65 protein-coding genes, 1 tRNA gene and 1 pseudogene (1 of these 67 only partly in view) are annotated in these 55,947 nt (G+C 48.1%); 19 read left to right on the top strand and 48 right to left on the bottom strand.

What is annotated here, in order from left to right; translation table 11 throughout:
- On the bottom strand, positions 1-492 hold the 5' portion of the coding sequence (locus O3660_RS07900) for a malate:quinone oxidoreductase (protein WP_049352657.1). 981 nt of this gene lie to the left of the window's left edge; the window shows 492 of its 1,473 coding nt (coding positions 1-492); the start codon lies at positions 490-492; the stop codon falls past the left edge of the window.
- 431 nt (positions 493-923) lie between these two features.
- Between O3660_RS07900 and O3660_RS07895 the strand changes: the two genes are divergently transcribed.
- The 3 genes from O3660_RS07895 to O3660_RS07885 all read left to right on the top strand — a co-directional run bounded on the left by O3660_RS07895 (position 924) and on the right by O3660_RS07885 (position 2,968).
- Entirely contained in the window at positions 924-1,418 is a 495-nt protein-coding gene (locus O3660_RS07895; RefSeq protein ID WP_049352655.1) for a hypothetical protein, read from the top strand.
- Between the two features lie 82 nt (positions 1,419-1,500).
- Entirely contained in the window at positions 1,501-2,130 is a 630-nt protein-coding gene (gene rsmG, locus O3660_RS07890; RefSeq protein WP_036493627.1) for a 16S rRNA (guanine(527)-N(7))-methyltransferase RsmG, read from the top strand.
- Between the two features lie 67 nt (positions 2,131-2,197).
- A complete protein-coding gene (locus O3660_RS07885; protein WP_049336841.1) occupies positions 2,198-2,968 on the top strand; it encodes a ParA family protein in 771 nt (256 codons plus the stop codon).
- A gap of 248 nt (positions 2,969-3,216) precedes the next feature.
- Here O3660_RS07885 and O3660_RS07880 read toward each other — a convergent pair whose 3' ends face one another.
- The 9 genes from O3660_RS07880 to O3660_RS07840 form a co-directional block, all read right to left on the bottom strand.
- Positions 3,217-4,722, bottom strand: coding sequence for a hypothetical protein (locus O3660_RS07880; RefSeq protein ID WP_080974684.1), 1,506 nt, complete (start codon positions 4,720-4,722; stop codon positions 3,217-3,219).
- 252 nt (positions 4,723-4,974) lie between these two features.
- Positions 4,975-5,604 carry a HEPN domain-containing protein gene (locus O3660_RS07875; protein WP_371464802.1) on the bottom strand — a complete coding sequence of 210 codons (630 nt, stop codon included), beginning with the start codon at positions 5,602-5,604 and terminating at the stop codon, positions 4,975-4,977.
- Between the two features lie 6 nt (positions 5,605-5,610).
- The gene (locus O3660_RS07870; RefSeq protein WP_049352648.1) at positions 5,611-6,807 is read right to left on the bottom strand and encodes a DUF262 domain-containing protein; all 1,197 of its coding nucleotides are present in this window, start codon (positions 6,805-6,807) and stop codon (positions 5,611-5,613) included.
- 80 nt (positions 6,808-6,887) lie between these two features.
- Complete coding sequence (locus tag O3660_RS07865; protein WP_049352647.1) at positions 6,888-9,890, bottom strand: DUF3418 domain-containing protein; 3,003 nt, start codon at positions 9,888-9,890, stop codon at positions 6,888-6,890.
- A 116-nt stretch (positions 9,891-10,006) separates the two neighbouring features.
- Positions 10,007-10,876: a hypothetical protein gene (locus O3660_RS07860; RefSeq protein WP_080974683.1), complete on the bottom strand. Its 870-nt coding sequence runs from the start codon at positions 10,874-10,876 to the stop codon at positions 10,007-10,009.
- A gap of 101 nt (positions 10,877-10,977) precedes the next feature.
- Positions 10,978-12,384 (bottom strand): ATP-dependent RNA helicase HrpA, encoded by a 1,407-nt coding sequence (gene hrpA, locus O3660_RS07855; RefSeq protein ID WP_080974682.1) that lies wholly within the window; start codon positions 12,382-12,384, stop codon positions 10,978-10,980.
- 108 nt (positions 12,385-12,492) lie between these two features.
- Entirely contained in the window at positions 12,493-12,879 is a 387-nt protein-coding gene (gene rsfS, locus O3660_RS07850) for a ribosome silencing factor (protein WP_002246503.1), read from the bottom strand.
- A gap of 58 nt (positions 12,880-12,937) precedes the next feature.
- Positions 12,938-13,543, bottom strand: a complete 606-nt coding sequence (gene nadD / locus O3660_RS07845) for a nicotinate-nucleotide adenylyltransferase (protein WP_049352645.1) — start codon at positions 13,541-13,543, stop codon at positions 12,938-12,940.
- Between the two features lie 18 nt (positions 13,544-13,561).
- Entirely contained in the window at positions 13,562-14,146 is a 585-nt protein-coding gene (locus O3660_RS07840) for a carbonic anhydrase (RefSeq protein WP_049352643.1), read from the bottom strand.
- A 123-nt stretch (positions 14,147-14,269) separates the two neighbouring features.
- Between O3660_RS07840 and O3660_RS07835 the strand changes: the two genes are divergently transcribed.
- Together O3660_RS07835 and O3660_RS07830 are read left to right on the top strand one after the other, a co-directional pair.
- Positions 14,270-15,160, top strand: a complete 891-nt coding sequence (locus tag O3660_RS07835; protein ID WP_049352641.1) for an NUDIX domain-containing protein — start codon at positions 14,270-14,272, stop codon at positions 15,158-15,160.
- 15 nt (positions 15,161-15,175) lie between these two features.
- Positions 15,176-16,117 carry an ABC transporter ATP-binding protein gene (locus O3660_RS07830; RefSeq protein WP_049352638.1) on the top strand — a complete coding sequence of 314 codons (942 nt, stop codon included), beginning with the start codon at positions 15,176-15,178 and terminating at the stop codon, positions 16,115-16,117.
- 107 nt (positions 16,118-16,224) lie between these two features.
- Here the strand turns inward: O3660_RS07830 and O3660_RS07825 are convergent, their stop codons facing one another.
- The 7 genes from O3660_RS07825 to O3660_RS07795 all read right to left on the bottom strand — a co-directional run bounded on the left by O3660_RS07825 (position 16,225) and on the right by O3660_RS07795 (position 24,951).
- The gene (locus O3660_RS07825) at positions 16,225-16,689 is read right to left on the bottom strand and encodes a hypothetical protein (protein WP_049352636.1); all 465 of its coding nucleotides are present in this window, start codon (positions 16,687-16,689) and stop codon (positions 16,225-16,227) included.
- 98 nt (positions 16,690-16,787) lie between these two features.
- Positions 16,788-17,015 (bottom strand): hypothetical protein, encoded by a 228-nt coding sequence (locus O3660_RS07820; protein WP_049352634.1) that lies wholly within the window; start codon positions 17,013-17,015, stop codon positions 16,788-16,790.
- 75 nt (positions 17,016-17,090) lie between these two features.
- Complete coding sequence (locus tag O3660_RS07815; RefSeq protein WP_049352633.1) at positions 17,091-19,922, bottom strand: valine--tRNA ligase; 2,832 nt, start codon at positions 19,920-19,922, stop codon at positions 17,091-17,093.
- 96 nt (positions 19,923-20,018) lie between these two features.
- On the bottom strand, positions 20,019-20,828 hold the full coding sequence (zupT, locus tag O3660_RS07810; RefSeq protein WP_049352631.1) for a zinc transporter ZupT: 810 nt from the start codon (positions 20,826-20,828) through the stop codon (positions 20,019-20,021).
- 163 nt (positions 20,829-20,991) lie between these two features.
- Positions 20,992-22,248: a D-amino acid dehydrogenase gene (locus O3660_RS07805; RefSeq protein ID WP_049352629.1), complete on the bottom strand. Its 1,257-nt coding sequence runs from the start codon at positions 22,246-22,248 to the stop codon at positions 20,992-20,994.
- Positions 22,249-22,331: 83 nt separating this feature from the next.
- A complete protein-coding gene (locus O3660_RS07800; protein WP_049352627.1) occupies positions 22,332-23,723 on the bottom strand; it encodes a sodium:alanine symporter family protein in 1,392 nt (463 codons plus the stop codon).
- Positions 23,724-24,093: 370 nt separating this feature from the next.
- Positions 24,094-24,951, bottom strand: coding sequence for a glutathione synthetase (locus O3660_RS07795; protein ID WP_049352625.1), 858 nt, complete (start codon positions 24,949-24,951; stop codon positions 24,094-24,096).
- 125 nt (positions 24,952-25,076) lie between these two features.
- Between O3660_RS07795 and O3660_RS07790 the strand changes: the two genes are divergently transcribed.
- From O3660_RS07790 to O3660_RS07770, 5 genes are all read left to right on the top strand, one after another.
- A complete protein-coding gene (locus O3660_RS07790; RefSeq protein WP_371464800.1) occupies positions 25,077-26,312 on the top strand; it encodes an FAD-binding domain-containing protein in 1,236 nt (411 codons plus the stop codon).
- A 147-nt stretch (positions 26,313-26,459) separates the two neighbouring features.
- Positions 26,460-27,179, top strand: coding sequence for a septum site-determining protein MinC (gene minC / locus O3660_RS07785; RefSeq protein ID WP_003684756.1), 720 nt, complete (start codon positions 26,460-26,462; stop codon positions 27,177-27,179).
- 26 nt (positions 27,180-27,205) lie between these two features.
- Positions 27,206-28,021 carry a septum site-determining protein MinD gene (minD, locus tag O3660_RS07780; protein ID WP_003684743.1) on the top strand — a complete coding sequence of 272 codons (816 nt, stop codon included), beginning with the start codon at positions 27,206-27,208 and terminating at the stop codon, positions 28,019-28,021.
- Positions 28,022-28,024: 3 nt separating this feature from the next.
- Complete coding sequence (gene minE / locus O3660_RS07775) at positions 28,025-28,294, top strand: cell division topological specificity factor MinE (RefSeq protein WP_254323415.1); 270 nt, start codon at positions 28,025-28,027, stop codon at positions 28,292-28,294.
- A complete protein-coding gene (locus O3660_RS07770) occupies positions 28,291-29,211 on the top strand; it encodes a hydrogen peroxide-inducible genes activator (protein ID WP_004520212.1) in 921 nt (306 codons plus the stop codon). Before minE ends, O3660_RS07770 begins: the two co-directional genes overlap by 4 nt.
- Positions 29,212-29,274: 63 nt before the next feature.
- On the opposite strand, the gene O3660_RS07765 is transcribed toward O3660_RS07770, so the two are convergent.
- Entirely contained in the window at positions 29,275-29,487 is a 213-nt protein-coding gene (locus O3660_RS07765) for a glycine zipper 2TM domain-containing protein (protein ID WP_080974685.1), read from the bottom strand.
- Positions 29,488-29,741: 254 nt separating this feature from the next.
- Here O3660_RS07765 and O3660_RS07760 point away from each other — a divergent pair, with 254 nt between their 5' ends.
- Together O3660_RS07760 and O3660_RS07755 are read left to right on the top strand one after the other, a co-directional pair.
- Positions 29,742-30,191 (top strand): CopD family copper resistance protein, encoded by a 450-nt coding sequence (locus tag O3660_RS07760; protein WP_049352619.1) that lies wholly within the window; start codon positions 29,742-29,744, stop codon positions 30,189-30,191.
- A 33-nt stretch (positions 30,192-30,224) separates the two neighbouring features.
- Positions 30,225-31,199, top strand: a complete 975-nt coding sequence (locus tag O3660_RS07755) for a TerC family protein (RefSeq protein WP_049352617.1) — start codon at positions 30,225-30,227, stop codon at positions 31,197-31,199.
- Between the two features lie 63 nt (positions 31,200-31,262).
- On the opposite strand, the gene O3660_RS07750 is transcribed toward O3660_RS07755, so the two are convergent.
- Positions 31,263-31,661 carry a hypothetical protein gene (locus tag O3660_RS07750; protein ID WP_003684724.1) on the bottom strand — a complete coding sequence of 133 codons (399 nt, stop codon included), beginning with the start codon at positions 31,659-31,661 and terminating at the stop codon, positions 31,263-31,265.
- 182 nt (positions 31,662-31,843) lie between these two features.
- Between O3660_RS07750 and O3660_RS07745 the strand changes: the two genes are divergently transcribed.
- From O3660_RS07745 to cas2, 7 genes and pseudogenes are all read left to right on the top strand, one after another.
- A tRNA-Lys gene (locus tag O3660_RS07745) sits at positions 31,844-31,919 on the top strand.
- Between the two features lie 140 nt (positions 31,920-32,059).
- Positions 32,060-33,502: an aldehyde dehydrogenase gene (gene aldA, locus O3660_RS07740; protein WP_049351004.1), complete on the top strand. Its 1,443-nt coding sequence runs from the start codon at positions 32,060-32,062 to the stop codon at positions 33,500-33,502.
- A gap of 179 nt (positions 33,503-33,681) precedes the next feature.
- The gene (gene lysS / locus O3660_RS07735; RefSeq protein ID WP_049351003.1) at positions 33,682-35,193 is read left to right on the top strand and encodes a lysine--tRNA ligase; all 1,512 of its coding nucleotides are present in this window, start codon (positions 33,682-33,684) and stop codon (positions 35,191-35,193) included.
- 262 nt (positions 35,194-35,455) lie between these two features.
- Positions 35,456-36,880, top strand: a complete 1,425-nt coding sequence (locus tag O3660_RS07730; protein WP_049351002.1) for a sodium:alanine symporter family protein — start codon at positions 35,456-35,458, stop codon at positions 36,878-36,880.
- 269 nt (positions 36,881-37,149) lie between these two features.
- A pseudogene (cas9, locus tag O3660_RS07725) lies at positions 37,150-40,427 on the top strand (type II CRISPR RNA-guided endonuclease Cas9).
- A 126-nt stretch (positions 40,428-40,553) separates the two neighbouring features.
- Complete coding sequence (cas1, locus tag O3660_RS07720) at positions 40,554-41,408, top strand: type II CRISPR-associated endonuclease Cas1 (RefSeq protein WP_318250583.1); 855 nt, start codon at positions 40,554-40,556, stop codon at positions 41,406-41,408.
- Positions 41,401-41,727, top strand: coding sequence for a CRISPR-associated endonuclease Cas2 (cas2, locus tag O3660_RS07715; RefSeq protein ID WP_049351001.1), 327 nt, complete (start codon positions 41,401-41,403; stop codon positions 41,725-41,727). The genes cas1 and cas2 overlap by 8 nt, the downstream gene beginning before the upstream one ends.
- A 211-nt stretch (positions 41,728-41,938) precedes the next feature.
- Here the strand turns inward: cas2 and rplQ are convergent, their stop codons facing one another.
- The 29 genes from rplQ to rpsJ all read right to left on the bottom strand — a co-directional run bounded on the left by rplQ (position 41,939) and on the right by rpsJ (position 55,931).
- Positions 41,939-42,313, bottom strand: a complete 375-nt coding sequence (rplQ, locus tag O3660_RS07710; protein ID WP_003684792.1) for a 50S ribosomal protein L17 — start codon at positions 42,311-42,313, stop codon at positions 41,939-41,941.
- Positions 42,314-42,337: 24 nt separating this feature from the next.
- Entirely contained in the window at positions 42,338-43,324 is a 987-nt protein-coding gene (gene rpoA, locus O3660_RS07705) for a DNA-directed RNA polymerase subunit alpha (RefSeq protein WP_049351000.1), read from the bottom strand.
- A gap of 25 nt (positions 43,325-43,349) precedes the next feature.
- On the bottom strand, positions 43,350-43,970 hold the full coding sequence (gene rpsD, locus O3660_RS07700) for a 30S ribosomal protein S4 (protein ID WP_039863983.1): 621 nt from the start codon (positions 43,968-43,970) through the stop codon (positions 43,350-43,352).
- Between the two features lie 19 nt (positions 43,971-43,989).
- Positions 43,990-44,385 carry a 30S ribosomal protein S11 gene (gene rpsK / locus O3660_RS07695; protein WP_002216249.1) on the bottom strand — a complete coding sequence of 132 codons (396 nt, stop codon included), beginning with the start codon at positions 44,383-44,385 and terminating at the stop codon, positions 43,990-43,992.
- Positions 44,386-44,404: 19 nt separating this feature from the next.
- Complete coding sequence (gene rpsM / locus O3660_RS07690) at positions 44,405-44,767, bottom strand: 30S ribosomal protein S13 (RefSeq protein ID WP_003749295.1); 363 nt, start codon at positions 44,765-44,767, stop codon at positions 44,405-44,407.
- Between the two features lie 67 nt (positions 44,768-44,834).
- The gene (gene rpmJ, locus O3660_RS07685; protein WP_003697674.1) at positions 44,835-44,948 is read right to left on the bottom strand and encodes a 50S ribosomal protein L36; all 114 of its coding nucleotides are present in this window, start codon (positions 44,946-44,948) and stop codon (positions 44,835-44,837) included.
- A gap of 18 nt (positions 44,949-44,966) precedes the next feature.
- The gene (gene infA / locus O3660_RS07680) at positions 44,967-45,185 is read right to left on the bottom strand and encodes a translation initiation factor IF-1 (protein WP_003684714.1); all 219 of its coding nucleotides are present in this window, start codon (positions 45,183-45,185) and stop codon (positions 44,967-44,969) included.
- Between the two features lie 4 nt (positions 45,186-45,189).
- The gene (gene secY / locus O3660_RS07675; RefSeq protein WP_049329188.1) at positions 45,190-46,503 is read right to left on the bottom strand and encodes a preprotein translocase subunit SecY; all 1,314 of its coding nucleotides are present in this window, start codon (positions 46,501-46,503) and stop codon (positions 45,190-45,192) included.
- A gap of 13 nt (positions 46,504-46,516) precedes the next feature.
- The gene (gene rplO, locus O3660_RS07670; protein ID WP_049329187.1) at positions 46,517-46,951 is read right to left on the bottom strand and encodes a 50S ribosomal protein L15; all 435 of its coding nucleotides are present in this window, start codon (positions 46,949-46,951) and stop codon (positions 46,517-46,519) included.
- 1 nt (position 46,952) lies between these two features.
- On the bottom strand, positions 46,953-47,138 hold the full coding sequence (gene rpmD, locus O3660_RS07665; RefSeq protein ID WP_003684808.1) for a 50S ribosomal protein L30: 186 nt from the start codon (positions 47,136-47,138) through the stop codon (positions 46,953-46,955).
- Positions 47,131-47,649 carry a 30S ribosomal protein S5 gene (gene rpsE, locus O3660_RS07660; RefSeq protein ID WP_003684704.1) on the bottom strand — a complete coding sequence of 173 codons (519 nt, stop codon included), beginning with the start codon at positions 47,647-47,649 and terminating at the stop codon, positions 47,131-47,133. Before rpsE ends, rpmD begins: the two co-directional genes overlap by 8 nt.
- Positions 47,650-47,666: 17 nt before the next feature.
- Entirely contained in the window at positions 47,667-48,020 is a 354-nt protein-coding gene (gene rplR / locus O3660_RS07655; RefSeq protein ID WP_003749287.1) for a 50S ribosomal protein L18, read from the bottom strand.
- 13 nt (positions 48,021-48,033) lie between these two features.
- On the bottom strand, positions 48,034-48,567 hold the full coding sequence (gene rplF / locus O3660_RS07650; protein ID WP_004464590.1) for a 50S ribosomal protein L6: 534 nt from the start codon (positions 48,565-48,567) through the stop codon (positions 48,034-48,036).
- 13 nt (positions 48,568-48,580) lie between these two features.
- Positions 48,581-48,973, bottom strand: coding sequence for a 30S ribosomal protein S8 (rpsH, locus tag O3660_RS07645; RefSeq protein WP_003684738.1), 393 nt, complete (start codon positions 48,971-48,973; stop codon positions 48,581-48,583).
- A 14-nt stretch (positions 48,974-48,987) separates the two neighbouring features.
- Complete coding sequence (gene rpsN / locus O3660_RS07640; protein WP_003684736.1) at positions 48,988-49,293, bottom strand: 30S ribosomal protein S14; 306 nt, start codon at positions 49,291-49,293, stop codon at positions 48,988-48,990.
- A 2-nt stretch (positions 49,294-49,295) separates the two neighbouring features.
- Complete coding sequence (gene rplE, locus O3660_RS07635; RefSeq protein ID WP_003684750.1) at positions 49,296-49,835, bottom strand: 50S ribosomal protein L5; 540 nt, start codon at positions 49,833-49,835, stop codon at positions 49,296-49,298.
- A gap of 9 nt (positions 49,836-49,844) precedes the next feature.
- On the bottom strand, positions 49,845-50,168 hold the full coding sequence (rplX, locus tag O3660_RS07630; protein WP_003684754.1) for a 50S ribosomal protein L24: 324 nt from the start codon (positions 50,166-50,168) through the stop codon (positions 49,845-49,847).
- 11 nt (positions 50,169-50,179) lie between these two features.
- Complete coding sequence (gene rplN, locus O3660_RS07625) at positions 50,180-50,548, bottom strand: 50S ribosomal protein L14 (protein ID WP_002215434.1); 369 nt, start codon at positions 50,546-50,548, stop codon at positions 50,180-50,182.
- A gap of 227 nt (positions 50,549-50,775) precedes the next feature.
- Positions 50,776-51,039, bottom strand: coding sequence for a 30S ribosomal protein S17 (gene rpsQ, locus O3660_RS07620; protein ID WP_003684766.1), 264 nt, complete (start codon positions 51,037-51,039; stop codon positions 50,776-50,778).
- Positions 51,039-51,230, bottom strand: a complete 192-nt coding sequence (gene rpmC / locus O3660_RS07615; protein ID WP_003684705.1) for a 50S ribosomal protein L29 — start codon at positions 51,228-51,230, stop codon at positions 51,039-51,041. The genes rpsQ and rpmC overlap by 1 nt, the downstream gene beginning before the upstream one ends.
- Entirely contained in the window at positions 51,230-51,646 is a 417-nt protein-coding gene (gene rplP, locus O3660_RS07610; RefSeq protein WP_003684741.1) for a 50S ribosomal protein L16, read from the bottom strand. Before rplP ends, rpmC begins: the two co-directional genes overlap by 1 nt.
- Positions 51,630-52,322, bottom strand: coding sequence for a 30S ribosomal protein S3 (gene rpsC / locus O3660_RS07605; protein WP_003684753.1), 693 nt, complete (start codon positions 52,320-52,322; stop codon positions 51,630-51,632). The genes rplP and rpsC overlap by 17 nt, the downstream gene beginning before the upstream one ends.
- 9 nt (positions 52,323-52,331) lie before the next feature.
- A complete protein-coding gene (rplV, locus tag O3660_RS07600) occupies positions 52,332-52,661 on the bottom strand; it encodes a 50S ribosomal protein L22 (RefSeq protein WP_003749277.1) in 330 nt (109 codons plus the stop codon).
- Between the two features lie 8 nt (positions 52,662-52,669).
- Positions 52,670-52,948: a 30S ribosomal protein S19 gene (gene rpsS / locus O3660_RS07595; RefSeq protein WP_002215422.1), complete on the bottom strand. Its 279-nt coding sequence runs from the start codon at positions 52,946-52,948 to the stop codon at positions 52,670-52,672.
- A gap of 5 nt (positions 52,949-52,953) precedes the next feature.
- Positions 52,954-53,787 carry a 50S ribosomal protein L2 gene (gene rplB, locus O3660_RS07590; RefSeq protein WP_049350999.1) on the bottom strand — a complete coding sequence of 278 codons (834 nt, stop codon included), beginning with the start codon at positions 53,785-53,787 and terminating at the stop codon, positions 52,954-52,956.
- Positions 53,788-53,792: 5 nt separating this feature from the next.
- Positions 53,793-54,107 (bottom strand): 50S ribosomal protein L23, encoded by a 315-nt coding sequence (gene rplW, locus O3660_RS07585; protein WP_002243944.1) that lies wholly within the window; start codon positions 54,105-54,107, stop codon positions 53,793-53,795.
- Positions 54,104-54,724, bottom strand: coding sequence for a 50S ribosomal protein L4 (rplD, locus tag O3660_RS07580; protein WP_003684798.1), 621 nt, complete (start codon positions 54,722-54,724; stop codon positions 54,104-54,106). The genes rplW and rplD overlap by 4 nt, the downstream gene beginning before the upstream one ends.
- Complete coding sequence (gene rplC, locus O3660_RS07575; protein ID WP_049350998.1) at positions 54,724-55,368, bottom strand: 50S ribosomal protein L3; 645 nt, start codon at positions 55,366-55,368, stop codon at positions 54,724-54,726. The genes rplD and rplC overlap by 1 nt, the downstream gene beginning before the upstream one ends.
- 251 nt (positions 55,369-55,619) lie before the next feature.
- Positions 55,620-55,931, bottom strand: a complete 312-nt coding sequence (gene rpsJ, locus O3660_RS07570; protein WP_002642322.1) for a 30S ribosomal protein S10 — start codon at positions 55,929-55,931, stop codon at positions 55,620-55,622.
- Positions 55,932-55,947: the final 16 nt, after the last annotated feature.

Raw genomic sequence — 55,947 nt, 5'->3', positions numbered from 1 at the left:
GCTTTCATCACGACCGTTGACAACCAGTGGCGCCCATTCGGCGATTTTAGCGCGGTCAGTAGAAAACTCCATTTTTTCAAAGAGTTTTTGGTTTTTGAATACGTCGAAACGTTTTTGCAGATAACTGCAATGGTCGGCGTTCATCACAAGCGACATATGGGGGACGGAATTGATGAAAGTGCGGTCGGTCAGTTTGCCTTCTTCGACCAAAGTCGCCCAAAATTGGCGGCTGATATGGAATTGTTCGGCAATATTGAGGGCGCGGGTCGGATCGATCGTGCCGTCGGCAGTCAGAGGCGCATAGTTCAATTCGCACAGCGCAGAGTGTCCCGTACCGGCATTGTTCCATGCATTTGATGATTCCAACGCTACATCTTCCAAGCGTTCGATCAGGGTGATTTCCCAAGATGGTTCGAGTTCTTTGAGCAATACGCCCAAAGTGGCGCTCATAATGCCGCCGCCTACTAATACGACATCGGTTGCTTCAGCCATGGTTTTACTCCTACTAAAGTCAGGCATGGTTTGCCTTGTGGTTATCTATCATTATAAACAACTGATTTCAGAGGAATTATTTTTTGGTTTTGTTGTGTGTGAAACTTTTTGCCTGCTGAGTTTCCGAGCGTAAATGGCGGAAGGCAGTTTCGGTTTGGGTTCCAGATTTCAGGTCTTTATAATATGTTATTAAGAATTTAGTAGATTTTACGGAGAAATGCAAAGATTTTCTGTTCGGTTCATATAAAAATAATAGATTAGGCCGTCTGAAAACGTTTTCTCACCCTTTATCTACCAATATTTGCCAAGAAAAAATAATTTTTCATTTCTTTTTTAATTGACTGTTTTTGTCAGCAATTTCGGCGTCAGACTAACGTGAATCAACCGCCGATCTGCTATCATTTCAACTTATTTCCCCAAGGCAAGCCGCCATGTACCTGACTCAAGAAAAGCCCTACCGCCCCCTATTGGTCGCACTGATGTTCCTCACCCTGCCGCTGGCGATGATATTGCACAATATCGTGCAAATCGCCTTTTCAGACGGCCAAGGGCTGCTGATAACGGTCAAAGATGGCGCGTGGGCATGGCAAAGCGGTTGGCAGGATTCCGTCGCATGGTTTGTCTGCGGCATGTTTGCCTTCCTCAACCTGCCGATTGCCGGCGGACTGACCAAGCTGGCGTATAAAAAAATGATGCGCCGGCATTCGCGTTACGCCATCTTCCTTGCCGGTGTCGCAGCGTGTGCCTCGGCGGCGGCAGGTTTGATTTTTGAAGCCATCTTAGGCAATGTCGCATTGGCCGGTATGCGCGGGCAAGGCGTGTTCTATTACACCCTCTCGGTATGGATCATCGCCATGCTGACCCTGCCCAAACAGCTCACGCGCGCGCCGGAGCAGCCCATCGTCTTTCACAAGATGAAACGTTGATTCAACAGGCACAAACATTTTCAGACGGCATGCTTTCCGTTACCATTACATCCAACGCGTTTTAACCAATAAGGAATAACAAATGAATCAGGCGCAACAGCTCCGCGACGGCATACAGGCACTGGGTTTGGACATCGACGAAGCCAAACAGGCCAAACTGCTAGACTATGCCGCCCTGCTGCAAAAGTGGAACAAAACCTACAACCTGACCGCCCTGCGCGATCCCGCCCAAACCGTCAGCCATCATCTGCTCGACAGCCTGACCCTCCTGCCCTATATCGAACACGCGCAAACCATGCTCGACGTCGGCTCCGGCGGCGGACAGCCCGGCATACCCACCGCCATCTGCCGTCCCGACCTCGACATCACCCTCCTCGATGCCAACACCAAAAAAACCGCCTTTCTGCAACAAGCCGTCATCGAACTCGGCCTTAAAAACGTCCGCGTTATCAGCGGCCGCGTAGAAGCTGCCGCCGACTGCCGCGCCGACGTCATCACCAGCCGCGCCTTTGCCGAACTCGCCGACTTCGTCAACTGGACCGAGCACCTCCTCAAAGACGGCGGCTACTGGGCAGCCATGAAAGGCGTATACCCACAAGAAGAAATCGACAAACTGCCCGAAAGCGTCGCCGTCGAAAAAGTCGAAGCATTGCACGTCCCCCAACTCAATGCCGAACGCCATATCGTCATCATCCGCAAAAAGGCCGTCTGAAAACAACCCAAGCATACCGAATAACGGTACAATCCAGCCATCCACACTTAACACGACAGCAAAACACATGAGCGCACAAATCCTCGCCGTCGCCAACCAAAAAGGCGGAGTCGGCAAAACCACCACCACCGTCAACCTCGCCGCCTCCCTGGCCTCCAAAGGCCGCCGCGTCCTCGTCGTCGACCTCGACCCCCAAGGCAACGCCACCACAGGCAGCGGCATCAACAAAGCCACCATCGAAAACGGCGTTTACCAAGTTGTCCTCGGCGAAACCGACATCCCCAACGCCGTCGTCCGCAGCAAAGAAGGCGGCTACGACGTATTGGGCGCCAACCGCACACTGGCCGGCGCAGAAGTCGAACTCGTCCAAGAAATCGCACGCGAAATCCGCCTCAAAAACGCCCTGCAGCTCGTTGCCGACGACTACGACTACGTCCTCATCGACTGTCCCCCGTCCCTGACCCTGCTCACCCTCAACGGCTTAGTCGCCGCCAACGGCGTCATCGTCCCCATGCTTTGCGAATACTACGCCCTCGAAGGCATTTCCGACTTAGTGGCTACCGTCCGCAAAATCCGCCAAGCCATCAACCCCGACCTCGACGTAACCGGCATCGTTCGCACCATGTATGACAGCCGCAGCCGCCTCGTCGTCGAAGTCAGCGAACAGCTCAAACAACACTTCGGCAACCTGCTCTTCGATACCGTCATCCCCCGCAACATCCGCCTCGCCGAAGCCCCCAGCCACGGCCTCCCTGCCCTCGCCTACGACGCCCACGCCAAAGGCACCCAAGCTTATCTGGACTTAGCTGATGAACTGATTGCACGGTTGGAAAAATAAACAGAAATATGAATATAAAAAGGCCGTCTGAAAGTGGAGAAATACTTTCAGACGGCCTTTAGTTTGGTTGGAAAGAACATTTTTAAAAGACCGCGTGCGTGCGTACCGCACACACCCTACGCATAAATTTCAAATTCTTTGTGATTCATAGGTAGGGTGTGCGCCCGAAGGCACGCACGCGGTTTGATGTAGGCTACAGCTTGCTATTTAGAAAGATCTATTACAAGGTATAGATGAACAGCTTTTTTCTAAAACCCCACCCGATCCAATTCTTCCAGCAACGCAGGCCGGCGCGGTTTTTCGCTATATCGCTCCCTGATTTCGTCGGCAAAGTCTTCCATCGCCTGCCGTTGTGCGGAATATTGGCGGCGAAGGATCTTTAATTGGTTCAAGAGCTGGCGGTATTGTTTACGGTTGCTTGCCTTATGGATTTCAGCCGCAAAGATTTTCAGGTAGCAAGCCACGATTTGGTCGTGATACAGCTCTGGGAAAGACGGGGCAAAACGTTCCATCATGTACAACGAAAGATGTTGCTGCAATAGGGCGAGCAGCCGGTCGAATTCCTGTTCATGCTCGAATATTTCAGCTTGCAGCGAATATTGACCCGACAAGCGCGCAAGCAGGCGGTTGAATTCATGCGGCCATTCGTCGGCGGAAAACGTGGCTTTCCACGCTTCATAATGCGGCAATGAAAGGCTGGTGGAAAACGCCAAATCCGCTGCGATTTCGCGTACATTTTTGCCGGTTTCCTTCAATACATCGAAAAGTTGCAGTTTCCAGTTGTGCAGTGTGCCGAGTGTTCCTTCATCTTCGGCAATGCTGATGCCTTCACGCAAGAGGCGTTCCGCTTCTGCCCAGTCTTGTTGACCGACAGCTTGTTCTACCGCGATTTGTCTGAATTGCGGCAGGTGCAGATGTCGTCTGAAATAATCCTGCGCGGCAGCAGTATCGCCTTTCGCCTGCAAAACCTGCCAACCCTCAAATGCCCAAAATTCATGTTCCCAACCCGACTTGGTAACAGCCAAACGTTTAGCCACATAATCTTGCCACGCCTGCCATTCACCGCGTAGCCGCCAGATTCGGGCGCGGATTTGGTAGATTTTATTGCCTGCCTCCGAGAAATCAAAATAGCGGCTGTCGTCCAAGCATTTGTCCAAAAAATTAATCAAACGCTTCGGGACATTTTCCATGACCGCCTCTTCCAACAGGTCGAGTGCCATATACATAGCATCGCCCAACATACCGTCCGAATCGTCCGCCTTTTCAAAAGCATCCTGCAAACGCGGTATCAACAGAGGCAAAGCCTGTTGCAATGCCGCCGTTCCCTCCTGCGCCACATCTTCCAACCAGTTTTGCAGCCTGAAGCCCAAATCAGCAGCTTCGTAGTAATCATAATATCGGGTTCGGGAAAAGATTTGCGAGAGCTGCTGCCGATACGGATTGCCGCCCTGTTTAGGCTGCTGCGCGTCAGATTCTGCCGAATGGTTATCCTGAGTTTGAGCGCGCACCGCGTACCACAACGCCGCCATATGCTTACACGCCCCGCCATAAGGACAATCGCAGCCCCCGTCCTTAATGTACAAATCACTATCCAGCTTCAGCCATACCGAATAGTTTTCCGAACCGCACACCTCCGCCCGATAACGCCCTGAGGAAGTTTTTTGGACATCGCGAACCTTGCCCTGCTGAAAATACAGCAGTCCGCGTTCGGCGATGTGGGGTGGGAACAGGTGGAGCGGATGGATACGGGGCATGGTTGGTTTCCAAGAAGTTGTTGAAACATGGAGAGTTTACTGGTTCGGGCGATGTTTGGGGAGAGGGTTGCGGGAAGATTTGTTTAGCAATGTGGCAAAAGGTCGTCTGAAAATGGGTTTCAGACGACCTTTTGGTTTGGGTGGGGCAGGAAGTAGTTTAGAAAGACCACGTGCGTGCCTGAACGTATGCACGTGGTTAGATGCGGGCTACAACTTACTTGAATTGGTTTTTTGATATGTATGACCAGAGACTTAAGAATTTAAATATAATTTAATGATTTCTTGGTCAAATTTCTTTATTCCTTCAAGAAGGGAATTTGACTTATTTAGAGAGTCTTGTGGACTAACACTAGAATTTATTCTACTTTTATGTGAAGTATGCGCGATTTTCCCCCTATCACTACCAAATGCATCCATATTATTTATCCAAGAATCATCTAGATTATCATAATCAACCCCTGTCGGAATAATTATCTTTTTTAAATCATTACGTTTTATTCCATGATTTGATTTAATGATATGGGAATATTGTGACGTAGCCAACTGAATTGCTTCCTTAATATCTTTTGCTTTCTTCGGCTCTCCTTTTTGTTCAACCCAGCTATGGTGGTATGAAGCTAATAAGCAAAAAAGAGTCGGAGAAGTTTTAGATTCATCAGTCCATTGTTTAGCAACATGTTTAATCAAATCGTGACAAACGGTTTCAATATAGGATTCTATTTCTGCATGTACTAGTAATATATAAGCCTCTGTTAATAAGATAGTTTGATCATCATAGTTACCCAATGCATCAAATTTCTTAGGTAACATACTATTTCGCAGATAAGATAATCTTTTTTGTAGATCATTTAGTAGTTTTGTTCTTATATTTTTAGGGTTCATAATTTATTAATCCGACACTAGAGTATATTTGGGTAAATTAGTCCCAATAGTTTCGTTTAAAAATAATGACCAGGTATTTATTCTACATTGAGTGGATGAAAGGCTCTTAGTAGTAGTTTCAAGTGATTTTAGAAAATCTTCCTTGTTAGAACATAAATCTTTAAAGCCTTTTTCAATTGTATTATGAAGTTTATTATCTTCAGTTTTTTTTAAAACCTCTTGATCAGAGAAAGTCAAAATCATAATATCGTATATTGCTCTATTAAATCGAGATTCATAAGACACTTTATTCCATTTTCTATAAGCATTTTCACCAAAAATCTCTACTATACGAGAATGAGCCTTACTGAATAAATTGAATTGATTTTCTAATTCTTCTTTTTTCCCCAAATTTTCAAGCCATGCCTTATTTAACAAATAACATGTGGAATCTAAAAAGCTCTTCAAGTTTCCTGTGTATGCATCTATGAAATTTTTAAAAGCAAAATATCTTAATAATAATTCTGTATCCCTCATCCTGAAATCAACAGTATCATCTTTTAAACCAAGAATATTCTTTAATTCTTGACTTTTCATCGACTTTTCATTTAAAAATTTAACGAATTCCCCAGGATGAAGAGCTTGCCTCAGCTCTTGAGTTGATAGCGGCACACTTCCTGTATTTAATCTTAAGAATACTAGATATAAAAAATCTTCACTCATCCAGTTTTTTATTACTACTGTTCTAATAGGTTGATTTTCAAAGCTTGAAAAATCATCTGATAATTCAATATCTTGTGATAAGTCTTCATAGCTTTTTTTATTAAGTTTTTTTCGAATATCCAATCCTTGTAGATTAAATTTTTTATAATCCAAGCTGCTTTTGGGTATTGTAAATTGACGTAAGCTAAGTAAACGTTGCTTTCCATCTAATACAATATATTTACCTTTTTGATCTTTAGATTCTGCTAACACTATTTGAGGAATTGGTAAACCTAAAATCAAAGATTCTATAAATTGGCTTTTCTTTTTCTTATTCCAAGCATCTCTCCTTTGGAAATCAGGATTTAAAATGATATTTCCTTTTTCTATTTGTCTTATGATAGTTTCAGTAGTCCAATCATTGCTACTAACAACTACATTAGGAATAGATTTAGAGTCAAAGTCTAAATCCTCAGTTACATCTTGATCATCTTCAATATCAAATAAGTCATTAATTTTCATAAATAATATACCTATTAATCAAATTATTAATAATATATGTTAGTAAATATTACACTAATCTTGCAAGATTATACATTGATTTAGTAAGTAAGTTTTATATTATCCCACTCCTTCAACAACCTCTTCACCGACACCGGATACGGTGTCTTCAATTCCTGCGCAAACAGCGATACCCTCAATTCTTCAATCATCCATTTAAACGCGGCGAGGTCGTCTGAAACGGGCAATCCTTGTTTCACCAAGCTATCGGTTTTTTCCTGCCACATTTGTTCCAGCTCTTGAATATCGGCTTCACGGGCTGCGTCGCGGGCGGGGTTGCTGCTGTATTTTTCGAGGCGCAGGGTCATGGCTTTGAGGTAGATGGGGAGGCGCGGCCATTGTGCCCACGGGGTGCGGGTGGCGAAGCCGGCGGCGAGCAGGGTTTGCAGGCGTTGGCGCAGGAGCTGGGTAAGCGGGTGTTTGCCGAGTTTGCTGTTAAGTTCGGCGTAGGCGGCGGCGGTTTCCTGCAAGTAGCGGCTGAGGGCTTCTTTGACGGCGGGCAGGCGGCTGCGGGCGCGTTTGATTTGTTCTTTGAAGGCTTTTTCGTTGCGTGGCAGCTCGTCTTCGCCGATAAAGGCGCGGTCGCAGACGGCTTGGGTGAGGTCGTCGCGCAGGGTGTCGGCGTTGATGTGTTTGAGCAGCATGGCGGCTTGGGTGAAGCCTTGGATGCCTTTGTTCAGGTCTTTAACTTGTTCTTTTAGTTGTAGTTTCATGAGTTCGATCACGCCTAATCTGTGGGCTTGTTCGGCGGCGGCAGACGTGTCGAACAGGCGCAGGGCGATGCGGCCGTCTTTTTCTTTTTGCAGGCCGAGATAGCCGGTGAGCTGTTGTTTGCCGCGTGCGAATTTGATGGATTCGGGCAGGGTGCCGATGTCCCATGCGGTAACGTTGTCGCGCTCGAATTCTTGGGTGTTGTCGCGGAAGGTGGTGGCGGCGGCTTTGCCAAGTTGTTGTTGGATTTGGATTAAATCGCGCCCCATGGCTAATTCTTGCCCGCCGTCGTCGATGATGCGGAGGTTGAAATAGCAGTGTTCGGGCAGCTTGAACGCGGCCCATTCGTCTTGGTTGATTTGCTCGAGTATGCGGATGTCGCCTGCGGTTTTGGCGATGGCTTGGGCGAGCTGGGGCAGGATGGGGGCGTTGCGGTCGGGGTTTTGGCTTAAAAATTGGGTGATGAATTCGGGCACGGGCACGCAGATGCGGCGGATTTGTTTGGGCAGTGCTTTGATTTGCAACTGGATTTTTTCGCGTATCATGCCGGGCACGAGCCATTCTAGGGCGGCGGGGCTGATGCGGTTGAGCACGGTGAGCGGCAGGGTGAGGGTGACGCCGTCGAGCGGGTGGTGCGGATCGAAGCGGTAGCTGAGTTTGAATTTGCCGTCTGCGGTTTGCCAGTGTTTGGGGAATTGTTCTTCGGTGATGTGCGCGGCGGCGTGCTGCATGAGGTCGTCGCGGCTGAGGAACAGCAGGCGCGGGTTGTCGCGCTCGGCGGTTTTGAGCCAGGCTTGGAAGGTGCGGATGTCGGCGAGGGGGAGGGGTTTCAGACGGCCTTTTGGGGGTGCAGGCTGCTTTTTGGGTTTGGGGTCGTCTGAAACATTTTGTAGGGTGTATGAACTCGGTTCACGCACGCGGTTGTCCGTAGCTTTAGAATCCGCGTGCGTGGCTTGCGCTACATAACCTACGTTGTGCAGGCTGCCTGCAACCGTTGAGGCTGCGGTACTCTGTTCCCTCTCCTGTGGGAGAGGGTTAGGGAGAGGGTTTGCTGCGGTTGTGGAAAAGTTGGTTTGTGCGGCAACTGTTTTGCCCTCTCCCCAGCCCTCCCCCACGGGGGAGGGAGCGGTTTGCTGGGGATTTGCAGGATACAGGCCGTCTGAAACCGCATCCGCCGTATAAAAATCGGGCAGGCGTTCGTTATAAAACGCAAACAGGGCTTCATCGTCGACCAATACGTCTTGCTTGCGCGATTTGTGTTCGAGTTCGGTAATTTCTTTAATCAGCTTTTTATTGTGGGCAAAAAAGGCCGTCTGAAGATTGCTTTCCTGCGCCACCAATGCGCCGCGGATAAAGATTTCGCGCGCTTCTTCGGGCGCAACTTTACCGTAAGACACGGGGCGGCGCGGCAATACGGTCAGGCCGTAAAGCGTTACGCGTTCGCTGGCGACGACTTCGCCGCGTTTTTGCTCCCAGTGTGGCTCGAAATAATGATAGCGGACGAGGTGCGGCGCTTCCTGCTCTATCCATTCGGGCTGGATAACGGCGACGTCGCGCGCGTAAAGGCGCGTGGTTTCAACGAGTTCTGCCGCCATCACCCATTTGGGCTTGGCTTTGAACAGGGCGGAGGCGGGGAAAAGGTGGAAGCGGCTGCCGCGCGCGCCGGTGTAGTCGTTGCCGTCGGGCGATTTCATGCCGACGTTGGCGATAAGGCCGGTCAGCAGGGCACGGTGGATTTGTTCGTAGCCCGCTTCTTTGTCGGCACGGATTTGGGCGCGGTGTTGTTTCTTATCCAGTTGTTTTTGTTTGAGTTTTGCCGCCAAATCTTGATCGCCTTGGCTTTCAGCCGGCCTTAATTGTTCTTGGGAAGGAGGTTGTCTAAACGCGGCTTCTTTGGTGGTTAAACCCATTTCAATCGCGGTTTGGGCAAGCTGGTGGTGCAGCTCGCGCCATTCGCGCATCCGCAGGTGCGACAGGAAATATTGACGACACCACTGCACCAGCTGCTTGTTGGACAAACCTTTGTCGCGCTCGCGCTGGAAGCTGTCCCAAATATTCAGGTAGGCAAGGAAGTCAGATTGCTTGTCGGTAAAACGCTCGTGCGCCTTGGCCGCGGCATCGCGTGCTTCCAGCGGCCGCTCGCGCGGGTCTTGAATCGACAGTGCGGACGCGATCACCAATATTTCCGCCATGCAGTCGTGTTTCTTCGCCGCCAGCAAAATGCGCGCGATTTTCGGGTCAATGGGCAGGCGCACCATTTGTTCGCCGAGTTTGGTCAGGCGGTAGCGGTTTGGTTTTTCAGACGGCGTGTTGGGGGTTTTGATGTTTTGCATGGTGGGATTGGTTCGGTTAAAGGGTTTTCAGGCTGCCTGAACGTTTTCAGTGCATAGGATGCACCTACTATTTTTAGATAACATCAATACTACTCTAATAGTAAGATTAAATAGAATTATTTGGGTATCAAGATTTTCTTATTACCATCATTATTAGCTAACTCTAAGCCTTTCAATATATCAACATATCCTTCATATTTAGACATATCAATTAAATACTGAAGATTTTTTTCACCTGTGAAAATCGGAATTAATAACTTAAAGTACCCAAGTAAAAATTGTTTAATTTCATTGGTTATATCATCATGAGGAATAAGTCTAGATAAATAATCAGACTTATCCAATGAATGATACAATTGATACCAATCATTAGACAAATCAAAGTAAAGTATTGGGTAATGATATTTTTCAATAGAACTTAACACATATTGATAATTATGGCTTGTTTTAACTTGAATGCCAGCAGGCTTACCATGGGATGTTGTTGCTCCCACACATAGTAATTGATGTTCTGTGCTTTCCTTATGAACCCAAATAATATCTCTTTGTGTATCATTTGGATTATAATATGTTGGATAATAATATCTTGTTTGCTGAGAACCAGTAGCAACAGCAACATAATTATCTATACTATTTGATAATTTTTCCGCGCATCTTCCATACATACCTAATCTTCTATTTACTTCTTGATACTCTTTGCAAAACTTCGTTACCAATATTTCAGCAATACTACCAATTAGCCTTGTTACATCACTATGCGGATTTGATGTAATAACCTTACTTAATACAAGTTGATTACTTTCAAAATTTAATTTTATTTCAGATTCAGATAATAAAATATCTATTAGACTATGTCCATATAGCAAACTTTCGCTTTCATAATTATTTTCATAATTAAAAAACTTGGTTTCATAATCATTATGAGTAACCACTACTTTTGTATCTGGGGGATATAAAAATCTCCCATAATTCTGTAAACGCAACATATTTTTAGCCTTTTCCTTTGATATTCTTAAATAAGCAGCTTAGATCTTAAATCAACAAATTCAATGCTATTTAAAATTTCTGGTTACTCACTTGAAATCCCCTATTTTATATTTCCCATTTCTTCCACCGCCCCCAATTCCAACAACACCTGAAACCCGTCGTTGATATACCGCTGGTCGGGAGCTTCAAGAAACGGAAACGCTGCCACATCGCCCAGGTTCAGCGATGCCATGCGCAGGATGACGGCGGCGAGGTTGCTGCGGACGATTTCGGGGTCAGTAAATTCGGGGCGACTGTTGAAATCTTCTTCTGAAAACAGTCGGATACATACGCCTGCAGAGACGCGGCCACAGCGGCCGGAGCGTTGGCGGGCGGCGGCTTGGGAGATTTTTTCGACATGAAGCTGCTCCACTTTCGCTCGTGCTGAATAGCGTTTGACGCGCGCGAGGCCGGTGTCGATAACGTATTTGATGCCCGGCACGGTGAGCGAGGTTTCGGCGACGTTGGTTGCTAACACGATGCGGCGTTTCGCGCCTGAGGGGTGGAAGATTTTGTGCTGTTCGGCGTGCGACAGGCGTGCGAACAGGGGCAGGATTTCGTCGTTGCGGCGCAGCGTGGATTTGCGCAGGGCTTCGGCGGCTTCGCGGATTTCGCGTTCGCCTGGCAGGAACACCAAAATATCGCCTTCGCCGTGCCGCGCCAATTCGTCCGCCGCATCGACAATCGCGTCGGTCAGCTCCACTTCTGCGTCGTCTTCGTCTTTGCTGGTCAGAGGGCGGTAGAGGATTTCGACGGGATAGGTGCGCCCGCTTACTTCCAGCACGGGCGCGTCGTTGAAGTGTTGGGAGAAGCGTTCCGCGTCTATGGTTGCCGAGGTGATGATGACTTTTAAATCGGGGCGGCGCGGCAGAAGCTGTTTCAGGTAGCCCAGCAGGAAGTCGATGTTTAGGCTGCGTTCGTGCGCTTCATCGATGATAATCGTGTCGTAGGCGGCGAGATAACGATCGGTCTGGGTTTCCGCCAGCAGGATGCCGTCGGTCATCAGCTTGATGCAGGCATCGCGCGAGGTGTGGTCGGTAAAGCGCACTTTATAGCCGACCGTGCTGCCGATTTCCGATTTCAATTCTTCGGCAATCCGCTCCGCCACTGAGCGCGCAGCCAAACGGCGCGGCTGGGTATGCCCGATCAAACCCGCCGCCCCGCGCCCGAGTTCCAAGCAAATCTTGGGCAGCTGCGTGGTTTTGCCCGAACCGGTTTCGCCGCAAATAATCGTTACCTGATTTTCGGCAATGGCTTTTTTGATTTCGTCGAGCTTTTCGTGAACGGGCAGGGTGTTGTCGAATTCGGGCTTGGGCAGCTTGGACAGGCGTTGCAAATAAAGGTCGTGCGATTTTCGGTATTTTTCTTCGACTTTGGGCAAGCCGCCGTATTTGTTAGGATTTTTGAAGGCGGAACGCAGAAAGTGGCGGTCTTTGGAGAGGGTTTGGGAGAAATCGGGTTGCGGCATGATGGTGCAATAAATTGAATATTGTGAAAAGAATGGAATTATAGCAAAAGGCCGTCTGAAACTTGCTTGCTTTCAAGTTTCAGACGGCCTTTGTATGGATAAACCGTTTTAGTCGGCGGCGTGCCAAGGTTTTTGCATACCGGCGTGGAAACTTGGTTTTTCTCCGCCCCACAAGGTGTCGATGTCGTAGAAGTCACGCACGGCAGGGAGCATGACGTGGACAACGAGGTCGCCTGCGTCGACGAGCGTCCATTCGCCGCTGTCGCCTTCGGTGCTGAGGATTTCAAAACCGGCTTCTTTCAAATCGACGGCAACGTTGTTCGCCAGTGCTTTGACTTGGCGTGTGCTGTCGCCGCTGGCAATAATCATGCGGGCGAACAGGGAGGTTTTGTCTTGGGTTTCCAAAACAGAGATGTCTTTGGCTTTGATGTCTTCGAGGGCGTTTACGGCCACTTCGACCATTTTTTGCAGGTCTTGCAATTCTTGTTCGTTCATTATTTTCCTAGTTGAAATGTTTTCAGACGGCATTATAGCTTATCTGCCTGAATAAACGCTATTTTTCATAGAGTTTGTGTTGGCGGATGTATTGGGCGACAGGTTGCGGCAGGCCGTCTGAATGGTGGGTTTTAGCGAGATCGGCACGGATTTGGGTGGAGCTGGTGTTGTGCAGCGGCGCGTCGAGGATGCGGACGCTGCCGTTTTGCAGGGCTTCGCCGAGCCATGCGTGCAATTCGCGCGGGGTTTTGTTGAGGTTGTCGCCTTGGCGCATAGCAATGGCGATATGGGTCTGGCGCACGAGGGTTTGCCATTTTTTCCATGTGTGCAGCTGCATCAGGCTGTCGCTGCCCATCAGCCACCACAGTTGCGCGCCGGGAAACTGCTGGCGGAAGATTTGGACGGTGTCAAACGTATAGGTCGCACCATCGCGGACGATGTCGCAGTCGCTGGCGGCGAATTTCGGCTCGTCGGCGATGGCGAGTTCGACCATATTGAGGCGCTCTTGTGCCGGCGTGCGCGTGCTGTCTTTGTGGTATGGGTCGCCTGCCGGCAGGAAGACGACAAGGTCCAAACCGATTTCGTCAGCGAAGGCGCGGGCGATGTGAAGGTGGCCGTTGTGGATGGGGTCAAACGTGCCGCCGAATAATCCGATGTTTTTCATTTCGTGGTGGTGTCTGCGTTAGATGTTTTGGCCGTCTAAAGCAGGTAGGCTGCCGTCAATAATCAGGTTGAGCTTGCCTGTGGTCGGGTGGATGACCAGGCCGTGGATGGCGATGTTGTCGGGCATCAGCGGATGTTTGCGAATCAGCTCGACGGTATGGCGCACGCTGTCTTCGACGTTGTCAAAACCGGTCAGCCAGCCGTCCAAATCGATACCGGCATTGCGCAGGGTTTCGATGCGGTCGTCGGGGATATTGCTGTCGTGTACGCGTTGGAGGAACTCTTCAGCGTGCAATCCGCGCATACCGCAGTCGTGGTGGGCAATGACCATGATTTCTTTGACTTTGAGTTCAAATACGGCCACCAACAAACTGCGCATCACCGAACCCCAAGGGTGGGTCACCAGCGCACCGGCGTTTTTGATGAGCTTGGCATCGCCGTTTTTCAAGCCCAAGGCATTGGGCAGCAATTCGATAATGCGTGCGTCCATGCAGGAAAGAATGGCCAGCTCGCGGCCGGGGTATTTGTTGGTGAAATATTTTTCGTACTCTCCCGATTCAACGAAATGTTGGTTGTAGGAAAGGATATCGGTCAATTCACTCATGATGATGTGCTCTTTTCGGATGATTTACTCTATTATAGCGGTTTTCAAGGGGTATGGTCGTTTTGCAAATTCGCCGTAAACGGCTAAAATCGACGTATCTTTAGTTCTTTTGGAGGATGCGCCATGTCTCAGTCTTTCCGTTTTGAACAAGTATTCACACCCGATGTCCACGACGCATTGTGGGATTGGGCGCAAACAAGCTATGGCGCATCCGACGATTGGTGCATTCTGTATCTCAACGGCCTGCCTTTAGGCCGTCTGAACCCGTTATGGCGCGAACGCCTCGGACAAGATTGGACAGGCAGGCAGGCACCCCTTTCAGACGGCCTGAATTTGGAAACAGACAGCTGGACTCAGATGGGTGACAGTTTGCAAACGCTGGCGCAACAATGGCGCGAGTGCGGTTGGCTCAAAGGTTGGCGCGGTGAAAAGTTTGACATCTGCGACCAGTCGGGTAAGCCTTTATGCGCACTCGAACGCGCCGCCTTCCGTCCGTTCGGCCTGATGAGTCAGGCAGTTCACTTAAACGGGTTGGTCGAAACAGAAGACGGTTTACGCTTTTGGATAGGCCGCCGCAGTCCGCACAAAGCCGTCGATCCGAACAAACTCGACAACCTGACCGGCGGCGGCATCAGCAGTGGCGAGAGGCCGTCTGAAGCCGTCTGCCGCGAAGGCGAAGAAGAAGCCGGCATTCCCGCTTCTCTGACACCCCATATCCGACCGACCGCCCAAATATATAGTTTGCGCCCCGTTAATCGCGGTGTCCACAACGAAATCCTGTATATCTTCGACATCGTCCTGCCCGAAGGCTTCCAACCCGCCAACCAAGACGGCGAAGTCGCCGGTTTTGAACTGATGGACATCCCCACCCTGCTCGATGCCATGTTGGGCGGACACATGATGCACGATGCCCAGTTGGTCACGATCGAAGCCTGCCGTCGATACGGCCTAATCGACCCCAAACATCCGCTGTCCGCATGGCTCGACAGCATCCGTTGCCGACCCCATTTTTAAAGGCCGTCTGAAACCATGTTGCAACTTAAAAACATCAACAAACGCTTCGGCAGCAAAACCGTTGCCCAAGACATCAACCTAAACGTCGAAGCAGGCGAAATCCTCGCCGTACTCGGCCGCTCCGGCTGCGGCAAATCCACCCTGCTCAAAACCATCGTCGGCCTGGTGCATCCAGACAGCGGCGAAGTCTGGCTCAACGGCGACAACATCACCGACATGCCGTCTGAAAAACGCAATATCTCGCTGATGTTTCAAGACTACGCCCTTTTGCCGCATTTAACCGCCCTCGACAACGTCGGCTTCGGCCTCAAAATGCGCCGCCTGCCCAAAGCCGACATCGAAGAACAATCCATGCAGGCCTTGCGCGACATCGGTTTGGAACACGAAGCGCAACGCAAACCCGAAAGCCTCTCCGGCGGTGAACAGCAACGCCTCGCTCTCGCACGCGCCCTCATCACGCGCCCGTCGCTGTTGCTCTTGGACGAAGCCTTCTCCAGCCTCGACACCCACCTGCGCCACCACCTGCGCACCCTGACCGCCGAACGCATCCGCAGTCAAAACATCCCCGCCATCCTCGTGACCCACTCTGCCGAGGAAGCCTGCACCATGGCCGACACCATCGCCATCATGCACGAAGGCCGCATCCTCCAACACGGCACACCGGAAACCCTTATCCGCCGCCCCGTCAATGCCCAAGCTGCCTTACTGCTCGGTTTGGCCAACACCGGCGACACACGCTACATTCCCCAACACGCCATCCGATTCGACCCGAACGGCACGTCCGTCCGCATCAACGAAGCCGTCCCCCTCGCCGAAGGCACACGCCTTACCCTCGTCCATCCGCAATACGGCGATTTGATTTGGTATCCCCACGCCGACCACGATACGGACAAACCGCAAACCGGACAGGAAATCCGCATCAGCGTGGATGAAAGTCAGATTGTTTGGTTTGATTGAATTTGATGGATTAAAAAAAGAAAAAGGCCGTCTGAAATTTAAGTTTCAGACGGCCTTTGTTATCTAAGCCATCAATCAGACAAACCCATCTGATCTACAATCGCTATTTACTTCACTTTCGTACATACCTCACGGGAAGTTCCATCCTCAGACACCAATTTGCCTGTTTTATCCATTTGATAAACCTCGTCTTCACCGGGCTTGTCCATCTGCGCGACCAATCCGGTGTATATCATACTTTCCAAGAATTGGCCGTCTTCTGATTCTTCCAACCATGCCAATGTTTCAGGGCTGTGGAGTCGTGAAACTTCGCTGTACTTGATTTGGCTTTGAGTTAAGGCTTTGTTCGCAAAACGCCATTTACCCCTACCGACAACATGGTACGCTAAGACATTGCCGTCATCGTCCACTTTGAGCTTAGCGTCGCCACGGAAACTGCCGTCCTGAAGATATTCGACTTTTGTATCACTGTGGATGTTTTCATCAGAGCCAACGCAATGCCATGTACCGACAATCGGAGAAGCCAGGGCGGTTGTTGCGGATAAAAGTATCGGCAAAATAAAGAGTTGCATCTATTTCCTTTCTTAAAAGAGGCCGTCTGAAAAGTTGCAATGACATTGAAGCTGCATTTTCAGACGGCCTTTGCGAGTATTCTGTCGCAGGCAGACGTTCAAGAGATGTAAATCACGAGGACGGCAATCAGCACCAGCTGGACACCCAGCTTTATCAGCGCGGTACGGCTGACGAAGTAGATAAACCAAGTGCCGGTCAGAATCAACAGTAGAATAATCAGCCACGGCCGCCATTTGTTGAGGTGGACGGCTTCGGTAAAGCAGGTATGAATATGAAGTACGACGATGGCGACGATGAGCAATATAGGCACGATGAAGTCCATAATTTGATTTCCTTTTGATAAGGCCGTCTGAAAACCGTGGTTTCAGGTTTTCAGACGGCCTTGTCTATTCAATCAAAATCAGTCTTTCAACTTCGCCAACTGAGTTTGAACTTTCGCCATTTTGTCTTCCAATTCCGCCAAATCGGCTTTGTCTTTTTCCACCAGATGCGCCGGGGCTTTTTCGGTGTAGCCGGGTTTGGAGAGTTTGGCGTTGAGTTTGTCCAAGGCTTTTTGCAGCTTCTCGGCTTCTTTGCTCAAACGAGCGGTTTCGGCGGCTTTGTCGATTTCGACTTTCAACATCAGGCGCGCGCCGTTGCAGACGGCGACGGGGGCGTCTTCCGCTTCGGGCAGGCTGTCCACCAGCTTGGCTTCAGTCAGTCGGGTCAGCGACGGCAGGTATTTGAGCAGGCCTTCGAGTTCTGCACTGCCTTCGACGAAGAGCGGCGCTTTGACGTTTGGCGCGATACCCATTTCGCCGCGCAGTTTGCGCACTTCTTCCACCAAGTCTTTCAATGCAGCCATTTTGTCGAAGGCCGTCTGAACGATTTTTTCTTTATCGGCTTGCGGATAGGCGGCCAACATGATGCTGTCGGCGGTTTTGGCATTCGCCAGAGGCGCAACGACCTGCCACAGCTCTTCGGTAATGAAAGGCATGATTGGGTGCAGCAGGCGCAGGATGGTTTCGAGTACGCGCACGAGGGTGCGGCGTGTGGTGCGCTGGGTTGTCGGGCAGCCGGTTTGGATTTGCACTTTTGCCAGCTCGATGTACCAGTCGCAATATTCGTTCCACACAAATTCGTACAGCGTTTGCGCGGCAAGGTCAAAGCGGTAGGTTTCAAAGGCTTCGGCAACGGCGGCTTCGGCTTGTTGCAGTTTGCCGATAATCCATTGGTCGGCAAAGGTAAACGCCAACGGCTGCATTTCGTCTTGACCGCAGTCTTTGTCTTCGGTGTTCATCAACACGAAGTTGGTGGCGTTCCACAATTTATTGCAGAAGTTGCGGTAGCCTTCGGCGCGTTTGAAGTCGAAGTTGACGCTGCGGCCGAGGCTGGCGTAGCTCGCCATGGTGAAGCGCAATGCGTCCGCGCCCATGCTCGGAATGCCTTCGGGGAAGAGTTTTTTGGTGGCTTCTTCCACTTTCGGCGCGGTTTCGGGTTTGCGCAGGCCGGTGGTACGTTTCACCAGCAGTTTTTCCAAGTCGATGCCGTCGATCAAATCCACAGGGTCGATGACGTTGCCTTCGGATTTGGACATTTTTTTGCCTTCGTGGTCGCGCACGATGCCGTGGATATACACGTCTTTAAACGGTACTTTGCCGGTGAAGTGGGTGGTCATCATAATCATGCGCGCCACCCAGAAGAAGATGATTTCGTAACCTGTTACCAAGACATTGGATGGCAGGAAGGCTTTGAGTTCGTCGGTTTCAGACGGCCAGCCGAGTGTAGAGAACGGCACGAGCGCGGAGGAGAACCATGTATCCAATACGTCTTCTTCGCGGGTCAAACCAGTTTTGCCGGCTTGTTTTTCGGCTTCTTCCTGATTACGGGCAACGTACACATTGCCTTCATTGTCGTACCATGCAGGGATTTGATGGCCCCACCACAGTTGGCGCGAGATACACCAGTCTTGGATGTTGTTCATCCATTGGTTGTAAGTGTTGACCCAGTTTTCAGGGATAAAGCGTACCGCGCCGCTGTCGACGGCTTTTTTGGCTTTGTCGGCGAGGCTCAAGCCTTTGAATTCGCTGTCAGGCTCGCCGCCGTTTGGCGTAGCGGACATGGCGACAAACCATTGGCTGGTCAGCATCGGCTCAATCACCGAACCTGTGCGGTCGCCTTTCGGCGTCATCAGCGTGTGCGCTTTGATTTCGACCAAGAAGCCTTGTTCCTGCAAATCGGCAACCATTTGTTTGCGCGCGGCAAAGCGGTCTAAGCCTGCGTATTTTTCAGGCAGGGCAAAACCTTGTTGCGCTTCGCCTTTGAAGTTGAACACTTCGGCGTTTGCCAACACTTTGGCTTCCAAGTCGAACACGTTAATCAGACGCGTGTCGTGGCGTTTGCCGACTTCGTAGTCGTTGAAGTCGTGCGCAGGCGTGATTTTCACGCAGCCTGTGCCGAAGTCTTTTTCAACGTATTCGTCGGCAATCACGGGGATGGTGCGGCCGGTCAGCGGCAGGATTAACTCTTTGCCGATTAAGTGGGTGTAACGTTCGTCTTCGGGATTGACGGCTACGGCAACGTCGCCCAGCAGCGTTTCGGGGCGGGTAGTCGCCACGATAACGGCTTCGGCAGGATTGTCGGCCAGCGGATAGCGGATGTGCCACATAGAGCCTTGTTCTTCCACGCTTTCCACTTCCAAATCAGACACTGCCGTACCCAATACCGGATCCCAGTTTACCAAGCGTTTGCCGCGGTAAATCAAGCCCTGTTCAAACAGGCGCACAAACACTTCGGTCACGGTTTCGGCACGCACGTCGTCCATCGTGAAATACTCGCGCGTCCAGTCGGCGGAACAGCCCACGCGGCGCATCTGCTGCGTAATCGTGCCGCCGGACACTTCTTTCCATTCCCACACTTTTTCCAAGAATTTTTCACGCCCCAAGTCATGACGGGACACGTTTTGCGCGGCAAGCTGACGCTCGACCACAATCTGCGTGGCGATGCCCGCATGGTCGGTGCCGGGAATCCAGGCGGTGTTGCAGCCTTTCATGCGGTAGTAGCGGGTCAGGCCGTCCATAATGGTTTGGTTGAAGGCATGACCCATGTGCAGCGTGCCGGTTACATTGGGCGGCGGCAGTTGGATGGAAAAAGACGGTTTGGTCAAATCCATATCGGGCTGGAAATAGCCCTGCTCTTCCCAGTTTTGATAATGTTCGGATTCAATTTCGGCTGGATTGTATTTGTCTAACATGATGGAACTTTGTGAAATTAAGGTTATTTTTGATGTGCGGATTATAACGCAAAAAGGCCGTCTGAATCATTTCAGACGGCCTTCGGCATACGGGTTTTAAAAACGGAATAATACCAAACTGACGGCAATCACCGCCATACCCGTCGTCAGGCCGTAAACGGTTTCATGGCCGTCTGAATAGCGTTTGGCGGCCGGCAGCAGCTCGTCCAACGCCAAAAACACCATCACACCGGCTATCACGCCGAATACCGAACCAAACACGGCAGGCGACAAAAACGGCTGCAAAACCAAATAGCCCAAAGCCGCCCCCAACGGCTCGGCCAAGCCGGATAGCAGGCACGCCCATACCGTTTTCTTACGGCTGCGGGTGGCAAAATAAACCGGCGCGGCAATGGAAATGCCCTCCGGAATATTATGGATGGCAATCGCCAAGGCCAAAGGCATCCCAACCGCCGGATTCTCCAAGGTGGCAAAAAACGTCGCCAAGCCTTCGGGGAAATTGTGCGCAGTAATCGCAAACGCCGCCATCATGCCGACTCGCGCGATATGGCGGCGTTTGCTTTCTTGAAACGACGGGTCTTGCGCGTCTAAGGTTTCATGCGGGTTCGGCACCAGGCGGTCGATCAGCGCAATGCCGCCCATACCGACCAAAAATGCCATGGTCGCCGCCGCAAACGCGTGGTCTTTATCATAAATTTCAGCGAACGCCTCACTGGATTTACTGAAAATCTCCGTCAGGGAAACATACACCATCGCACCGCCGGCAAATGCCAAACCAAACGACAACACCCGCGGATTGGGCGTTTTGGAAAACATCACCAGGCCGCTGCCTAATACGGTAAACAAACCGGCAGCCAACGTAATGGAAAAGGCAACGGCCAAATTGGACATCGAAAAATCGGGCATGAGAAAACCTGCACTCAAAGCTGGGACAGGTTCAGACTAACACTTTTTAATGCGTATGATAATAGTTATTATTTATTTTATTGATTAGGTACACGGATTTTGAAACAAAAGGCCGTCTGAAAAATGATTTTCAGACGGCCTTTAAACCTTATCGCTTTCCAGCTTAAGCCTGATAACGCGACAGGATCAAATCGTCGCTGCGGATTTCGGTGTCTTTGCCGCTCACGATATCGGCGGTTAATTTTGCCGAACCCAGCGACATGGTCCAGCCCAAAGTACCGTGACCGGTATTTAGGAATAAGTTTTCAAAGCGGGTACGCCCGATTAACGGCGTGCTGTCAGGCGTCATCGGTCTGAGGCCGCTCCAGAACAATGCTTGGCTCAAATCGCCGCCTTCAGGAAACAAATCGTTGACGACCAAAGCCAAGGTTTCGCGGCGTTTTTCGGGCAGTTTGATTTCGTAGCCGGACAATTCCGCCATGCCGCCGACGCGGATTCTGTTGTCAAAGCGCGTGATGGCGACTTTGTAGCTCTCATCTAACACGGTGGAAACCGGCGCGCCGTCTGAATTGGTGACGGGCAGGGTCAAGGAATAGCCTTTGACGGGATAAATCGGCAGATTGAGATCCAACTGCACCAAAACCGTCCTGCTGAAGCAGCCGAGCGCGCAGACGAAGGCATCTGCTTCAAAGCGTTCTTTTTCGGTTTCGACTGCGCTGATGCGCTGCCCATTGTGTTCGATGCGGCGGATGGTTTGGTTGAAATGGAACTGTACGCCTTTTTCCAGACAGAGTTGGTACAGGTTTTGGGTGAAGAGGTGGCAGTCGCCGGTCGCATCCGCAGGCAGGTGCAGGCCGCCGGCAATTTTGGCGGTAACGCGCGCCAGCGCAGGCTCAAATTCTGCGCATTCTTCGGGTTTCAGACGGCGGTAGGGCACGCCGTAGCGTTCCAAAACGGCAATGTCTTGTTCTGCTGCTTCGACTTCTTTGGCTTGGCGGAAAATCTGCAACGTCCCTTTTTTGCGCCCTTCAAAATTCATGCCGGTTTGCGCTTCAAAACGGCGGAACATTTCACGGCTGTATTCGGAAATCCTGACCATGCGCTCTTTGTTGGTTTGATAGCGTGCTGCCGTGCAGTTTTGCAGCATTTGCCACAGCCATTCGATTTGATACAGGCTGCCGTCAGGGCGAAACAGCAAAGGCGGATGGCTTTTAAACAGCCATTTCAGCGCTTTGGTCGGGATACCGGGTGCAGCCCACGGCGTGGTATAGCCGTAAGAGAGCTGGCCTGCGTTGGCAAAACTGGTTTCCATCGCCACGCCCTCGGCGCGGTCGATGACCGTTACTTCATGTCCGGCCTCTGCCAGATACCACGCGGAAGATACGCCGGCAACACCAGCACCTAAAACAAGCACTTTCATTTTTCTCCTCCTCTGACTTTTTTCAAAACAAACTTAATATACACTGGGCCGTCTGAATGTTCAGGTTCAGACGGCCTTGGACATTAATGCGGCAATTCGCCGTTTTTGATTTTTTGTTTGAAGTCGCGCGTTTCATTGACGATGACTTTCGCCATCAACAAAAGCGCAATCAGGTTGGGCAATGCCATCAAGCCGTTGAATGTGTCCGAAGCCAGCCACACCAAATCAAGGCTCAACACGGTTCCCAGCATAACTGAAGAAACATAACCGACGCGGTACAAACCGGCAAACTTCTCGCCGAAGACGTAAACCGCGCATTTCTCGCCGTAATAACACCAGCCGAGAATGGTTGAGTAGGCAAAGAAAATCAGGCCGATGGTCACAATCCAGCCGCCGATGCCGGGCAGCATTTTTTGGAAAGTGACGGTTGTCAGCGCCGCGCCGCTCAATTCAGGTTTCACAAACTCGCCACCTGCGCCGAGCAGACCCATGACCAACACGATACCGGTAATCGAGCAAACAACAATGGTGTCCAAAAAAGTACCGGTCATGGAAACCAAAGCCTGACGGACGGGGTGGTCAGTTTTCGCGGCTGCGGCGGCAATTGGCGCAGAACCCATACCCGCTTCGTTGGAGAACACGCCGCGCGCCACGCCGTAGCGGATGACCGTACCGATGGCGCCGCCGGCCACAGCTTGCGCGCTAAACGCATCGGAGAAAATCAGTTTGACGGCAGGCATCAACACATCGGAATTAATCACGATAATGGCAATACCGCCTACTACATAAAACACTGCCATGGCAGGTACGATAAAGGATGCGGCTTTGGCAATGCCCTTAATGCCGCCCAAAAGCACAATGGCCGTTAATACGGTCAATATCACGCCGGTGTAGGCAGGTTCGACGCCGAAGCTGGTTTGCACTGCCTGCGCAACCGAGTTGGACTGCACCGAGCTGCCGATACCGAAGGAAGCGAATGTGCCAAACAGCGCAAACGCGACGGCCATCCATTTCCAGTTTTGGCCCAAACCTTTTTCGATGTAATACATCGGGCCACCGGACATTTCGCCTTTGGAATTGGTCACGCGGTATTTCACCGCCAATACGCCTTCGCCGTATTTGGTGGCCATACCGAAAATGGCGGTCATCCACATCCAAAATACCGCGCCCGGGCCGCCGGTTACCACCGCAGTCGCCACACCGGCGATGTTACCCGTGCCGATGGTGGCGGATAGCGCGGTCATCAACGCCGCGAAATGGGAAATATCGCCTTCGTGGTCTTCGCCGTCTTCATGCTTCTTTGACGGCACAAACGCCTGCTTCAGCGCATAACCCAACATGGTGAACTGCAAGCCTTTCAGCAAAACGGTCAGCAAAATGCCCGTACCGACCAGCAGCATCAACATAATAGGTCCCCAGACCCAGCCGCTGATGGTTTCGAAAAAGGCTTTGAGATTGTCTAAAAACAATTGCATGGCTTTCTCCTTTGTCTGTTTTATTTTTTATGCACTACTTTTTGTAGTGTCATGTAATTTCAGCACAGAATATTCAATAAGACAATATCTTTCTTTTTAAAAAGATTTTTGAGGTTTTACCCTAAAAAGATATCTATTTAGACCGGCCAGATTGTTTACAATCCGCTAAAAATAAAGGCTGCGGCCGAGATAAAATGCCAAATGAAAGTTAACCAACCATCAATTAAGACTGCAACAATTAAAATGACACAATCGACAAATGGCACATTATTGAAAAATACAAACACGCAAATCTTGTTTAAAAAAAGCCTCAGGCCGTCTGAAAGATGGTTTTCAGACGGCCTGAGGCTTGCTATTTATATTAATAAAGTCAGGTTGATGAATGTTGCTCAAGCAACTGCGCCAACACTCGGGCAAAGCGTTCCGTCGCGCCTTCACTGGTGTGCAAATACAGGGCGGGCTCGATGAGTTCCAATTCATTGAGCAGGAAGGTGTCGCCGACCAATGTGCCGTCCACTCGGGCGTAAACCGGCATTTGCGGCAAAGTGGCCAGTACGTTTTGCGCGGCACGGACGGCAAACTCGGGCGGCTCGATACCGAACACTGACACGCCATAGGCCGAGTTGGCGCGCCATTCGCCGTGTGGCGGCTGACGGCGTACGGCATGGCTGAATGTGCCGTTGAAAAACACCAGCGAGGTTTCGCCTGCTGTTTCGATTTCGCGGATATAAGGTTGAACAATCATGCCTTGCGGATAATCCGCCATATCCACGTCCAATGCCTCCGCACAAACTTTGACCACGCCTTTGCCGCTCTGCCCGAATGCCGGCTTGATGACCGCTTTCGTCCAGCCTTGTCGGTTCAGGATGTCCGCCAACTCGGCTTTTTGCGGCGGAACGAACACGCTGGGAATCACTCGCGCGCCGCGTTCTGCTAAATCGCACAAATAAGTCTTTTCCATATTCCAAGCCATCAGCTCGGGCGGATTGATAAAACGCTGCCCCGCCTGCTCGGCTTGCTCCAGCCATTGGCGGAAGGCTTCGGGTTCGGCGGCATAATCCCATGCGCACAAAGGCAGTAAAAACGGTGCGGACGGATGGTTTTGCCACGCATCAAATACGGTTCCCACGCCCATGGTTTCTAAGCATGCCGCCAATGTTTTCAGGTTGTCCGATGGTTCGGGATAAGTTTGGCAGGTAATGAGTGCCAAAACAGTTTGCTCGGTCATGATTGCCACCTCATTGCTAAAACCAAAATTATATAGCAAAATCAAACCAAAAGATTTTTCAGACGGCCTGATACATGAGGCCGATTCTGATAAAATGGTCTCCCCTTTTTCGTCGGAACATGCTCATGAAATCTGCTCACGTCCTTGTCTGGTTCCGCCGTAACCTCCGCCTGCACGACAATGCCGCGCTTAATGCCGCCGTTGCAAGCGGTTTGCCCATCGCCTGCGTCTGGGTCAGTCAAAGGCCGTCTGAAAACCACAATCCGCGTCAAAGCCTGTTCCACTATCAAGCCGCGCAAGAACTGCATACCCGTCTGGCGGCGCACCATATTCCTTTATATGTCGTCGCCTCCGACGAAGACCTCCTCCCCTTGGCTGCTGCGCTCAATGCCCATACCGTCATCACAGACGAAGCCTACACCGAAGCCGAAATCCGCCAAGACAACCACCTCTGGCACAATTTCGACCGGGCAGGCATTGCCTTGCAACACACCAACGACCGCGGCATTTTGGCCAAATTCCCCCTTATGGATGCCAACGGCCTGCCCTACACCGATTTTGCCGCCTATAAACAAGCATGGTTGCAAGCTTATTCAGGACAAAGGCCGTCTGAAACCGAATTGCCTGTTCAAACCAGACAAAACGTTCCGCTGTTTCCAGCCCATACCGGCGCGGTATTGCCTGCCTATCAACAGGGCGGCGAAACCGCAGCCTTAACGCAATGGCACGCGTTCAAACAGAATTTGGTTCACTACCCGATTACCCAAAACTTTCCGGCACGAAAAAACACCAGCCTCCTCAATGCCTACCTGTCCGCAGGCTGCATTTCACCGCGCCTGCTGGCCGCCGAAGGCTTGGCAAACCGACATTTCGAATGGCTGGACAAACTTATTTTCCGCGACTACTGCTACCAGCTCGCCTACCACCGCCGCCTGCCCGAAACAACCGATGCCGCTCCGGTACGCGAATACTGGCGACTCGGCCAAACCGGCGTACCCATCATCGACGCCTCCATCCGCGGCCTCGAAGCCACTGGTCACTTACACCCCGTTCTCCAGCAGCTGTGCGCCCACTATTTCTGCCACGCCCTCAACTTCGACCCCAACCAAGGCATTGCGTGGGCAGCCTCCGTCCAAACCGGCACCGACCCCGCACTCAACCAAGCCAACTGGCACCTCGCCGCACAAGACACGGCTACCGTCCGCTATGCCCACCGTTCGCATCAAATCGATCCCGACGGCAGCTACATCCGCAGTTACGTCCCCGAATTGGCGCACCTACCGTCCACCCTCATCCACACGCCGTGGGCCGCCGCCGATGACATCGACACACACGGCTACCCCTTTCCCAAGGCCGTCTGAAACCTGCATTCACACCAAAAAACCACACTAAATACAGCTGAAAAACGTTCAAACAAAATATTTTGGTTTCAGATGGTCAAACAGATTGAATAGCCAAGATTTACACGGTAAACTTACGTCATTAAAAAATTTTATTATTTCATGACAATGAAACCCGCATTCGACATAAAAACATCACGTTTGGACGTCTTATCCATCCATCTGCACACCGCAGATTTAACCGAATTGGAAGAATTCCTGCGCCAACTGGCAGGCCAATCCCAAGACGAATTCGTTCCCTTCATTTTAGACGTACAAGATTTCGACCACCCCGAATCCATCGATTTGGGCGGCATGATTTCCCTGTTTGCCCGTTACGGCATGCAAATTTTAGGGCTGCACCACACCAGCGACACATGGGCGGCAGCGGCGGCGCGTTATCACTTGGTATTCAAACAAGGCAACTCCACCCAAGCAGCCGACACACAGGCAGCGCCTGCCTCACGCCAAGCACCGCAGCCGCAAGACGTACAGGCCACCGTTATCAACAATCCGACCGTATTGGTCAGCACGCCCGTGCGTACCGGCCAGCAGGTTTACGCTGAAAACGGCGACCTCATCGTCACCGGCATCGTCAGCCAAGGTGCGGAACTTATTGCCGACGGCAACATCCATATTTATGCCCCCATGCGCGGCAGAGCGTTGGCCGGTGCAAAAGGCAATACCAACGCGCGCATCTTTATTCATTCCATGCAGGCCGAATTAGTCTCCGTTGCCGGTATCTACCGCAACTTCGAGCAAGACCTGCCCGAGCATCTGCACAAAAAACCCGTACAAGTATCATTGCAAGACAACCGACTGGTTATCAGCGCAATCGACGCCGAATAAACATCAGTACTTAAAAAGGAAATATCGTGTCCAAAATCATCGTAGTAACTTCAGGTAAAGGCGGCGTAGGCAAGACCACTACCAGCGCCAGCATCGCAACCGGCCTGGCCCTGCGCGGCCACAAAACTGCCGTAATCGACTTCGACGTCGGTTTGCGCAACCTTGACCTGATTATGGGTTGCGAACGCCGCGTCGTATACGACCTCATCAACGTTATCCACGGCGAAGCGACTCTCAACCAAGCCCTTATTAAAGACAAAAACTGCGAAAACCTCTACATCCTGCCTGCATCGCAAACCCGCGATAAAGACGCACTGACCCGCGAAGGTGTAGACAACGTGATGAAAGAGTTAGCCAGCGAAAAAATGGGCTTCGAATTCATCATCTGCGACTCTCCTGCCGGTATCGAACAAGGCGCACTGATGGCGCTCTACTTTGCCGACGAAGCCATCATTACCACCAACCCGGAAGTATCCAGCGTCCGCGATTCCGACCGTATCTTGGGCATTTTGCAAAGCAAATCCCGCAAAGCAGAACAAGGCAGCACTGTTAAAGAGCACCTGCTGATTACTCGCTACTCCCCTGAGCGCGTAGCCAAAGGCGAAATGCTGTCTGTACAAGACATCTGCGACATCTTGCGTATTCCGTTGATCGGTGTGATTCCTGAATCACAAAACGTTTTGCAAGCTTCCAATTCCGGCGAACCTGTCATCCACCAAGACAATGCCGCAGCAGCAGAAGCCTATAAAGACGTTATCGCCCGCCTCTTGGGTGAAAACCGCGAAATGCGTTTCCTCGAAGCTGAGAAGAAAAGCTTCTTAAAACGACTGTTCGGAGGTTAATACATGTCACTGCTCGATATGCTGTTCGGCAGAAAGCCGAAAACCGCCACAGTCGCGCGCGACCGCCTGCAAATCATCATCGCACAAGAACGCGCACAAGAAGGCCAAGCTCCAGACTATCTGCCGACCTTGCGTAAAGAGTTGTTGGAAGTCCTGTCCAAATACGTCAACGTATCATTGGACGACATCCGCATCTCCCAAGAGAAACAAGACGGCTTGGACGTTCTTGAGCTGAACATCACCCTGCCGGAACAAAAAAGGCTTAACACATGACCTTGACCGAATTGCGTTACATCGTAGCCGTCGCACAAGAACGTCACTTCGGACGTGCCGCACGACGCTGCTTTGTCAGCCAGCCCACCCTCTCCATTGCCATCAAAAAGCTGGAGGAAGAGCTGTCGGTATCCCTGTTCGACCGTAGCAGCAACGACATCATCACGACTGAAGCGGGCGAGCGCATTGTCGCCCAAGCCCGCCGGGTTCTGGAAGAAGCAGAACTCATCAAACACCTTGCCAATGAAGAACAAAACGAATTGGAAGGCGCATTCAAACTCGGCCTGATTTTTACCGTTGCCCCCTACCTTCTGCCCAAGCTCATTACCGCGCTGCGTGAAACCGCACCGAAAATGCCGCTGATGCTGGAAGAGAACTATACCCACATCCTGACCGAGTCGCTCAAACGTGGCGATGTCGATGCAATCGTCGTTGCCGAACCGTTCCAAGAGCCAGGCATCGTGACCGAGCCTCTGTATGACGAACCTTTCTTCGTCATTGTTCCCAAAGGCCATCACTTTGAAGAACTCGATGCCGTTACGCCTCAGCTTTTGGGCGAAGAACAAGTGTTGCTGCTGTCCGAAGGTAACTGTATGCGCGACCAAGTGTTGGCAAGCTGTTCCGAATTGGCTTCCAAACAGAAAATCCAAGGTTTGACCAATACCCTGCAAGGCAGCTCCATCAACACCATCCGCCACATGGTTGCCAGCGGTTTGGCCATCAGCGTCATGCCAGCTACCGCATTGACCGAAAACGACCATATGCTTTTCAGCATTATCCCGTTTGAAGGCAATGCGCCGCACCGCCGTGTCGTTTTGGCCTATCGCCGCAACTTTGTCCGTCCGAAAGCACTGACTGCTTTGCGCACTGCTATTTTGCAATCGCAACTGACCGGTGTGACCTTCGTCAACGAATAAACCGCAAAACAAAAGGCCGTCTGAATGTTCAGACGGCCTTTTTATTTCTAACCGAATAAAGGATTAGTAGCGGGTATGAACTTGGCTGCCGATAACGCCACCTAAAGCCGCACCACCCAAGGTAGAGCCGGTATCGCCACCAATCAAGTTACCTGCCACGCCACCCAATACCGCACCAGCAGCAGTGTTGCGTTGGGTTTGAGTCATATTGGCACATGCACCCAAAGAGGTGGCCAGCATGATCAAGGTCACAGTTTTTGCAAAAGTTTTCTTCATGGTTTGATTCTCCATCAGGGGTTAAGCTGTATATAGAACAGTATGGCACAACATTTCATTAATATATTTTCTGATAAGTAAAGACAGATTAAACTAAGATAATACTTTTGATGAACGGTTAACTTCAAAAATTAACGGCAATTCCAATAGAATATTTATAAAATTTAATATATTTGGCATAAAATTGCGCATATATCAACCGCATTCGGTAGTGATACAATGACGACTTGTCTGAACTACCGGAAACACCCGTCATGAGTACCTACGCACTGGCACACATCATCCACGTTTATTGCGCGATTGCCTTTGTCGGCGGCGTATTTTTCGAAATGCTGGTTCTCTCCGTTTTACACACCGGCCGCGTTTCACGCGAATCGCGCCGCGAAGTCGAACGTGCCATGTCCCATCGTGCCGTCCGCGTAATGCCACCTGTCGTCATTACCTTGTTCATCAGCGGCATCGTGATGGTGTACAACCGCTACCTGCCGATACTTCACCACCCATTCGACAGCTCTTTCGGCATCATGCTGAGCATCAAAATCCTGTTGGCAGTAAGCGTTTTGGTACATTTTGCCATCGCCGTCGTCAAAATGGCACGGCACACCCTCACCGTCGGCTGGTCGAAATACATACACGCCGTCGTATTCAGCCATATGCTGTTTATCGTCTTTTTTGCCAAGGCGATGTTCTACCTGTCTTGGTAAACCTTACCCATACCCCACACACAAGGATTGTTTATGACCCAATACCCGTCCGTCGGCTCGCCGATGTTTTACGGCATCTTCTTTATTGCCGTCTTAATCATGATCACCATCGATATGGTATCATTGAAAAAAAACGGCGCCCACAAAGTCAGCATCAAAGAAGCCCTCGCTTGGAGCGGCATTTGGGTGGCCGTATCCTGCGCGTTTGCAGGCTGGCTCTATTTTGAACTGGCGGGCAACCCAGCTTACGGGGCCGTTGTCGCCAAAGAAAAAGTCCTCGAATTTTTCACCGGCTATGTACTCGAAAAATCCCTTGCCGTCGATAACATCTTCGTTTTCCTGATGATTTTCGGCTACTTCAAAGTCGAACCCAAATTCCAACACCGCGTCTTGCTCTATGGCGTATTCGGCGCCATCGTCCTGCGCGCCATTATGATCTTCATCGGCGCAGCCTTGGTACAACAATTTGAATGGATTTTGTACCTCTTCGGCGCATTCCTCTTATACACCGGCATTCACATGATGAAGCCGGAAGCCGAAGCTGAAGAAGACCTTTCCCAAAATAAGATCCTGACCCTGCTCAAAAAAGTCATCCCGACCAGCCAACAGTTTGACGGTGAAAAATTCTTTACCATCGAAAACAGCAAACGCATCGCTACGCCGCTTTTGCTGGTATTGATTATGATCGAATTGAGCGACGTTATCTTCGCCGTAGACAGCATCCCCGCTATTTTTGCCGTAACCACCGACCCTTTCATCGTCCTCACTTCCAACATTTTTGCCATCTTGGGCCTGCGTGCCATGTACTTTTTGCTGGCAGACTTTGCCGAACGCTTTATTTTCCTCAAATACGGCTTGGCTTTCGTATTGAGCTTTATCGGTATCAAGATGCTGATTATGCACTGGGTGCATATCCCGATTTCCATTTCCCTGTCCGTCGTCTTCGGCGCACTGGGCGCGTCCATCCTGACTTCTTTGGTATATACGCGTCAGCAAGAGAAAAAATAATCTGCCGATATAAAAAGGCCGTCTGAACATTTCAGACGGCCTTTTCAAATATCAAACACCAGCTTATTTAGCAGCGTCTTTCAATTTGTCGGCAGCTTCTTGAGTCGCATCGGCTGCTTTACCCATAGCATCTTTAGCTGCGTCTTTGGCAGCATCTTTAGCATCAGAAACCGCATCTTTAGCTTCTTCAACCGCTTTACCGGCAGCATCTTTAGCGTCAGAAACTGCTTTATCCGCAGTCGCTTTAGCATCTGCAGCAGCGTCTTTAACATCAGAAACAGCTTGCTCAGCCGCACCTTTGGCTTCAGAAGCAGCAGCATCAACAGCAGAAGCTGCATTTTCAGCCGCAGCGTTTACATCGGAAGCAACAGCAGAAGCCGCCTCTTGGGTTTCTTTTTTCGCTTCTTGTGTACACGCAGCCAAGCCGGCTACCATCATTGCAGCAATCAATAATTTTTTCATGTTGTATATCCTTTGGTCTAAAAAATATCTGTCAAAACTGACAGACCAAAAAATCATAACATAATAAATGCTCAAAAAAGGGAGAATTAACGCCAAATAACAGCCGGTTTACGTTTTTTGAAAAAAATTTCAAAAAAACAGTTGACGAAAAGAAACAAGCTACCTATAATGCACAGCTTATCGGGTCGTTAGCTCAGTCGGTAGAGCAGCGGACTTTTAATCCGTTGGTCGAGCGTTCGAATCGCTCACGACCCACCAAATATGAAAACCTGCTTTGAAAAAAGCAGGTTTTTTTCATGTTCTCCGTAATAATCTACTTCTCCTACAAATATACTTGTATGCCAGACAATTTAAGCATACACTGACTACACACGACTACAACGACAGGAGAACCCTAAATGAAACAATTGGCCATGTACATCAACGGACGCTTTGAAAATGATTTCAACGGCGAATGGCGCGACGTATTGAACCCGTCCACCGAAGAAACCATCGCCCGCGAACCCAAAGGCGGCAAGGCTGACGTTGACCGTGCCGTAGCGGCGGCGCGTGCGGCGCAGCCGGCATGGGAGCGGCTGCCTGCGGTCGAACGCGGCGCGTATTTGCGCAAAATCGCCCAAGGCATACGCGAACGCGCTGACAAGCTGACCGACACCATCGTTGCCGAAGGCGGCAAAACCAAAGACTTGGCGCGCGTGGAAGTCATGTTTACCGCCGACTATCTCGATTACCAAGCCGAATGGGCGCGCCGTTATGAAGGCGAAATCATCCAAAGCGACCGCCCGCGTGAAAATATTTTATTGTTCAAACGTCCTTTAGGCGTGATCGCCGGCATTTTGCCGTGGAACTTCCCATTCTTCCTAATCGCCCGCAAAATGGGCCCGGCTTTGGTAACAGGCAATACCATCGTCGTCAAACCAAGCAGCGTTACCCCGATCAACTGCCACATCTTTGCTGAAATCGTTCATGCTTCAGGCTTACCGGCCGGCGTATTCAACGTCGTCAACGGCCCGGGCGCAGAAATCGGCAATGCCTTGGCATCACATCCGCAAGTCGATATGGTCAGCCTGACTGGTTCTGTCGATGCCGGCCGCCAAGTGATGGAAGCCGCCGCCACCAACATCACCAAAGTCTCACTGGAACTGGGTGGCAAAGCCCCTGCCATCGTCCTGAAAGATGCCAACTTGGATCTGGCCGTCAAATCCATCTTGGCTTCACGCGTGGGCAATACCGGCCAAATCTGTAACTGCGCCGAACGCGTGTATGTCCACAGCAGCCTGAAAGACGCATTTATTGAAAAAATGACCGCCGCCATGAAAGGCGTGCGCTACGGTAATCCGGCCGAAGCCGAACCCAGCGCACTGGAAATGGGTCCGTTGATTGAAGAACGCGCCGTAAAATCCGTTGCCGAAAAAGTCGAACGCGCAGTTCGACAAGGCGCAACCTTGGTTTGCGGCGGCAAACGTGCCGAAGGACGCGGCTATTTCTTCGAGCCGACCCTGCTGACCGATACCGACAACAGCATGGACATCATGAAGGAAGAAACCTTCGGACCCGTCCTGCCTGTCGCTACTTTCGACACGCTCGATCAAGTCATCGCTTTGGCAAACGACAGCGAATTCGGCCTGACCAGCTCCGTCTATACCACCAATCTGAATGAAGCGTTTTATGTAACCCGCCGCCTGCAATTCGGCGAAACCTACATCAACCGCGAAAACTTTGAAGCCATGCAGGGCTTCCATGCCGGTTGGAAAAAATCAGGTATCGGCGGCGCCGATGGCAAACACGGTTTGGAAGAATATCTGCAAACCCAAGTCGTTTATTTGGAAACCGATATCTAACTGCCGATACTGCCCTTCATGAAACAAAAGGCCGTCTGAAACCGATTTTTCAGGTTTCAGACGGCCTTTCTGCCTTTATAGAAAAAAACACCGACATCGCGTAAAATAGAGCCAATTTTTCACTTTATTCAGGCCGTCTGAAAATATCAGCAGCCTGACTCATTTTCCCGGAAAACACCATGAGCGAACAAAACAATCCGCAAATCGAGCCGCAGTTGGACGAAAACCAAATCATCGCCCTGCGTCGCGAAAAACTGCACAACATCCGCAAAGAACGCAACGCCTACCCTAACGATTTCAAACGCGACAGCTTTGCCGCCGACCTGCACACCCAATACAGTGAAATCAGCAAAGAAGAACTCGACCCGCAAGGCATTTCCGTCAAAATTGCCGGCCGCATGATGCTCAAACGTCAAATGGGCAAAGCCAGCTTCGCCACCATTCAAGACGTTACCGGTCAAATCCAGCTTTATCTGAACAACAAAGGCGTGAGCCAAGAAGTTTTGGACGACTTCAACCACTGGGACTTGGGCGACATCGTCGGCGCGGAAGGTACTTTGTTCAAAACCAACCACGGCGAATTGACCGTGCGCGTGTCCAACATCCGCCTGCTGTCCAAATCCCTGCGCCCTCTGCCGGACAAACATAAAGGCTTGAGCGATCAGGAAACCAAATACCGTCAACGCTACGTCGATTTGATTGCCAACGAAGAATCGCGCAATACCTTCATCAAACGCAGCCAAATCATCCAATCCGTGCGCAATTTCATGGTCAACGAGCATTATCTCGAAGTCGAAACCCCGATGATGCACCCAATTCCCGGCGGCGCGACAGCGAAACCGTTCGTTACCCACCACAATGCCTTGGACATTCCGCTCTACCTGCGCATTGCGCCCGAGCTGTATCTGAAACGCTTGGTTGTCGGCGGTTTGGAACGCGTGTTTGAAATCAACCGCAGCTTCCGTAACGAAGGCATGTCCGTTCGCCACAATCCCGAATTCACCATGATTGAATTCTACGAAGCCTTCTCCGACTACGAACGCATGATGCAAATGGCGGAAGACATCATCCGCAACGCTTCCCGCGCGGTAAACGGCACGGCAAAAATCAGCTACAACGGCAAAGAAGTCGATTTGGAAAGCCCATTTGAGCGCCTGACCATTCTCGGTGCCATCAAAAAATACAATCCGCACTACACCGATGAGCAGTTAAACGATGAAGAATGGCTGAAAAAAGAAATCGTCAAACACGGCGAAAGCCTGCCGCCGTCTCCGGGTATCGGCAGCCTGCAACTTGCCCTGTTTGAAGGTTGCGCTGAGAGCAAACTGTGGAACCCGACTTTCATCATCGACTACCCTGTCGAAGTATCGCCATTGGCACGCGCATCCGACAGCAAACCGGGTTTGACCGAACGCTTCGAGCTTTTCGTTGTTGGCCGCGAATTGGCAAACGGCTACTCTGAGTTGAACGATCCAGAAGACCAAGCCGAACGCTTCAAAGCGCAAGTGGCGCAAAAAGATGCCGGCGACGACGAAGCCATGCACTACGATGCCGACTACATCCGCGCCATGGAATTCGGTCTGCCGCCGACCGGCGGCTGCGGCATCGGCATCGACCGCTTGGTAATGTTGCTGACCGATTCGCAAACCATCCGCGACGTGATTCTGTTCCCGCAAATGCGTCCCGAATAACGCATTGAAATAAAATCAAGGCCGTCTGAAAACAAGACTCTGTTTTCAGACGGCCTTTTTGTTCAAATATGTAAAACGGAAGAGTTTAAATCAATAAATCCTTTACATCATAATAATAAAATTACATGATAATCAAAAAGATAATATAAAAAAGAATATGTAAACGTTTTTCAGTTTGTTGACAGTCTGCTAGAATACATCCAGTTACAGACAGCCTCCACACACAGGCCGTCTGAAAATGCAGAAACTCTGAAAGGTTTGTATGGATCAATTTTTCGAACAGCTTCACGGATTGGTAAACGCCATCAACGACCAAATGTGGTCGGGGTTGGTATATATGCTTTTAGGCGCAGGCCTCTTTTTCACCGTTACCACCGGTTTTGTACAATTCCGCCTCTTCGGCCGCAGTATTAAAGAAATGTTGGGCGGCCGCAAACAAGGTGATGATCCGCACGGAATCACACCGTTCCAAGCATTCGTTACCGGCTTGGCCAGCCGCGTAGGCGTGGGCAACATCGCCGGCGTGGCGATTGCCATCAAACTCGGCGGACCGGGCGCGGTGTTCTGGATGTGGGTAACCGCCTTAATCGGCATGAGTTCGGCGTTTGTCGAATCTTCACTGGCCCAACTCTTTAAAGTCCGGGACTACGACAACCACCACTTCCGCGGCGGCCCCGCCTACTACATCACTCAAGGCCTGGGACAAAAATGGCTGGGCGTTTTGTTCGCCCTGAGCCTGATTTTCTGTTTCGGCTTTGTATTTGAAGCTGTACAGACCAATACCATCGCCGATACCACCAAAGCGGCATGGGGCTGGGATCAACACTATGTCGGTGTCGCCCTAGTCATTCTGACTGCCCCGATTATCTTCGGCGGTATCCGCCGCGTATCCAAAGCCGCGGAAATCATCGTTCCGCTGATGGCAGTTTTATATCTCGTCATAGCACTCTTCATCATTGCTACCAATATTTCCCTGATTCCTGACGTGTTCGGTCAGATTTTCTCCAACGCGTTCAACTTCGATTCGGCTGCAGGCGGTTTCCTCGGCGGTCTGATTTCGACCACCATGATACAGGGTATCAAACGCGGTCTGTATTCCAATGAGGCAGGTATGGGTTCTGCGCCAAATACCGCAGCCGCAGCCGAAGTGAAACACCCCGTCTCCCAAGGCATGATTCAAATGCTGGGCGTTTTCGTCGATACCATCATCGTCTGCTCATGCACCGCCTTTATCGTCTTGACCTATCAACAGCCTTACGGCGACCTGAGCGGTGCGGCGCTGACCCAAGCGGCAATCGTCAGCCAGGTAGGCGAATGGGGCGCGGGCTTCCTTGCCGTCATCCTGTTTATGTTTGCCTTTTCAACCGTTATCGGTAACTATGCCTATGCCGAGTCCAACGTCCAATTCATCAAGAGCCATTGGCTGGTTACCGCCGTTTTCCGTATGCTGGTTTTGGCATGGGTCTACTTCGGCGCAGTTGCCAACGTACCCTTGGTATGGGATATGGCAGACATGGCAATGGGCATCATGGCATGGATTAACCTCGTCGCTATCCTGCTCCTGTCCCCACTTGCCTTCCTGCTGTTGAAAGACTACACAGCCAAGCTGAAAATGGGCAAAGCCCCAGAGTTCAAACTCTCCGAACACCCAGGCTTGAAACGCAAAATCAAATCCGATATCTGGTAACACCAAAGGCCGTCTGAAATTTCAGACGGCCTTTTTAATCCCTGCCATTTAGACAAAACGATGCCCCTTAAAGCGGAAGCCTTAAGGGGCAGAGCGTTGCGGCACATCTTTTCAGACGGCCTTATTGTAGCAACGTTTCTCATTTCGCAGTGCAACAATATGGACAGATTCTAATTCCAAATCGACACCCAGTCAAGCATTTCATTTGCATGGAAATACTTACCTAGGATATATTTATACTTACTAAACATCATATTACGGAGAAACTGATGGCTGCATTCAAACCCAATCCAATCAACTACATCCTCGGCCTAGATATCGGCATCACATCCGTCGGCTGGGCAATGGTAGAAATTGACGAAGAAGAAAACCCCATCCGCCTGATTGATTTGGGCGTGCGTGTATTTGAGCGTGCAGAAGTACCGAAAACAGGTGACTCTCTCGCAGCGGCAAGACGCTTGGCACGCAGCGTCCGCCGCCTGACCCGCCGTCGCGCCCACCGCCTGCTTCGGGCCCGTCGCCTATTGAAACGCGAAGGCGTATTACAAGCCGCCGATTTTGATGAAAACGGCTTGATTAAATCCTTACCGAATACACCATGGCAACTTCGCACAGCCGCATTAGACCGCAAACTGACGCCTTTAGAGTGGTCGGCAGTCTTACTACATTTAATCAAACACCGCGGCTATTTGTCGCAAAGAAAAAACGAGGGCGAAACTGCCGATAAGGAGCTTGGTGCTTTGCTTAAAGGCGTAGCCGACAATGCCCATGCCTTACAGACAGGCAAATTCCGCACACCGGCCGAATTGACTTTAAATAAATTTGAGAAAGAAAGCGGCCATATCCGCAACCAGCGCGGCGATTATTCGCATACGTTCAGCCGCAAAGATTTGCAGGCGGAGCTGAATTTACTGTTTGAAAAACAAAAAGAATTCGGCAATCCGCATATTTCAGACGGCCTTAAAGAAGGTATTGAAACCCTGCTGATGACGCAAAGAGATTCTATTCCTGATGAAAGTGCTATTCTGCGGATGCAAGGAAAATGTACTTTTGAAAAAATAAATCCAGAGCAGCAAAACATAGTTGGAGCGCAGAACGTTTTATATGGTTAAGCAAGTTGGCTAATTTGAGGATAACGGATGAATTTGGCACTAGGAAATTAACTGAAATAGAACGTCAAATACTTATAGATCTTCCATATAAATTAAAGACCGTCAACTATCAACAAGTAAGGAATGCCTTAACCACCCTTTCTCCCAATGCTCTTTTTAATATTAGATATCATCAAAAAGATAAAAAGGGGGAGATAAAATCATCAGATAAAATTGAAAAAGATACGAAATTCATAGAAATGAAATTCTGGCACAAAATTAAGGAAACTTTAGAAGGGAACGGAAGAAAAACAGAATGGCAGAGCCTTTCAAGCAATCATAATTTACTAGATGAAATCGGAACAGTTTTTACCATCTGTAAAAATGATGAGAGAAGAAAAGCCCTCTTGTCCGGTAAGATAAAAGAAGATCAAGATATTCTTAATATTTTGTGTAATCATGTTGATTTTACATGCACTGTGAATTTATCTTTAGAAGCATTGAAAAATATCCTTCCTTTTATGGAACAAGGTGATGACTACGATACTGCTTGGAGAAAAGTTTATCCTCCGCAGTCAACTAAAAAAGAATCTGTTCTACCACCGATTCCTGCCGACGAAATCCGCAACCCCGTCGTCTTACGCGCCTTATCTCAAGCCAGAAAAGTCATTAACGGCGTGGTTCGGCGTTACGGCCCCCCTGCCCGTATCCATATTGAAACGGCAAGGGAAGTAGGAAAATCGTTTAAAGACCGCAAAGAAATCGAAAAACGCCAAGAAGAAAACCGTAAAGACCGGGAAAAAGCCGCCGCCAAATTCCGAGAGTATTTCCCCAATTTTGTCGGCGAACCCAAATCCAAAGATATTCTGAAACTGCGCCTGTACGAGCAACAACACGGCAAATGCCTGTATTCGGGCAAAGAAATCAACTTAGGCCGTCTGAACGAAAAAGGTTATGTCGAAATCGACCATGCCCTGCCGTTCTCACGCACATGGGACGACAGTTTCAACAATAAAGTGCTGGTATTGGGCAGCGAAAACCAGAACAAAGGCAACCAAACCCCTTACGAATACTTCAACGGCAAAGACAACAACCGCGAATGGCAGGAATTTAAAGCGCGTGTCGAAACCAGCCGTTTCCCACGCAGTAAAAAACAACGGATTCTGCTGCAAAAATTCGATGAAGATGGCTTTAAAGAACGCAATCTGAACGATACGCGCTACGTCAACCGTTTCCTGTGCCAATTCGTTGCCGACCATATGCTGCTGACAGGTAAAGGGAAAAGACGTGTCTTTGCATCCAACGGACAAATTACCAATCTGTTGCGCGGCTTTTGGGGATTGCGCAAAGTGCGTGCGGAAAACGACCGCCATCACGCCTTGGACGCCGTCGTCGTTGCCTGCTCGACCGTTGCCATGCAGCAGAAAATTACCCGTTTTGTACGCTATAAAGAGATGAACGCGTTTGACGGCAAAACCATAGATAAAGAAACAGGAGAAGTGCTGCATCAAAAAGCACACTTCCCGCAACCTTGGGAATTTTTCGCACAAGAAGTCATGATTCGCGTCTTCGGCAAACCGGACGGCAAATCCGAATTTGAAGAAGCGGATACCCCCGAAAAACTGCGTACCCTGCTCGCAGAAAAATTATCTTCTCGCCCCGAAGCCGTGCACGAATACGTTACGCCACTGTTTGTTTCACGCGCGCCCAATCGGAAGATGAGCGGGCAAGGCCATATGGAGACCGTCAAATCCGCCAAACGACTGGACGAAGGCATCAGCGTGTTGCGCGTACCGCTGACACAATTAAAACTGAAAGACTTGGAAAAAATGGTCAATCGGGAGCGCGAACCTAAGCTATGCGAAGGACTGAAAGCACGTTTGGAAGCACATAAAGACGATCCTACCAAAGCCTTTGCCGAGCCGTTTTACAAATACGATAAAGCAGGCAACCGCACCCAACAGGTAAAAGCCGTACGCGTAGAGCAAGTACAGAAAACCGGCGTATGGGTGCGCAACCATAACGGTATTGCCGACAATGCAACCATGGTGCGCGTAGATGTGTTTGAGAAAGGCGGCAAGTATTATCTGGTCCCGATTTACAGTTGGCAGGTCGCAAAAGGGATTTTGCCGGATAGGGCTGTTGTTGCTTATGCAGATGAAGAGGACTGGACTGTAATAGATGAAAGCTTCAGATTTAAATTTGTACTTTATTCAAATGATTTAATAAAAGTAACTGCCAAGAAAAACGTATTCTTTGGTTATTTTGTTAGTCTAAATAGAGCCACAGGAGCGATTGATATCCGTGTACATGACACAGATAATACCAAAGGGAAAAACGGCATTTTCCAAAGTGTTGGTGTCAAAACCGCCCTTTCATTCCAAAAATACCAAATTGACGAATTGGGCAAAGAAATCAGACCATGCCGTCTGAAACAACGTCCACCTGTCCGTTAAATTAATCTATCCCTGTTTCAGACGGCCTGAAGCAGGGATTTTTTATATAAAAATAAGGGGAAAAATATGACTTGGCGTAGCCTGCTCATTCAAAACGGCGGCAAACTATCCTTGTAACGCCGACAACTGCTGATTCAACAAAACGGCGAGTCCCATACCGTACCATTAGAAGACATCGCCGTTATCATCATAGAAAACCGCGAAACCCTGATTACCGCCCCGCTCCTATCAGCCTTAGCCGAACATGGCGCAACCCTACTGACATGTGACGAGCAGTTCCTCCCCTGCGGACAATGGCTGCCTTATGCCCAATATCACCGCCAACTCAAAATCCTCAAACTACAGCTGAATATAAGCGAACCTTTAAAAAAGCAATTCTGGCAACATATCGTCCGCCAAAAAATCCTGAACCAAGCATTTGTCGCAGACGAAACAGGCAATGATCTTGCAGCCAAACGGTTACGCACTTTGGCATCTGAAGTCCGTTCGGGCGATACAGGAAACCGCGAAGCCCAAGCCGCCGCCCTCTACTTCCAAGCCCTCTTTGGCGAAAAATTTACCCGTAATGACAACAACGCCGTCAATGCCGCATTGAACTACACCTACGCCGTGCTCCGTGCAGCAGTTGCACGCGCCCTGACCTTATACGGTTGGTTGCCCACATTAGGCTTGTTTCATAGAAGTGAGTTGGATCCATTCAATCTCGCCGATGACTTTATCGAACCCTTACGCCCATTGGCCGACCTGACCGTGATACATTTGTACGAACAAGGCCGTCTGGAAACTGAACTGACACCCAAACTCAAACAAAACCTTATCAAGACCCTTCACTGTCAAATCTGCATCGAACGGCAACACTTCAGCACCTTGGCTGCCATAGACAAAATGATTTCTTCATTTCAAGCCAGCGTAACCGACAAAAACGCCAAACAGCTGAAACTACCTGAAATCTTGCCATTGAAAGAATACCAATATGAGTGAGGCCAAATTTATGAGGATTATCGTCTTCTTCGACCTACCAGTCACCACAGCGGCCAAGCGCAAAGCCGCCAATCAATTCCGCCAGTTTCTATTAAAAGATGGATACCAAATGCTCCAGCTTTCCGTATACAGCCGTATTGTCAAAGGCCGTGATTCGTTGCAAAAACACCACAATAGGCTATGTGCAAACCTACCGCAAGAAGGTTCAATCCGCTGTTTGGAAGTAACAGAGAAGCAATATGCCACCATGAAACTGCTGTTGGGAGAGCTGAAAACCCAAGAAAAAAGAGTAAATTCAGACCAACTATCATTATTCTAAGCTCATTTTTTTAGACAAAATAAAACGGGAAACCCTTATAGAATAATGATTTCCCGTTGAGGTATTGTAGCACTGCGAAATGAGAAAGGATCTATCCAATAGCCGCTCAAATTGATGACTGCATTTTCGATTGTAGCACTGCGAAATGAGAAAGGATCTATCCAAATAAAAAAGCACCACCTAAACAGGTAGTGCTTTCATATTAATTTGCTTATTCAGCAGAATCAGCTGCTTTATCAACCAATTCAACCAATGCCAAAGGAGCATTGTCGCCTTTACGGAAACCGTATTTCAGTACACGAACATAGCCGCCGTTACGAGCAGCAAAGCGTGGACCCAATTCGTCAAACAATTTAACTACAACATCACGATCGCGAGTGCGGTCAAAAGCCAAACGACGGTTTGCCAAAGAAGGTTTTTTACCCAAGGTAATCAAGGGCTCAACTACGCGGCGCAATTCTTTTGCTTTAGGCAAAGTTGTCACGATGGTTTCGTGAGTCAACAAGGAATTCGCCATATTGCGCAGCATCGCAGCACGGTGGCTGCTAGTACGGTTTAATTTGCGGTTGCCATTACGATGACGCATGTCATTATCCTTTAATCTTCAAACTTACGGCTTTTCTAAGCCTACAGGCGGCCAAGCTTCTAATTTGGAACCTAATGTCAGACCTTTAGAGGCCAACACTTCTTTGATCTCATTCAAAGATTTACGACCCAAATTAGGGGTCTTGAGAAGCTCGGTTTCAGTACGTTGAATCAAATCGCCAATATAGTAAATATCTTCAGCTTTCAGACAATTAGCTGAACGTACAGTTAATTCCAAATCATCTACAGGACGCAGCAAGATAGGATCGATAGGAGGCACTTTTTCTTCAACCTCTTCAACCGGAGTACCTTGCAGATCTGCAAAAATAGACATTTGGTCAATTAAGATACGTGCGGCACTACGTACAGCTTCTTCTGGATCAATAGAACCATTGGTTTCAATATCCAAAACCAATTTATCCAAATCCGTGCGTTGCTCTACGCGTGCAGGTTCAACTTCAAAGCTAACACGACTGATGGGCGAAAAGCTCGCATCCAACTGAATCGCACCAATCTGTTTGTTCTCATCACGCAATACGCGACGGCCTGAAACAGATTGATAACCACGACCTTGCTCTACTTTAATTTCCATGTCGATTTGACCATTGTCGGACAAGTGGCAAATAACATGTTCAGGATTGATGATTTCCACATCGTGTGGCAAATCAATATCACCGGCTACAACAGCACCAGCACCTGTTTTTTTCAAAGTCAACTGAACTTGGTTACGACCGTGAAGCTTGAATACGATACCTTTAATGTTCAAGAGAACGTCAACAACATCCTCTTGAACACCATCAATAGTAGAGTATTCGTGCAATACGCCGGAAATAACTACTTCAGTTGGGGCAAAGCCATTCATGGATGACAGTAAGATACGACGCAAAGCATTACCTAAAGTATGACCAAAACCACGTTCAAATGGCTGCATAGACACCTTGGCCCGTGTGGAAGACAAAGTATCTACATCGATTTGACGAGGTTTCAAAAATTCGGTTGTGCTATTTTGCATTTAACTGTCCCTCATTGAGCTAGCATTATTTAGAGTAGAACTCTACCACCAGCTGTTCATTAATATCGCCAGACAATTCTGAGCGATCCGGCATATTTTTGAATACACCTTCCAATTTGTCGGCATCAACAGATACCCAGCTTGGCAAGCCAATTTGAGTAGCCAGGCTCAATGCTTCTTGGATACGTACTTGTTTCTTAGCTTTTTCACGAACAGCTACAACATCACCTGCTTTAACTTGGAAAGAAGGGATATTAACAACTTGACCGTTTACGACGATAGCTTTGTGAGAAACCAATTGACGTGCTTCGGCGCGAGTAGAGCCAAAACCCATACGGTAAACGACATTGTCCAAACGAGACTCCAGCAATTGCAACAGCAATTCACCGGTAGAGCCTTTACGACGAGCTGCTTCCGCGAAGTAACGACGGAATTGACGCTCTAATACGCCATAAATACGACGAATTTTTTGTTTTTCACGTAATTGCAAACCGTAGTCTGACAAACGTGGTTTTTTCGCACCGTGTTGACCAGGTGCAGAATCCATTTTACATTTGGAATCTAAAGAGCGACGTGCACTCTTCAAAAACAGATCCGTACCTTCGCGACGTGCTAATTTACATTTAGGGCCAATATAACGTGCCATGTTTTAAATCACTCCAATATTAAATACGACGTTTTTTAGGCGGACGGCAACCGTTATGAGGCAACGGGGTAACGTCAGTAATGCTGGTAATCTTGAAACCAAGAGCGTTTAAAGCACGTACAGAAGATTCGCGACCAGGGCCAGGGCCTTTAATGCGGACTTCTAAATTTTTAACGCCATACTCTTGGGCAACTTTACCAGCTGCTTCTGCTGCAACTTGTGCTGCAAATGGTGTACTTTTACGAGAACCTTTAAAACCAGCGCCGCCAGAGGTAGCCCAAGACAATGCATTGCCTTGACGGTCAGTGATTGTAATGATGGTATTGTTGAAAGATGCATGAACGTGCACAATACCTTCGCTTACGGTTTTACGTACTTTTTTACGTACACGCGAAGCTGTGTTTGCTTTAGCCATTAATCAAATTCCTTAAAATTTATTTCTTACCGGCAATCGCTTTGCGCGGACCTTTACGGGTACGAGCATTTGTGCGAGTGCGTTGACCACGACAAGGCAAGCCACGACGATGACGGAAGCCGCGATAGCAACCCATATCCATCAGTCGTTTAATGCTCATCGTTACTTCACGACGCAAATCGCCTTCAACTTCATATTTAGCAACTTGCTCACGCAAAGCGTCTAATTGAGCCTCGTCCAAATCTTTTGCTTTAGTAGTAGGAGCAATATTTGCTGCCTCACAAATCAATTTAGCACGAGTCGCACCAATACCATAAATAGCCTGAAGGCCAATTACGATATGGGCATTATTAGGGATATTTACCCCTGCAATACGAGCCATATTTTTTCCTTTTTAGGGCAAAGTATGTCACTATACCACAAAATCAATAGTTAAGAAAACTAGCTTCTTAACCTTGACGTTGTTTGTGACGTGGGTCAGTACAAATTACGCGAACTACACGATTACGACGAATAATCTTGCAATTGCGACAAATTTTCTTTACAGAAGGTTGTACACGCATTTTATTTCCTTTTATCGTTTATCTTGCTCGGAAAACAATCCGAGCACGGGTTAAATCATAAGGAGTTAATTCAACTGTTACCTTATCACCTGGAGAAATACGAATATAGTGCATCCGCATTTTGCCAGATATATGACCAAGTACTACATGATCATTTTCCAGTTTTACTTTAAATGTTGCATTGGGCAAAGTCTCAAGGATTTCGCCCTGCATCTGTATGGTATCTTCTTTAGCCATAAGCCTACTTACGTGACAAAGATTTCATATCTGGACGACTTATCAAGTCTTCATACTGACTACTCATTCTATATGAATTGATTTGTGTCCTAAAATCAATTGTAACGACAACCAAAATAAGCAGAGATGTTCCACCTAAATAGAAAGGAACTTTCAATGCCGTCGTTAAAAATTCAGGTATCAGACAGATTGTAGTGATATACAAAGCACCAAATAATGTCAGTCTCAGTACAACTTTTTCCAAATATCTAGAGGTTTGCTCACCTGGGCGAATACCCGGTACAAATGCACCACTCTTCTTCAAATTTTCAGCCATCTCTTTAGGGCTAAATACTAAAGCAGTATAGAAATAGCAGAAGAAGATGATAGTTGTGGCAAATAATACAATATACAAAGGCTGTCCGTGTTGCAGCATTGCAGCAACCTTATGAAGAACAGAATTCGTACTATTTGAACCAAACCAACCTAAAAGTGTAGATGGAAATAAAATGATACTGGAAGCGAAAATAGGAGGAATAACACCTGCCATATTTAGCTTGAACGGCATATGAATGCTTTGTCCCGGCATCATTCCAGAGCCAAACTGTCTTTTAGCATAATGCACAGGAACTTTACGCTGAGCACTCTCAAAATAAACTACAGCATAGATCAACAGCAAAATACCAATCACAATTGATACCGCCATCAACATACTCATAGAGCCTTGTTCAGTCAAAGTTAACATCCGAACAATACCGGATGGAATACCCGATACAATGCCTGCTGTAATAATTAAAGAAATACCATTACCAATACCACGCTCGGTAATTTGCTCCCCTAACCACATCAGAAACATAGTACCTGTAACCAAACAGACTACTGTAGAAATATGAAACTCAAGCGAACTCGTTACAACAACACCTTGCAGATAAACAAATGTTGCAACACCAAAGCTTTGCAATACAGCCAATAATACCGTCCCATACCTAGTATATTTCGTAATTATTTTCCTACCAGCCTCACCTTCCTTCTTTAAAGCTTTTAAAGAAGGAACAATTTCAGAAGCAAGCTGAACAATAATCGATGCCGAAATATAAGGCATGATACCAATTGCAAATATACTAAAGCGCTCCAACGAACCACCCGAGAACATATTTAACATTCCGAATATGCCGTTTGCAGCGCCTTCGTATAACTTAGCTAATGCAACAGCATCTACGCCCGGTACCGGTATATGAGCACCAATACGGAAAACGACTAAAGCACCTAAAAGGAATGCCAGACGTTTTTTCAGATCACCAAATTTGGATAATCCCGATAAAGATTGTTGATTAGCCACTGTAGTGCAAGCCTTATTCTTCTACTTTACCACCGGCAGCCTCAATAGCAGCTTTAGCACCTTTAGTAGCTTTTACACCTTTCAAGGTAACTGCTTTTGAGATTTCACCAGAAGCAATAACTTTTACACTAGAAGCAGTTACAGGAATCAGACCAGCTTGTTTAAGAACCAAGACATCAATCTCGTTCACAGCAATCAGATTTAATTCACTCAAACGAACTTCAGCATTAGCGGCAGCAGTCAAAGATTTGAAACCACGTTTCGGCAGACGGCGTTGCAAAGGCATTTGACCGCCTTCAAAACCTACCTTGTGGAAGCCACCAGAACGGCTTTTTTGACCTTTATGACCACGACCACCTGTTTTACCCAAGCCGCTACCAATACCGCGGCCTACACGACGACTAGCGTGAGTAGCACCCTCAGCAGGTTGAATAGTATTCAAAAACATATTAAGACTCCACTTTCAACAAGTAGCTGATTTTATTGATCATGCCACGGTTTTCAGGGGTATCCAAAACCTCTACAGTATGTTCACGGCGGCGCAAACCTAAACCACGAGCACATGCACGATGAGATTCAATTGTACCGATCAGGCTCTTAACCAATGTAACTTTAATCTTTTTTTGCTCAGTCATGGTTAGCTCCCAAAATATCTTCTACTGTCAAGCCACGTTTAGCAGCAATATCAGCAGGGGTATACAGTTTAGACAAACCGTCTAATGTAGCGCGTACAATATTGTAAGGATTAGTAGAACCATGTACTTTAGCTGAGATGTTATGGATCCCCATAGCATCAAATACTAAACGCATTGGACCACCAGCTTTTACACCACTACCTTCTTTAGCAGGTTGCATAAATACCTTAGTAGCACCATGACGACCAATAACCTCATGATGAATAGTACCATTTTTCAAAGGTACTTTAATCATAGAGCGTCGAGCTTGATCCATTGCTTTTTGAACAGCAACTGGTACTTCTTTTGATTTACCTTTGCCCATACCGATGCGACCATCACCATCACCAACAACAGTCAGTGCAGAGAAAGCCATGATACGGCCACCTTTAACTACTTTAGTCACACGATTAACTGCGACCATCTTTTCAATCAGTCCGTCACCGCGTTCTTCAATTTCATGTTTTGCCATCTGAAAGTCTCCAAATATTAGAAGCTTAAACCATTTTCACGTGCAGCTTCAGCCAAAGCTTTCACACGACCGTGATATTGGAAACCTGAACGGTCAAAAGCAACTTTTTCAACACCCACTGCTTTAGCTTTTTCAGCAATACGCTTACCAACTACAGCCGCTGCTTCAACGTTGCTACCTGATTTCAGGCTACTACGTACTTCAGCTTCCAATGTAGAGGCTTGAGCCAATACTTTATCACCTTCAGCACTAATTACTTGAGCATAAATATGATTATTGCTGCGGAACACACATAATCTTACCATTTTCAAGTCCGCAATACGCGCACGGGTTTTGCGTGCACGACGGAGTCGGGTTGTATGTTTATCCATTAGTGAACCTCAATTATTTTTTCTTGGCTTCTTTCATCACTACTACTTCACCTACATAACGAACACCTTTACCTTTATAAGGCTCAGGAGAACGGAATGCGCGAATTTCAGCAGCGACTTGGCCAACCACTTGTTTATCTGCACCAGTCAAAACGATTTCTGTTTGGCTAGGAGTTTGAACAGAAACACCTTCAGGCATTTCATATACGATTGGATGAGAGAAACCCAAAGACAAGTTCAAAACTTTACCTTGAGCTTGGGCACGATAACCCACACCAATCAATTGAAGTTTTTTCTCAAAACCTTCAGAAACACCCTTAACCATGTTATTAACCAATGCACGAGCAGTACCAGACATAGCATTAGCCTGTTTACTGTCATTTTTTGCAGCAAAAGTCAATTTACCATCGTTCAGTTCAATAGCAACATCGGAATGCAAAGGAAAAGACAATTCGCCGTTTTTACCTTTGATAACCAATGCATCTGTTCCGAATTTTACTTCTACACCAGCAGGAACAGTCACTGGGTTTTTTGCGACGCGTGACATTTACTTTTCTCCACTAGGCTACGATGCACAACAACTCACCACCGACACCCTCAGAACGGGCTTTGCGATCAGTCATTACACCTTTAGAAGTACTAACAATAGCGACACCCAGGCCATTCATTACGCTAGGGATCTCACTTGATGCTTTGTAAATACGCAAACCTGGACGTGAAACACGTTTAATTTGCTCAATCACAGGACGACCTGCATAGTATTTCAATTGAATTTCCAATACCGGTTTTGCATCAGCAGAAACCGCAAAATCCTCGATATAACCTTCTTCTTTCAAAACTTTTGCAATTGCACATTTCAGTTTAGAAGAAGGCATGGCAACTGCTGCTTTATTAGCACGTTGCGCATTGCGAATACGAGTCAACATATCGGAAATAGGATCATGCATACTCATTATTTATACTCCTATTACCAGCTAGCTTTAACAACACCAGGGATCTCGCCACGCATAGCGATTTCACGGATTTTAATACGGCCCAAACCAAATTTACGGAAAGTGCCACGAGGACGACCTGTTAAAGCACAACGACGACGTTGACGTACAGGTGCTGCATTACGAGGAATGGATTGAAATTTCAAACGTGCTTCAAAACGTTCTTCTTCAGTCGCATTAGCATCATTAATAACAGCGAAAATTGCCTCACGTTTAGCTGCAAACTTTTTCGCCAATGCTTGACGTTTCAGCTCACGATTAATAAGTGCTTTCTTAGCCATGATTATCCTTTAAACGGAAACTTGAACAGTGACAACAAAGCTTTCGCTTCTTCATCAGTTTTTGCAGTAGTTGTAATAGTAATGTTCAAACCACGCAAAGCATCGATTTTATCGTATTCAATTTCCGGGAAAATAATTTGCTCACGAACGCCCATATTGTAATTGCCACGACCATCAAATGATTTACCGCTTACACCACGGAAGTCACGTACACGAGGCAACGCAATAGTAATCAAACGATCCAAGAATTCAAACATTTGATCACGACGCAATGTTACTTTGCAACCAACTGGATAGTTATCACGGATTTTAAAACCTGCGATAGATTTACGAGCAACAGTAACAACTGGTTTTTGACCAGCAATTTTCTCTAAATCAGAAACAGCGTGTTCCATAACTTTTTTATCAGCAACAGCTTCACCTACACCCATATTCAAGGTGATTTTTTCAATACGTGGAACTTCCATTACTGATTTGTAACCAAATTGTTTAACCAATTCAGGAACAACTGTATCTTTATAAAACTCTCTCAAACGAGCCATGTTATCTCCTTATGCTCCAATGATAGAGCCATTTGATTTGAAGAAACGAACGCGTTTAACTTTGCCTTCATTTTCAATCAGCTTAATACCAACACGGTCTGCTTTATTAGTTTCCGGATTCAGGATTGCAATATTAGAAATATCCAAAGGCATTTCCTTAGTAATAATGCCACCCTCAATACCACGCATTGGATTAGGTTTTTGATGGCGTTTCACAACATTAACACCCTCAACAACAACTTTATCACCCAACACTCGAACTACTTGACCTTGCTTACCTTTATCTTTACCGGTAATCACTACAACCTGATCGCCTTTAATGATCTTATTCATCGCGCTATTCCTTATAATACTTCAGGCGCCAATGAAACGATTTTCATAAATCGCTCAGTACGCAATTCACGGGTTACCGGACCAAAAATACGGGTACCCAGAGGTTCAAGTTTATTATTCAACAACACAGCAGCATTGTTATCGAATTTAATTAACGCACCATCAGGACGACGCACACCCTTAGCAGTACGAACAACTACCGCATTGTATACATCACCTTTTTTGACACGACCACGTGGGGCTGCATCTTTAACTGCAACTTTAATAATGTCGCCAACAGAAGCGTAGCGACGCTTAGATCCGCCCAATACTTTGATGCACATTACGCGACGCGCACCAGAGTTATCAGCCACATCTAAGATGGTCTGCATTTGAATCATATTAGTACCTTTAAATTAACCAACTTAATTTACCACTTTCATATAACTCGCACCTTACTTTAAGCTGCTTATTAAATGAAACCATCACGGTTCTAGTAAACCAGTCTTGGATCCCGAAGGGAGAGAAACTTCCATAAGAAGCTGGAAGATAAGAAACGAAGTTTACACGCAAATTAACTTTGCTGCAAGACTTCGTTTCTTATTAAGCTACATTACTGTGTTTTAAATCAAACAGTACGCGCTTTCTCAACCAATTCTTTTACAACCCAAGACTTGGTTTTTGACAAAGGACGAGATTCCTCGATTACCACTACGTCACCAATGCCATATTGATTGTTTTCATCATGAGCATGGATTTTAGTTGATAAACGAATAATTTTACCGTACAGAGGGTGTTTAACTTTACGCTCAACCAATACTGTAACAGTTTTGTCCATTTTGTCGCTTACCACTTTGCCTTGCAAAGTACGAACATTTTTAGCTTCGCTCATTACTTAGCACCTTTTTCAGTTAAAATGGTTTTAATACGAGCAATATCGCGACGTACACGTTTCAACTCGCTTGATTTACCCAACTGACCGGTTGCATTTTGCATGCGTAAGCCAAACTGAGCTTTCAACAAGTCCAACAAATCAGAGTTTAATTGCTCAATAGATTTGTCTTTCAATTCATTTGCTTTCATTATTGACCCACCTGTCTTACTACAAAGGTTGTAGGAATAGGCAATTTGGCAGCGGCCAATTCAAATGCTTCACGAGCCAAAGACTCAGGAACACCGTCCATTTCGTACAATACTTTGCCTGGTTTAACTTCAGCAATGTAATATTCCACATTACCTTTACCGCCGCCCATACGAACTTGGATAGGTTTTTCAGTAATTGGTTTATCAGGGAATACACGAATCCAAATACGACCGCCACGTTTAATATGACGAGTCATAGTACGACGAGCAGCTTCAATTTGGCGGGCAGTCAAACGACCACGGCCTACGGCTTTCAAACCGAACTCGCCGAAACTTACTTTATTACCGCGAGTAGCAATACCAGTGTTACGGCCTTTTTGTTGCTTGCGATATTTCAGTCTAGTTGGCTGCAGCATTACGTCCACCTGCCTTTCTTTGTTTCTTCTCATGCTCAGGTTTAGAAGATTTAATATTACCTTCTGTATAAACCCAAACTTTCAGACCCAGTACACCATAAGTAGTGTGTGCTTCGCTAGTTGCATAATCTACGTTCGCACGCAAAGTATGCAAAGGTACACGACCTTCACGGTACCATTCGCTACGAGCGATATCAGCACCATTCAGACGGCCTGAAGTCATGATCTTGATGCCTTTAGCACCAGAACGCATTGCATTTTGCATTGCACGTTTCATAGCACGACGGAATTGAACACGTTTTTCAAGCTGCTGGGCAATACCATCAGCAATGATTTGCGCATCCAATTCAGGACGACGAATCTCTTCAATATTTACATGAACAGGCACACCCATCAGGGCTTGCAAGTCACGTTTCAAGATTTCGATATCCTCGCCTTTTTTACCAATAACCACACCTGGACGAGCAGAGTGAATGGTAATACGTGCAGATTTAGCAGGACGTTCGATCACTACGCGACCAACTGAAGCATTGGCCAGTTTTTTACGCAAGTAGTTACGAACATCAATATCTTGTTTCAAAACAGTAGAAAAGTCGGTGCTTTTAGCAAACCATTTTGAAGCCCAGTCTTTAGTTACCGCCAGGCGAAAGCCTGTAGGGTTAATCTTTTGTCCCATAGCTTTTCCTTAGTTGCCCACTGTCACGTTAATATGACAAGTTTGTTTCTCGATGCGGTTACCGCGACCTTTGGCACGAGCTTGGAAACGTTTCAAGCTTGGGCCTTTGTCAACAAAGATAGTTACCACTTTCAGTTCGTCAATGTCAGCACCATTATTGTGCTCGGCATTGGCGATTGCTGATTCCAACACTTTTTTAATCAGCTCAGCACCTTTTTTAGGGCTGAATGCCAAGATATTCAAAGCTTGGGCAACGTCTTTACCACGAATCAAATCAGCTACCAAACGAGCTTTTTGAGCTGAAATACGGGCGTTTTTATGTTGTGCACTTACTCTCATGATTCACCTTATTTCTTTTTAGCCTTTTTATCAGCCAAGTGGCCTTTAAAGGTACGGGTCAATGAGAACTCACCTAATTTATGACCAACCATGTTGTCGCTGATGAACACAGGCACGTGAGTGCGACCGTTGTGAACAGCGATAGTCAGACCGATGAAATCAGGCAAAATGGTAGAACGACGTGACCAAGTTTTAATTGGGCGTTTGTCGTTGCTTGCACGAGCAGCATCTACTTTTTTCAGCAAATGCAGGTCTACATATGGGCCTTTTTTTAATGAACGAGCCATACTAATTAACCTTTATTTGAGTAACGACGACGAACAATCATGTTATCCGTGCGTTTGTTATTACGAGTGCGGTAGCCCTTAGCAGGAGTACCCCATGGGCTAACCGGTTCGCGAGCCTCACCAGTACGGCCTTCACCACCACCATGTGGGTGATCAACAGGGTTCATTACAACACCACGAACGGTCGGACGAATACCACGCCAGCGGTTAGCACCAGCTTTACCGATTTTTTTCAGGCTTTGTTCTTCGTTACCAACTTCACCGATAGTTGCACGGCAATTTACGCTAATTTTGCGCACTTCACCAGAACGCAAACGAACTTGTGCGTAAGCACCTTCTTTTGCAAGCAATACCGCAGAAGCACCAGCAGAACGTGCAATTTGTGCACCTTTACCTGGTTTCATTTCGATACAGTGAATAGTTGTACCAACAGGAATATTGCGGATCGGCAGAGTGTTACCTACTTTGATAGCAGCTTCAGCACCGGAAACCAATACTGCACCGGCTTGAATACCACGTGGAGCAATGATGTAGCGACGCTCGCCATCTGCATAGCACAACAGTGCGATAAATGCAGTACGGTTAGGGTCATATTCGATACGCTCTACTTTTGCAGGGATACCATCTTTGTTACGTTTAAAATCTACAATGCGGTAATGATGTTTATGGCCACCACCTTTATGACGGGTAGTGATATGACCATTGTTGTTACGACCGGCAGTAGAATTTTTCTTTTCCAGCAGAGGTGCATAAGGTGCACCTTTGTGCAAACCTTCTGTTACCACGCGAACCATGCCGCGACGGCCTGCAGAGGTCGGCTTCATTTTAACGATTGCCATTTTGTTTATTCCTTATCTGCAGCTGCAGCAGCGGCTTCCAAATCCAACTCTTGACCGGCAGCCAGACTCACATAAGCCTTTTTAACATCGCTGCGACGACCTAAAGTGCGACCAAAACGTTTAACTTTACCTTTAATGGTAACAGTAGTAACGTCTGCAACTTGAACTCCGAACAGCAGCTCAACAGCCGCTTTAATTTCAGGTTTGGTTGCATTTGCCAAAACTTTAAACGTCATTTGGTTACGTTTTTCAGCCAATACGTTGCTTTTCTCAGAAACGATAGGTGCCAAGATTACTTGAGTCAAACGTTGTTGATTCATACCCATTGCTCCTCTAATTGTGCAACTGCATCTTTAGTGATAACGACTTTTTTGTAACGCAGCAAGCTGTAAGGATCAACTTGTTGAGCTTCCAAAACCAATACGTTAGGCAAGTTGCGTGAAGCCAAGTAAACATTCTCGTCGAGCTGTTTAGTTACAAACAGAACTTGCTCCAAACCCAAATTTTTCACTTGTTCAGCAAAAACTTTAGTTTTAGGAGTTTCAGCAGTCAATGCTTCGATTGCAAACAAACGTTCATCACGAGCCAATTGGGACAAAATAGTCGCCATACCGGCACGGTACATTTTACGGTTCACTTTTTGAGTGAAGTTTTCATCAGGTTTGTTTGGGAATGCACGACCACCTTTACGCCACAGCGGAGAAGAAGTCATACCGGAACGAGCACGACCGGTACCTTTTTGGCGCCATGGTTTTTTAGTAGAGTGGTTTACTTCGGCACGAGTTTTTTGAGCACGATTACCAGAACGGGCATTTGCCAAGTAAGCAGTAACCAGTTGGTGAACCAGAGCTTCATTGTATTCACGAGCAAACAAAGCATCAGAAACAGCCAAGCTGCCAGATACTTGTCCTTTAGCGTCAATTACTTTCAATTCCATTACGCACCTACTTTCACGCTAGGACGAACCACGACGTTGCTGTTAACCGAACCCGGAACAGCACCTTTAACCAACAAGAGTTGGCGTTCAGCATCAACACGTACAACTTCCAATTTTTGAACAGTTGCTTTAGTGTTACCGTATTGACCTGCCATACGTTTACCAGGGAACACGCGACCAGGGTCTTGTGCCATACCGATAGAACCAGGAACACGGTGAGAACGGGAGTTACCGTGGGAAGTACGTTGAGCACCGAAGTTATGACGTTTGATCGTACCAGAGAAACCTTTACCTTTAGAGGTGCCGGTTACATCTACCAATTGACCAACTTCAAACATAGAAACGGTAATTTCATCACCGGCTTTCAATTCAGCCAGTTTTTCTTCAGTCAAAGCAAATTCAACCAAACCACGACCAGCTTCAACACCTGCTTTAGCAAAGTGACCAGCTTCAGTTTTGTTGACACGATTAGCTTTTTTCTGACCAAAGGTAACTTGTACAGCAGTGTAGCCGTCAGTATCTTTGGATTTCACTTGTGTAACGCGGTTGGCAGACATATCCAAAACAGTTACCGGAACAGAAACACCCTGTTCATCGAACACGCGAGTCATACCAACTTTGCGTCCAACCAGACCTAAAGTCATGATTATTTTCCTTTTAAGTAAAGGGGCGGGCTACGATTGGCCTGCCTTTCAGACAAAGTTAAACTTGATACGGATGTACCAAGTCCGCCATTATAATTGACAAATCAAAGAAATATCAACAAAAATTTCAATTTAACTTCTTAAACCCATCATTTTTTTCGGATGAAGTGTTGCCAAATATCTGAAAATTTTCAGACGGCCTAAGAATTCTATAAAAAACCGAACAGCTAAGCTGTTCGGTTTTTCAGTTCTTATTGAACTTTAATTTCTACATCTACACCTGCTGGAAGATCCAGTTTCATCAGTGCATCAGTAGTTTTGTCAGTCCAGTCCACGATGTCCATCAGACGCAAGTGGGTACGGATTTCCAATTGTTCACGAGAAGTTTTGTTCACGTGAGGAGAACGCAAGATGTTGAAACGTTCGATTTTAGTTGGCAAAGGAATTGGACCTTTAACAACAGCGCCAGTACGTTTGGCAGTTTCAACGATTTCTTGTGCGGAACGGTCAATCAGACTGTAATCATAAGCTTTCAGGCGGATACGGATTTTTTGGTTTGCCATTTATCAATATCCCTCA

Origin of the sequence: Neisseria sp. 27098_8_139 (genome assembly GCF_041433195.1) — a bacterium.
GTDB classification, from domain to species: Bacteria; Pseudomonadota; Gammaproteobacteria; order Burkholderiales; family Neisseriaceae; genus Neisseria; species Neisseria subflava.
The sequence above is the reverse complement of the archived record's forward strand: the minus strand, read 5'-3'. Positions and strand labels throughout refer to the sequence as shown.

What these genes read in the sequence shown, in the direction of transcription:
- O3660_RS07815 (WP_049352633.1), bottom strand. Translation starts at nt 19,922, where the DNA reads ATGTTAGACAAATACAATCCAGCCGAAATTGAATCCGAACATTATCAA.
- O3660_RS07795 (WP_049352625.1), bottom strand. Translation starts at nt 24,951, where the DNA reads ATGACCGAGCAAACTGTTTTGGCACTCATTACCTGCCAAACTTATCCC.
- minC (WP_003684756.1), top strand. Translation starts at nt 26,460, where the DNA reads ATGAAACCCGCATTCGACATAAAAACATCACGTTTGGACGTCTTATCC.
- cas2 (WP_049351001.1), top strand. Translation starts at nt 41,401, where the DNA reads ATGAGTGAGGCCAAATTTATGAGGATTATCGTCTTCTTCGACCTACCA.
- rplQ (WP_003684792.1), bottom strand. Translation starts at nt 42,313, where the DNA reads ATGCGTCATCGTAATGGCAACCGCAAATTAAACCGTACTAGCAGCCAC.
- rpsK (WP_002216249.1), bottom strand. Translation starts at nt 44,385, where the DNA reads ATGGCTAAAGCAAACACAGCTTCGCGTGTACGTAAAAAAGTACGTAAA.
- aldA (WP_049351004.1), top strand. Translation starts at nt 32,060, where the DNA reads ATGAAACAATTGGCCATGTACATCAACGGACGCTTTGAAAATGATTTC.
- O3660_RS07865 (WP_049352647.1), bottom strand. Translation starts at nt 9,890, where the DNA reads ATGCAAAACATCAAAACCCCCAACACGCCGTCTGAAAAACCAAACCGC.
- rplF (WP_004464590.1), bottom strand. Translation starts at nt 48,567, where the DNA reads ATGTCACGCGTCGCAAAAAACCCAGTGACTGTTCCTGCTGGTGTAGAA.
- rplB (WP_049350999.1), bottom strand. Translation starts at nt 53,787, where the DNA reads ATGGCAATCGTTAAAATGAAGCCGACCTCTGCAGGCCGTCGCGGCATG.
- rpmD (WP_003684808.1), bottom strand. Translation starts at nt 47,138, where the DNA reads ATGACTGAGCAAAAAAAGATTAAAGTTACATTGGTTAAGAGCCTGATC.
- rpsM (WP_003749295.1), bottom strand. Translation starts at nt 44,767, where the DNA reads ATGGCTCGTATTGCAGGGGTAAATATCCCTAATAATGCCCATATCGTA.
- O3660_RS07825 (WP_049352636.1), bottom strand. Translation starts at nt 16,689, where the DNA reads ATGCAACTCTTTATTTTGCCGATACTTTTATCCGCAACAACCGCCCTG.
- rpsC (WP_003684753.1), bottom strand. Translation starts at nt 52,322, where the DNA reads ATGGGACAAAAGATTAACCCTACAGGCTTTCGCCTGGCGGTAACTAAA.
- O3660_RS07765 (WP_080974685.1), bottom strand. Translation starts at nt 29,487, where the DNA reads ATGAAGAAAACTTTTGCAAAAACTGTGACCTTGATCATGCTGGCCACC.
- rpmC (WP_003684705.1), bottom strand. Translation starts at nt 51,230, where the DNA reads ATGAAAGCAAATGAATTGAAAGACAAATCTATTGAGCAATTAAACTCT.
- rpsQ (WP_003684766.1), bottom strand. Translation starts at nt 51,039, where the DNA reads ATGAGCGAAGCTAAAAATGTTCGTACTTTGCAAGGCAAAGTGGTAAGC.
- O3660_RS07875 (WP_371464802.1), bottom strand. Translation starts at nt 5,604, where the DNA reads ATGAACCCTAAAAATATAAGAACAAAACTACTAAATGATCTACAAAAA.
- infA (WP_003684714.1), bottom strand. Translation starts at nt 45,185, where the DNA reads ATGGCTAAAGAAGATACCATACAGATGCAGGGCGAAATCCTTGAGACT.
- O3660_RS07790 (WP_371464800.1), top strand. Translation starts at nt 25,077, where the DNA reads ATGAAATCTGCTCACGTCCTTGTCTGGTTCCGCCGTAACCTCCGCCTG.
- rplC (WP_049350998.1), bottom strand. Translation starts at nt 55,368, where the DNA reads ATGACTTTAGGTCTGGTTGGACGCAAAGTTGGTATGACTCGCGTGTTC.
- rsfS (WP_002246503.1), bottom strand. Translation starts at nt 12,879, where the DNA reads ATGAACGAACAAGAATTGCAAGACCTGCAAAAAATGGTCGAAGTGGCC.
- rpsD (WP_039863983.1), bottom strand. Translation starts at nt 43,970, where the DNA reads ATGGCACGTTATATTGGCCCTAAATGTAAATTAGCACGTCGCGAAGGT.
- O3660_RS07830 (WP_049352638.1), top strand. Translation starts at nt 15,176, where the DNA reads ATGTTGCAACTTAAAAACATCAACAAACGCTTCGGCAGCAAAACCGTT.
- O3660_RS07750 (WP_003684724.1), bottom strand. Translation starts at nt 31,661, where the DNA reads ATGAAAAAATTATTGATTGCTGCAATGATGGTAGCCGGCTTGGCTGCG.
- O3660_RS07800 (WP_049352627.1), bottom strand. Translation starts at nt 23,723, where the DNA reads ATGCAATTGTTTTTAGACAATCTCAAAGCCTTTTTCGAAACCATCAGC.
- O3660_RS07760 (WP_049352619.1), top strand. Translation starts at nt 29,742, where the DNA reads ATGAGTACCTACGCACTGGCACACATCATCCACGTTTATTGCGCGATT.
- O3660_RS07805 (WP_049352629.1), bottom strand. Translation starts at nt 22,248, where the DNA reads ATGAAAGTGCTTGTTTTAGGTGCTGGTGTTGCCGGCGTATCTTCCGCG.
- rplN (WP_002215434.1), bottom strand. Translation starts at nt 50,548, where the DNA reads ATGATTCAAATGCAGACCATCTTAGATGTGGCTGATAACTCTGGTGCG.
- rpsH (WP_003684738.1), bottom strand. Translation starts at nt 48,973, where the DNA reads ATGAGTATGCATGATCCTATTTCCGATATGTTGACTCGTATTCGCAAT.
- rpsS (WP_002215422.1), bottom strand. Translation starts at nt 52,948, where the DNA reads ATGGCTCGTTCATTAAAAAAAGGCCCATATGTAGACCTGCATTTGCTG.
- rpmJ (WP_003697674.1), bottom strand. Translation starts at nt 44,948, where the DNA reads ATGCGTGTACAACCTTCTGTAAAGAAAATTTGTCGCAATTGCAAGATT.
- rpsE (WP_003684704.1), bottom strand. Translation starts at nt 47,649, where the DNA reads ATGGCAAAACATGAAATTGAAGAACGCGGTGACGGACTGATTGAAAAG.
- rplV (WP_003749277.1), bottom strand. Translation starts at nt 52,661, where the DNA reads ATGAGAGTAAGTGCACAACATAAAAACGCCCGTATTTCAGCTCAAAAA.
- rsmG (WP_036493627.1), top strand. Translation starts at nt 1,501, where the DNA reads ATGAATCAGGCGCAACAGCTCCGCGACGGCATACAGGCACTGGGTTTG.
- nadD (WP_049352645.1), bottom strand. Translation starts at nt 13,543, where the DNA reads ATGAAAAACATCGGATTATTCGGCGGCACGTTTGACCCCATCCACAAC.
- O3660_RS07835 (WP_049352641.1), top strand. Translation starts at nt 14,270, where the DNA reads ATGTCTCAGTCTTTCCGTTTTGAACAAGTATTCACACCCGATGTCCAC.
- rpsJ (WP_002642322.1), bottom strand. Translation starts at nt 55,931, where the DNA reads ATGGCAAACCAAAAAATCCGTATCCGCCTGAAAGCTTATGATTACAGT.
- O3660_RS07880 (WP_080974684.1), bottom strand. Translation starts at nt 4,722, where the DNA reads ATGCCCCGTATCCATCCGCTCCACCTGTTCCCACCCCACATCGCCGAA.
- rpsN (WP_003684736.1), bottom strand. Translation starts at nt 49,293, where the DNA reads ATGGCTAAGAAAGCACTTATTAATCGTGAGCTGAAACGTCAAGCATTG.
- O3660_RS07730 (WP_049351002.1), top strand. Translation starts at nt 35,456, where the DNA reads ATGGATCAATTTTTCGAACAGCTTCACGGATTGGTAAACGCCATCAAC.
- rplO (WP_049329187.1), bottom strand. Translation starts at nt 46,951, where the DNA reads ATGTTTTTGAATACTATTCAACCTGCTGAGGGTGCTACTCACGCTAGT.
- minE (WP_254323415.1), top strand. Translation starts at nt 28,025, where the DNA reads ATGTCACTGCTCGATATGCTGTTCGGCAGAAAGCCGAAAACCGCCACA.
- rpoA (WP_049351000.1), bottom strand. Translation starts at nt 43,324, where the DNA reads ATGCAAAATAGCACAACCGAATTTTTGAAACCTCGTCAAATCGATGTA.
- O3660_RS07755 (WP_049352617.1), top strand. Translation starts at nt 30,225, where the DNA reads ATGACCCAATACCCGTCCGTCGGCTCGCCGATGTTTTACGGCATCTTC.
- rplR (WP_003749287.1), bottom strand. Translation starts at nt 48,020, where the DNA reads ATGGATAAACATACAACCCGACTCCGTCGTGCACGCAAAACCCGTGCG.
- rplP (WP_003684741.1), bottom strand. Translation starts at nt 51,646, where the DNA reads ATGCTGCAGCCAACTAGACTGAAATATCGCAAGCAACAAAAAGGCCGT.
- O3660_RS07870 (WP_049352648.1), bottom strand. Translation starts at nt 6,807, where the DNA reads ATGAAAATTAATGACTTATTTGATATTGAAGATGATCAAGATGTAACT.
- O3660_RS07770 (WP_004520212.1), top strand. Translation starts at nt 28,291, where the DNA reads ATGACCTTGACCGAATTGCGTTACATCGTAGCCGTCGCACAAGAACGT.
- rplE (WP_003684750.1), bottom strand. Translation starts at nt 49,835, where the DNA reads ATGGCTCGTTTGAGAGAGTTTTATAAAGATACAGTTGTTCCTGAATTG.
- rplW (WP_002243944.1), bottom strand. Translation starts at nt 54,107, where the DNA reads ATGAATCAACAACGTTTGACTCAAGTAATCTTGGCACCTATCGTTTCT.
- O3660_RS07895 (WP_049352655.1), top strand. Translation starts at nt 924, where the DNA reads ATGTACCTGACTCAAGAAAAGCCCTACCGCCCCCTATTGGTCGCACTG.
- rplD (WP_003684798.1), bottom strand. Translation starts at nt 54,724, where the DNA reads ATGGAATTGAAAGTAATTGACGCTAAAGGACAAGTATCTGGCAGCTTG.
- rplX (WP_003684754.1), bottom strand. Translation starts at nt 50,168, where the DNA reads ATGAATAAGATCATTAAAGGCGATCAGGTTGTAGTGATTACCGGTAAA.
- O3660_RS07885 (WP_049336841.1), top strand. Translation starts at nt 2,198, where the DNA reads ATGAGCGCACAAATCCTCGCCGTCGCCAACCAAAAAGGCGGAGTCGGC.
- lysS (WP_049351003.1), top strand. Translation starts at nt 33,682, where the DNA reads ATGAGCGAACAAAACAATCCGCAAATCGAGCCGCAGTTGGACGAAAAC.
- O3660_RS07840 (WP_049352643.1), bottom strand. Translation starts at nt 14,146, where the DNA reads ATGAGTGAATTGACCGATATCCTTTCCTACAACCAACATTTCGTTGAA.
- zupT (WP_049352631.1), bottom strand. Translation starts at nt 20,828, where the DNA reads ATGCCCGATTTTTCGATGTCCAATTTGGCCGTTGCCTTTTCCATTACG.
- O3660_RS07860 (WP_080974683.1), bottom strand. Translation starts at nt 10,876, where the DNA reads ATGTTGCGTTTACAGAATTATGGGAGATTTTTATATCCCCCAGATACA.
- hrpA (WP_080974682.1), bottom strand. Translation starts at nt 12,384, where the DNA reads ATGCCGCAACCCGATTTCTCCCAAACCCTCTCCAAAGACCGCCACTTT.